Here is a 57,671-nt window from a genome sequence, read left to right as displayed (position 1 = left end):
GAATCATTCTATGCGAAATTGCAATAATGATTAAAATAAAAAGAACAAAAGTGGGTAAGTACATAAATTTCATTTGCCTGCCCATAAAGGCTCTATTGAGCTCAAAAAGTAACGAAATAGCAACCACTATAGAAATTGGAATGTCTATAAGCCATATAAAATTATTACTTATTTCAGAATTTCCATAGGAAGCCATAACAAAAACGAAAGTAATCATACCCAACACTCCACAGTACACTATAATGAATTCTTTAATAGTAAAACGCTGTACTAACCGAACTATCAGACCTGGTTTTTGTTGATGTTCTATAGACGGAAGTGATAATATAATAAATAATGAATTGGCAAGAGATACCAATACCCCAAGATAAATCAGAACTCTGTTTGTAGGTAGCCAGTATAGGCCATTTACAAAGATAAGGTTAGCTAATGCCCCTATACCCCAAACAAAAATTGCAAGACCAAACCACTTAATTCCTTGTATTGTGCTTTGATCGGCAACTCGACCTTTTTCTTTACTAAAAATTCGCTGAATCACTATTGCTGAAATTAAACAAACAATAGCCGTAACCGTATACTCAATCGTGCTAAACACAACTATCCTTTTGTGTTAAAGATAAAGAAACTCTTATAATCGCACCAAATCGATCATAATTTAACATCAAATCATACATCTTATAACATCTGTACTAATAACTTAATGTAAGCATTCGAATTTAGAATGCTGTAAGTTCTTAAAATAAATTTGGAATAAGCATTCACGAAGTCTTTCGTTTCGAGAAGACACAAGTCTATTGCTATTACATATTCCTTCGATATTGCCCGCCAACTTCAAATAATGCCGCAGTGATCTGCCCTAACGAACATACTTTTGTAGCTTCCATTAGTATTTCAAATATATTTTTATTTTGAATGGCCGCCTCTTGCACTTGATTTAATGCCTGCGAGGCTCTATCTTTTTTAGCTTGATGTAAGTTATTCAGTGTAGTGATTTGATATTGTTTTTCTTCTTCGGTAGCACGAATAACCTCTCCCGGAGTTACAGTAGGTGATCCCTTGGAGCTCAAAAAGGTGTTTACGCCAATAATTGGAAATTCACCCGTATGTTTTAATGTTTCGTAATACAAACTTTCTTCTTGTATCTTACTGCGCTGATACATGGTTTCCATTGCTCCCAGCACACCACCGCGCTCTGTAATTCTGTCAAACTCGGCTAACACCGCTTCTTCAACAAGATCGGTTAACTCTTCAATAATAAATGACCCTTGAATCGGATTTTCGTTTTTGGCTAAGCCTAGTTCTTTGTTAATGATCAATTGAATTGCCATTGCTCTACGCACCGATTCTTCGGTTGGTGTTGTAATTGCTTCGTCGTACGCATTAGTGTGTAGCGAATTACAGTTGTCATATATAGCATATAAGGCTTGCAATGTTGTACGAATATCGTTAAAATCAATTTCTTGCGCATGTAAAGACCGACCGGACGTTTGGATATGATACTTTAACATTTGCGCTCTCGAATTAGCTTTATATTTATACTTTAATGCTTTTGCCCAAATTTTGCGCGCAACTCGTCCGATAACCGCATATTCGGGATCGATACCGTTTGAAAAAAAGAATGACAGGTTGGGACCAAATTTATTGATATCCATACCCCTGCTTAAATAATATTCTACGTAAGTAAATCCGTTGGCTAATGTAAGAGCAAGTTGCGTTATAGGATTTGCTCCTGCCTCTGCGATATGATATCCTGAAATAGAAACCGAATAAAAATTACGAACTTGATTTTCAATAAAATATTCTTGTACATCTCCCATCAAACGCAATGCAAACTCTGTCGAAAAAATACAGGTGTTTTGTGCTTGATCCTCTTTCAAAATATCAGCTTGCACAGTACCACGAACCGTACGTAAGGTTTCAGCTTTGATTTTTGAGTACACATCTGCTGGTAAGACTTGATCACCTGTAACACCTAACAGCAGTAATCCCAAACCATCGTTACCCTCGGGTAGATCACCTTGATATTGTGGACGTTCTACCCCTTTATCTTTATAAATTTTCTTGATTTTGGCTTCAACCTCGGCTTCAAGACCTTGTTCTTTGATGTATTTTTCACAATTTTGATCAATGGCAGCATTCATAAAAAAACCTAATAACATAGGAGCGGGACCGTTGATCGTCATACTTACCGATGTCATCGCGTGCGTAAGATCAAACCCGGAATATAATTTTTTAGCATCATCCAAACAGCAAATAGAAACTCCGGCATTACCTATTTTACCATAAATATCAGGGCGATGATCGGGATCGTTCCCGTATAAAGTGACAGAATCAAAAGCTGTAGATAATCGTTTGGCAGGCATACCTAAACTTACATAATGAAAACGACGATTGGTTCGCTCTGGTCCACCCTCACCTGCAAACATACGGGTAGGATCTTCTCCTGTTCTTTTAAAGGGATACAATCCGGAAGCATATGGAAACTCACCGGGAACATTTTCTTGTAAACACCATTGCAAGATATCTCCCCATGCTTTATATTTTGGTAATGCTACCTTTGGAATTTGTGTATGCGACAAAGATGTCGTATGCGTTTCGATTTTAATTTCTTTGTCACGTACCTTGAATGCATATATAGGATCCTTATATTTCTTAATTTTGGAAGCCCATGCAATAATAATCTCCCAATTGTGTGGGTCAAGATTTAATTTTACTTTATCAAATTGATCGAACAAAAGCTTTAAAAAAACCCGGGTATCATCATTTTGGTTAGCAGCCATGATGTTCTCCTGGTCTATGCCTGTTTTGGTTAACAATTGCTCTTCATCTCCAGAGAAGTTTGCTACAGATACTATGGTTTGAAATATTCCGTATAACTTTTGAGCCACCTCTATTTGATCGTTTACCGTTAGGTCATATGACCTATTATTTTCTGCAATTTCAGACAGATATCTTGTTCTACTGGGGGGAATCACGAAAATTTTCTCAGACATTTCTTTAGAAATATGAAAATCAGACTGTAAATCTGCTTCCGTTTTGGCTACAATTTTATCCATGATTGCCTTGTAGAGCGTATTCATCCCCGGATCATTGAATTGCGAAGCTATAGTACCATAAACCGGTAATTCGTCTTGCGGAATTTCCCATAAATTATGATTGCGCATATATTGTTTTTTCACATCGCGTAGTGCATCTAAAGAACCTCTTTTATCAAATTTATTGATGGCCACGAGATCGGCAAAATCAAGCATATCGATTTTCTCTAACTGTGTAGCTGCTCCAAATTCTGGTGTCATCACATATAAAGATGTATCACTATGCTCCAGGATTTCAGTATCAGATTGGCCAATCCCCGAAGTTTCTAAAATAATCAAGTCAAACTCTGCAGCTTTGAGTACTTCGATTGCCTCTGCTACATATTTTGATAATGCCAAATTAGATTGACGCGTAGCAAGAGAGCGCATATATACCCTTGGGGAGTTGATAGCATTCATCCGAATGCGATCACCGAGTAATGCCCCTCCGGTTTTTCGTTTTGAAGGATCTACAGAAATGATCCCAATCGTTTTAGTAGGAAAATCAATTAAAAATCTTCTTACCAATTCATCAACCAATGAAGATTTTCCCGCACCACCGGTTCCTGTAATTCCCAAAACCGGTGTATTTGAGGTTTTATTTTTCTTGTGAATTTTTTGTAGCGTATCTTTCGCAACTTCAGGAAAGTTTTCTGCAGCAGAAATTACCCTGGCAATGGCCCCTATTTTCTTCTCTACCAAATGATCTGCTTCGCCATTAAGTTTATTACCAATAGGAAAATCGGCTTGTTTCACCAAGTCGTTGATCATACCCTGCAACCCGAGTTCGCGACCATCATCAGGAGAATAGATTCGGGTAATTCCATAATCCATCAGCTCTTTAATTTCTTCGGGAAGTATTACACCTCCACCCCCTCCGAAGATTTTAATATGCGCTGCCCCTTTTTCTTTTAATAGCTGATACATATACTTAAAGTATTCATTATGCCCGCCTTGATACGAAGTCATCGCAATGGCATTCGCATCTTCCTGTATAGCACAATTTACCACTTCTTCTACGCTACGATCATGACCAAGATGTATGACTTCTACTCCTGTAGCCTGTATAATACGACGCATAATGTTAATCGCAGCGTCATGCCCATCAAAAAGAGAGGCTGCCGTTACAATTCTTACTTTATTTTTAGGGGTGTACGGTGAAATTTGTTTCATTGATAATAAAAAGGGATTTTAATACCGCTAATTTATGAAATATGCATCAAAAACGTTTATTTTTTTAAAATAATATAATAAAGCTACGCTGTTCGCAATACGCTATTAGCCATATTCAGGGACTCTCAAAAATCAAATTGAATTTACTAAAATAATTACAAATACATGGCTATAAGTTTGCCTATAGCTAAACCTGGCTTATGTATTAGAATTTCGTTATCAGGTTTGGAAAATGCCACAATTAATATTCTTAACATACGCAGTAAGTTTTCTTATAGAGGCAGCGTATCACCAAAATCTGCAAATCGATACCCTTGTTGTTGCAATAAAGCACGTTCTTTACTATTGCTATGTAATACTGGATTAGAATGGTTGAAATGGATGAAGATAATCTTAGATTTGATTTGTTCTGATTCCTTTTTGAATAAAGCAACGGTCTCTTCTATAAAAGGATGTGGAACTTCAGACATTGGTCTAGGAATTTCTCCGTTTTTGAAAAATGTGGCGTCAATAAGTGCATAATCGACCTTTTTCACTTCTTCTACAATATTTTTCTTCCAAAGAGACCATTTATTAATATCGGGTATAAATAAGGCAGATTTATGCTTTCCAATAATTTTATAGCCAACAGTTTCAGAAAATTCATCTCTATGTGGCACCAAAAACGGAACAACTTGAATATTATCTGTAACCCGAATAGCAGTATCATTTTCTAATGGTGTTAAATCTATGTTTTTTAAATCTACCAATTGTGACCACGGAGCGTTAGTTTCTAAAAAAACCTTCATACTTGGCATAGCATATACGTTAATATTTTTGGCTCCCATCGCTTCTCTTCCTAAATGCATCAAACCTGTGTAGTGCCCTATATGTGCATGTGTTAAAAAAATACCATCAATTATAGTCGTATTTTGAAGATGTTCACTATCCAGAATAGCTAGCTGCTCGGGCATATCTGGTGTAGCCTCGAATAAAAATTTCTTTTTTGCCTCATGGTCAACGACACCGAGTGAAACTACCAATGCTTTTGTAGCTTCTCCTTTTTTGACGTCTTCAAATTCATTAGAATTATTGATATGTGGAAAGCCTCCATCTTGTGCTGTTCCTAAAATTGTAATATATTGTTGAGATGAAGTTAATGGATCACGACGCTGCTTATTACTTTCTTTTTCATATTTACAAGAAATAATAAGAAGAAATACTATTAAAAAAATTACATTTGAATTCATACGCGATATTTATAACCTCAAAACTACTTAAAAATCATGAAAAGAATTTTAATACTTAGCCTTCTAATCGTATGTTCTGGCTGTGCAGAGTTGCAACAGGTAGTTAATAATCTGCCCCAAACTACTAGTGGTGGGTTTGGCATAAGCAACGTTGATATTGCTAATGGCCTAAGGCAAGCTTTAGATAAGGGTATTGATAAACAAGTTAGCAAGCTTACCCAAAGAGATGGGTTTTATAGAAATCAACTCGTTAAAATTCTTCTTCCGCAAGAATTACAAAAAGTAGACAAAACGCTAAGAGATATTGGATTAAGTAAATTGGCTGATGAAGGTCTGAAGATTTTAAATAGAGCTGCTGAGGACGCGGTAAAAGAAGCTACCCCAATATTTATAAACGCTGTAAAAGAAATTACATTTACAGATGCAAGACAAATTCTCTTAGGGAATGACAACGCGGCAACGACATATTTACAAAATAAAACCAATAGAGCGTTGTATGCTAAATTTAATCCTGTTATTAATCGGTCTTTTTCTAAGGTAGGTGCAGATAAAATCTGGTCTAGTATTATTGGCAAATACAATGCCTTACCTCTTACTGGTAATGTAAATCCAGACCTTACCGATTATGTCACCCAACAAGCATTACAAGGTGTATACAAGATGATTGCTGTAGAAGAAAAACAAATTAGAACTAAACTTAGTTCTAGAACATCAGATATACTACGTCGTGTATTTGCCTTACAGGATAAATAGTTCTATTATTCGAATACACCAACCGGGTTGAACAGGCGTTAAAAAACCGGGGAATATTTATTACAACTTTAGGCAATGTTAACTGAGTATTAAGAGACTTGGTGTGCTTTATCAAATATCTTTGTGACGGATTAAAATAAGGATCATGTTGGCTTGGTTTAAACATAGAACGCATTTACAAAAATTACAGAACGATTATTGTAAAATGATGAAGAACGCTTACAAATTAGCACTTACTGATAAAGAAAAAAGCGATCAAATACACGAGAAAGCAAATAAAATACTTGCCCAAATAAAGAAAATAGAAAGTCAATCTATATTTTAGATAGATCCTTAGACTAGTATTTACCAATAAATTTTATGGTTTCTTTGTTGAAAATATCAGGCTGCTCAACATTCACAACATGTCCAGAGTTTTGGATCACATACAACCAGGATAACTGATGAGCCGCAACAACTTTCTTAACTGATGGTAAAAACAGATAGTCTTCTTCACCCATAACATACAATGTAGGGATTTTGATATCTTTTGCTCTAAAAAAGCGTAATAGTGGATTTATTTCTGAGGTAAGCCTAAACCAACGTACAAATTCCTTTTGGTACAATTTCTTCGCTTCGTTGGCAAATAATAACCTGGATTGCTTGTGGTTTTTTTTAGGCATAATGATAAATGCAAAAAATTTATATAGCAACATATACGGTATTACAGATTTGAATACAACTCCTAACCGCATAAGTACCTGGGACCTAAAATTTAATTTCATGATAGCGCCACCCATAATCATGCTTTGTACGCGATTAGGGTATTTTTCGGCTAGATTTCTAATTAAAATTGTGCCTAAAGAAATTCCAACAAAATGAGATTTTTTTATTTTTTCGTTATCTATAACACTAATTATATCTTCAGTAATAGAATCAAAAGTATACTTAGAATTGAAAGCATCTTTTAGGGCAGGTTTAGAATTACCATGACCTCGTAAATCTAACAAAAGAACGTTGAAATGTTTACGAAATTCACGAACTTGTTTAAACCAAATCGAAGAACTGCCTCCTGCACCATGTACAAAAGTGACCCAATCTGTATGTTCAGGATGACGGTATAAAGAATAGTTTAACAATGATTTGTATTTAGTTGATCAAAACTACGAACTTATTTTGCATTTATCCAACGGTTAACAATACATATAGAAATGTTTATCCTGAAATTTCTTTATGCAGTGTTTCAAAATATGAAAATGCATCGACCAGTCTAGAGCCATACCATGAAAAATATTCTCCATCAACCAAAATGATTTTTGCTTTTTTGTTCATGCGTTGTACTTCTGCAATATGCTTCTCTAAAAACGGATACGGTTCTGAAGATAGTAAAATAAAATCTATTTCTTGCAATGATTTCATTTCTTCTAAACTAATCTCGGGGTATCGGTCTTTATGCTCAAAAACATTGATAAACCTGTTGATGTGCAATACGTGATTAATAAATGTATGATTTCCTACAGCAATCCAAGGATCTTTCCATATGAAATAAGCAACTTTCTTTATTTTGAAACGTGCTATAGCTGTTACTAGTGAATTTTGTGCCTTGCTAATTTGAGAAACCAGTTGGTGCGCAGCGTTTTCTTTAGTAAAAATAATCCCGTATTGCTTAATTAGTTCTAAAGCATCGTTGATCGTAAAAATATTTGATACATGAACAGGAAAATCTTCTTGAAGGTATTCAACGATATCTTTGGTATTTTCTTCTTTGTTACATAGTATTATATCTGGATTTGCGCTGCGTATCTTTTCATAATTAACTTTTTTGGTCCCTCCTACAACTATTTTTTCTTTTCGCAGATGACTAGGGTGTACACAAAATTTTGTAATTCCCAAAATAGCCTCTTCCAAACCTAAAGCAACCAATAATTCGGTTTGAGAAGGAACCAAAGAAACTATACGTGTAGGAATTTTTGTAAGTTTTACTTCTCTTTGCAATTGATCGATATACATCATTAGGTATTGTTCATTTTGAAGACCCTTCAACCCGAATTAAACTTTTCTCAATTTGTTAAAAAATTCTGTTTACTAAGGATATTATTTTGAGTTTTTCAATTTTTTGCTTGCAGTATTTTTTTCATTTCCACCTGTAGTTCTTTTGCTTTTGAACAAGCTGCCTCTGCATAATCTGCTTGATTTGATGCATAAATAATACCCCGGGACGAATTGACCAATAATCCAACAGTTTTAGTAAGCCCGTATTGACATACTTCTTGCAAGTTACCACCCTGAGCACCTACTCCCGGAACCAATAAAAAGTTATCGGGTATAATTTTTCGCACTTCGGCGAGATATTTTGCTTTAGTAGCCCCGATAACATACATTAGATTTTCTGAGTTTTTATATGTTTTTGAAATTTTCAGGACTTCCTTATACAACTTACTATCGTTACTAGTTTTAGTTTGAAAATCAAATGCCCCTACATTAGAAGTTAAGGCTAATAAGATGGTATGTTTATTTTTAAAAGCTAAAAACGGCTCGACAGAGTCTTTCCCCATATATGGTGCAACGGTGACCGAGTCAAACGATAGATCCTCAAAAAATGCTTTAGCATACATAGAACTTGTATTACCAATATCTCCCCTTTTGGCATCGGCAATGGTAAAAATCTCAGGATGCTGTTCATTAAGATAGTTTATGGTTTTCTCTAACGATTTCCATCCTTTTACACCATAGGCTTCATAAAATGCAATATTGGGCTTGTATGCTACAGCTAGATGATGCGTAGCATCGATAATTCCTTTGTTGAACTCAAAAATAGGATCTTCTTTCTCGACTAAAAATTCAGGTATTTTATCTAAATCTACATCTAAACCAATACATAAAAATGACTGCTTCTGATGTATATGATGAACTAATTCTTGGGTGGTCATTCTTTTCTATCTTTTTAAGTATAATGCTATTCTTTGCCGTCTACATAATCCTGAAGATAACTGAATCGCTCTGTCAATTTACCGTCTTTTGTAATTCTAGCTTTTTCAAGAATTTTGTCTTTGTCTCCATTAAAAAAAGCAGGAAGCACATGTTCTAAAAACATCGCACCAAAACCTTCACTGGCATCTTTTGGTAATTCACAAGGTAAGTTATCGACCGCCATTACAACGATAGCATCTTTATTACTAATATCGGTTTCTGTTTCGGTCTTAGGGTCGTAACCGTACACGGGATTAGCTATTGTTGAAGGCCTAATGGTACTTGCCACGGGTCCATCAATGTCACAAGAGATATCTGCGACTACTTTTATTTGGAAATCCTTGGATCTGGCATCCTCTTTTGTATACATGTAAGGGGCACCTTCTCCATAAAAATGACCAGCGATATAAAGATCACTTACCTCTGCAAATTTCATAAAATCACCAGTATATGCTTCTGGATTTGCATAGAAATCATTTTTGTCAAGTACGCGCCCGTCTTTACGTTTATTATAATCCAAAACATCAATTTGTACATATACCGGCTCCTCAAAAGAACGGTGTAAATACGCATCAACAGTAACTTCTTTTATGCGCATAGCATCCAGAATTTCTTTTGCTCCGCCACCAACTTTTCCTTTTCCGGAAAGGACAATTTTGATATTGGGCAATGAAATTTTTGATAATTCTAATTCGAGTTCACCTTGATCTGAAAGTGTATTTGCTTTTGGTAAAGTAAAAGTGCCAAATTTTATTCCCCAGGCTCTAAAGCCATTATAAGCCCCTACAATACCAGCATATTTACCAAAACCTATAAGTCTAAATCCATGAGGCCCAACTATTGTTTCATGATCGTATAAATCAATTTTTTTTTCAAGTATCGCTTTTAATAACTTTCTGTTATACGGTTGTTTTTTTATGGTGTGTGAGAAGAAAAAGTATTTTTTATTTGAAATCAAGTCTGACACAGGAACCTCTTTCACACCAAGCAAAACATCACAATCTGAAACATCTGTAGTGACCTGAAATCCGGCCTGTTCATATTCAGCATCTTTAAACGCTCGTAATGTAGAACTTTCCACAACAAAAGATGCTTCGGGAAATTGAGATTTTGCTTTTTGTAAACTATTCGGAGAGAAAACAACACGACGATCTGGCGGGTTTTTGCGCTCTTTGATAATACCGAACTTGATCATAGTGTTTTTGGTATGTATTTTGTTGATTAAAATTGCAATCAAAGATATGACAATTATGTTTATCTTCGCCTTCCATTTTAGAATTGAGAATTTTGAATAAGCATGGAATAGGTTTAATACTAAATTCTGTATTCACAATTCTAAATTCATAATTCTTAACGGGGTCGACTGGTTTTGACAGCGAGATGAATAGAATAGTAAGCACGTCGAGCGCTGGAATATAGCTCGTAAATATCATATTTCACTTTTTTAAACGGCGAGAATAACTACGCCCTAGCTGCATAATCCGAATTATAGTAGGATAATGCCTCGGCTCACAAGGTGAGCAAGCAGGAAGACTCCCAATAGCCTTGGTTTGCGGCGATTGATTTTGAGTCTTCGTAAAAGTAAACCTAGAAATTGTAGGATCTTGATATAATTTCGAAATTTAAACAAGAATAAGCGATAGGTTGGCGGTTTTTGGTCTTTCTTATCGTCGAAAATTAAACAAAAACTAAGCGTGTAGAAAGCTGTTATATTCCTTGTTTGGACGAGGGTTCGAATCCCTCCGACTCCACTGAAATTTGATATCAAATGATATCATTTGCCCGTAAATTAAATGTTTACGGGCTTTTTACCTTTTATTTGATATCATCTGACATCAAATAAAAGGTCATAATTTGACCAAAAATGGTGAGTGATTCGGTGCGTGATTTTTCAAAATAAGATTACTCACCGAATTATTATATCCAGAGCGTTTTCCTTCTTTTGATTTTTTAACTTTGGTTCTGCTTCCTTTTTGATGATTTTGTACGATTTCATAAGATTCATTTTAGATTTACTTCCCATAGAGCCTTCACTGTTACCTTTTTTGATGCTTATACATTTTCAATATTTAGAATTAGTAAGACTTATAAAAAGAGTGAGGTACGAACCTGATTATGCAGTCGTCTAACTTCTAAATATTGGTATTTTGCTGTCAAAAATGGATACACTGGACTAAGCTGACCCCTTCAGAAGCACTAATTTATAAGATGGTTTATAACTGTCTTTCTGTCGGATGCTGATCCCTCTATACTAATAAAGAGATAGCCAATTTTTGTCGATTGAGATCGATAGATTAAGTTCAGAGTACTTTTTTGCGAAGGTAGTGTTGTTAATTCTGGATCAAGCTGACCCCTTTCGGAGTTGTTTTGGTAAAATTTTGGAGCATATGGACCCCTATTTGAACTATATGAGTCATTATTCTGGACTAAGTTGACCCCTTTGGTTATTAGGTTTTGGTTTTCCTTGATGGTTTTTATTCACCATCAAAAGATACTTTATGGCAGGAAAACCTAAACGTATGAGTCTTATAAAACAACTATTAAGGATGCATTTAAACGGTGATGGCTATAAAACCATCGCACGTAGCCTAGAGATCAGCAAAAACACCGTGGAATTACTACCTTTCACTGGACATAAAATAAAAGCCTTTAAGTATAGAATATTAATTTTATGCTCATGAAGAAAAAAACATATTGCTTAAGCTTATTGAGACTTTTGTTTCTAAAAAACGTTTTAAGGACTACCTACAACAAAATATTGCTACACTTTAAATTAATTATTTAGAATTAATATAAATTAAACAATTTTAATAAAATTACAAATGTGTACTATTGGTAACATTTGTTACTTATGTTACTCATAAAAAACCACAACACCCCCCCCCATAAAAAAGAAATGCTGTGGTTCTTGGTTTACGCTTTTGCCTCGTTTACCGCTTACTTGCTTATAGCATTAACAGAATCCACTACAACAAAAGGTTTCTCAAAAAATAGCTTACGTTCTTTAAAAGTGATATCGGCCATGGTGCTATCCTCTTTATTGACCCTTACCGATCTTCCTTTTTCATGAACATATCCTTTCAATTTATACTGTCCTATGATTTTAGGAATTATCCGTAGCATTGCTTTCTTTTCATTCTTTCCATATGTAGAATCAACATTTGTAGTATTGCCTTGCTCATCTTCTTGCCAATAATAGACCATGTGAAAATCGTCTTTCTTAGAAACGGAGGGTTGAAGGTCAAGATATCCTATTGATATTTTCTCTCTCAAAATGGTATCTTTAAGATCGATTGTAAAATAATTACTACTGTCTTTTAAGACCTTCCCATATTGATCGTAATAAATCAACTGATTTGTATACAGCGGGTTTTTGATCAAACTATCCTTGGAAACATCCATATATTCCACTTTCATTTTTGGCTTGCCATCTTTATGATAATATTCCCACCAGCCCGTAAGCAAAGTGTCTATAACCTTCCCCTTTGACATTAAATTGCCATTTTCATAGTATTTTTCATAAATATTATGACCATTTAATTGATATTCTTGTGCAATAAGACTTCCATTTTTAGAAAATCTTTTAGTAGTATCTACTATTTTACCTTGATCATAATATTCAATAGCCTTAAGTTCTCCACTTTTGTAATATTGCTTTAACTCACCATCTTTAATACCTTTATTATTATAGGTTATTTCAGATAGTAGTTCACCTGTAGAATAATAATACTTTTTCTTTTTAGTATTATTACAAGCAACAATAAAGCAAATCAACAAAACGATTATTGAATTTATCGAATTATTGCTCATTACTAACTTTTATTTAATATATTTTCATTAATGTTTTCCATCTGTTGAGACTGATTTTGAATGGACTCTTGAGATGCCTTTATAACACTATCAACTTTTGACATAGGTACTGTTACTTTTACATCGTAAACCTTTCCTTTAGAACTAACTTGATTCTCATCAATAACTGTAGTTGTTATTTCTCCAGCTCTTTGAGTAGTGAAGGTTGTATCTTTTTCATTGATTACAAGATTGGCTTTATCTACTATGTCAGCACCAAGGCCCATGCCTTCCCCAACAGTTTTAACAATTTCAGCACCGCCCTTTATGGTGTTAGCCTTGTTGAGCGGCCCTTTACCGGTCTGATTACTAGCAGCTTGTATAATGGCATCACCATCAACTGATTCAGTATCCCGGTCCCCTTTACGATCTGGTCCTGGACCACTGTTGTTTTGTTTAGTCGTAAAATTAAACCCTCCGCCTCTGTTGGCCAAATAATCCGATACCAGTAAAAGTGGCCCTGTTAAAACAACAGCAACAGTTTCTACCGTCTTTGATAAACTATTTATACCACTCTCTACACTCCTGGCCAGGCCATCACCAACGCCTTGTATAGGGCCAGGAATGTTTTGTTTCCCATTAGGATCTACATACTTTATAGGATTTTGGTAGGTGTATCCATATACATTCAGGTTTCCAGAATCATATACCCCGGTGTTGTGCTGGCCATCCAGATAATGTTCCCGGTTCATCACCGGATCATAGGTAGAAATTGGATCTACGGCGGTCCACACGGATGTGCGTGGGTCATAATATCGGGCTCCATAATAGTACAAACCAGTTTCCTGATCTAACTCCTTAGCATTATAACGATAGGGGTTGTCCTTCCCGGCATCTTCATCCCGACCATCTTCCTTTTCGTCAATGAACGTCTCCCCAAATGGGAAGTACTCTATATGCTGCGTGGTCTCACCACTACTAATTCCTGTGGTATAGGCTGCACTACCTAGTCGATCCTTAGTAAATGGCTTTTTGATTTAGCAGTAAAGGATTTATTAGTTTTAAAATTAGGTATAGAATATTTTTTTTCAACTCTTCTTTTAGGTTTTTCATCATTTTCTTTAGATTCCAACCTGTTGCAGCTAATAATACATTGATTTGAGGGGATTTGTTCCCATGTAGATAGTTTTGTCCCATTCTAAAGTCCGTTTTCAAATGTCCGATAACAGGCTCTATAGCTGCCCTGCGTCTGAATTTCTTTCTCTTTACCCTTCTTTGATATTCTGTATCCCGTTTAAGTGGTCTATTGTCTGGTGTTGATATGATAGTTTCTTTTATTTGCTTTATTCCTTTTCCTCCTCTATCGTAGATAATTTCTTTTGGTGTATGTAACTTATTTGACTTAATTTGATCCAGCAAAGGTTCTAAAGTTTTGCTGTCATGAGGATTTCCTTCAAAACTGCTTATCGCCGTTATGATAAGTGATTTTGAAGTTAGAGTGAGTCCTACTTTATTTCCAAACTCGTATTGTTTATGTGCTTTACCCTTTGCTATGCAAGCAGTAAAAGTTTTGTGAAGGCTATAGATCTTGTTTTTGTCAGAATGCTTTTGCTCAAGTACCTTCCAATAAAGAGCTATCTCTTGTTCATATTTGACTTTCTGGCTATCAGTCAATTTCCTTTCTAGTTCTCTGATTAATCTGCCTGCTATGGTTTTGATTTTTCTCGAAGCAGCTTTTGCTTTTTTCTTTCGTTTGGGATGGTTAGGATTGTAGGTGTCACGTACTAACTGCTTTGCTACCCTTTTGTAATTTTGACGCTGTTGTACCCCTTCATTTTTTGCAATAGTATTCACCTTATCTATAATCTTTTTGGCAAGTTTGGCGTCTGTTGGAAAAGTAGTGTTATTCTCTTGAACAGTCGTATCAGAAAGAACTACTTTTTCCTGAGAAGCCTTTCCATGAAAACTAACAGAATATGCAAATATCTTCTGAACTCCTGATTCTCCAATGCGTTCTCTAAAATGAACAAAATCACTAGGATCAGTTGGGAAGGAAAATTCAAAATGATCCATCCCACAGAAGTACTGCATATAAGGATCTCGTTCCCAGGCGTTGACTAAGGTTTCATCTCCAAGATTATAAATCCGCTTTAACATCAATGAACCCACCATTAAACGTACAGGCATTGAAGGGCGTCCTCTACTTGAATACAGCCCCGAAAAGCTATTCTCAAAATAATCCCAATCAATCTTATCAGCTAACAAAACCAGCTCGTGACCCATATCAATGAAGTCAATAAGATGCGGTTTGAACAGGTCTTTTTGCGGAGAATGCTTTGTTTTTCCTAACATTATTTGCAAGAATTTTTATCCAATTTAAAGAAAACCTTGCAATTTATGATACCAAATTCATCCTTTTTAAACCTGTAAGTAAATAAAAATCAAAACTTAATAATATTCTTAAGGATTGACTACCTAAGTGATCTTTGTGGTGAAAAAACAACCCTAAATCCTTATCCTCTTCTGACAGCTTTGTCGCAACACGCTCTCCTTCTATATAAAAATGGGTCGTAAAATAATCTTTACGTAATATATAATATGGGTTTACGTAAGTCGTATAATCATCCAGCTTATCTACTGCTACCGGAGTAGCTATAGTACCATTAATGGTAATTTCTACATTATTATCATTATTGGTCTTTAACGTACGTTCCCCACCTGCATCATAGATGTTAAACAGCACCACTTCATCATCGGCCGCTTCGGTCACGGCAGTTAACCTGTTTTCTTTATCCCAGATCAGGTTTTCCCGTTCACTGTTGGGATCTGCATTAAAGGTACGTTCAGGCCGATTCACCAAATTTCCGTTTAAGTCATAAAGATAGGTAAATCTATCTTGTATGTTATAAAACCACAACACTCCCCCATAAAAAAGAAGTGTTGTGGATTTTGATTCATATTCTCTAACCTTTGACCGCTTACTTGTTCGCTGCCAATCTTTACCGCCACTAGTCACAGACTAGCGGTAGCCAACACTAGGACCAACGGGGGCTACCAATCTTTACCGCCACTAGTTTTGAAAACTAGCGGGAGCGCATACTAGCGGCATCTGGGGGGCTCTTTTTTCTTCTATAACCTTGCCCGCTTACCCATCCGCTACCAAGCTTTACCGCCACTAGTTACAAACTAGCGAGAGCCAACACTAGGACCAGCGGGGGGCTTCGATAGTTGATATTAGTATGAAAATTTTGAAAAATAATCGCACCTCAATAAATAATTAAAATTTATCCAAGATTTCTATTACTTTTAAAACTATCTCTTCTTTGATGTGATCAACTAAATTGAACTCTACTTTTTCTTCTTCAATCAAAGTTGAACCTCCTTTAACGGTATATGTGTATGGTGTTATTACTAGCCGCTCATTTTCTTGAGAGATATTACAACTACTGGAATTTTTATCAAGAGAATCAAAAGATTTCTCCTTCAATAATGATATCATTTTTTTTACATATTTTTTATACTCTTCTTTTTCTAAGGGTGCTATAACATTTTCTTTTGTTCCAGCTAGTGATTTAAATATTGATTCTAATAAATCTTCAATTTTACAATCTAAAGGTAAAATGAATATCGGTTCTGTACTCAAACGTAACCCTATATCAGTCCAGCTTTGAGTTATAATTTTATAGTTTTTATTTGTTTTATGTACTATACATGATTTAATCATCTTTTTTGGGTTATATGAAAAAAGTGTACTCATAAATATATTTATGAGTACACTAGAGATTATTTATTAAATTTTAATCAACACCTCGAACATTAACTTTAATATTATAAGTGTCTTTTGCATACTTAACTGCTTTCTGAATTTCTTTTACTTGTGCTGGTGATGCTCCTTTTGGAACACCAACTTCTAAAACTTTCTCCTTAATAACCCCACCTGTAGTATCAACTGTTCCTCTTTTTGCACCTGTAAAATTGCCTAGATCGTCAATATAACCTTTAAGTTTAGAATACACTTTACCAGAAACCTGATAAGTCTTTGCTTTCAAATCTAAAGTCTTTATACTGGTAGCAATTCCTCTAGCAAAATCATCTATAACCGGATAACCTGGAATATTTCTAAGATTCGCCTTAAGCATTTCTTCATATACGAAGCCTCTGGTTGACCATCCCATTTTCCAAATTGATCCTCCGGCTTTTCTTAAAAGGCTGAAAGCTAATCCTCCGGCTTTTAAAACTCCGTATCCAGCTGCCATCGATACAGTTTCATTGAAAAAATTCTCCGAGGCAGGATCATATTCTTTATGCTCTATAAAATTACCTCCAAAATAATTACCAACTTCAGCAAAAATGTTACCAGTATTTTTATGATATAATTTACCATCAACATTCACAAGTATTTTATACCTATGTACACCTTCGGGAAGAACATTACCAGCATATGAAAAACCGGGAACAGAAGTCTCTTCAGACCATATTAAAAATCCCTGTTGATTCATAAACCAATCTTCTCCATTTGGATCAATGTATTTTACTGGATTATTGGCTGCATATGCATAAGGAGACATATGTGGATGTTTCTCCGCCAGCGGGTCCACGCTCTGCCACACACTCGTCCTTGGATCATAATATCGGGCACCGTAGTAATAGAGCCCCGTCTCAACGTCCAACTCTTTTGCATTGTATCGATACGGATTATCCTTCCCAGCATCTTCATCCCGACCATCTTCCTTTTCATCAATGAACGTCTCCCCAAATGGGAAGTATTCTATATGTTGTGTCGTCTCACCACTACTCACTCCGGTCGTATATGCAGAACTGCCTAAATGATCCTGGTGGTGCCAATACAATCCCAGATCCTTATCTTCTTCAGACAACTTTGTCGCTACCCGCTCCCCTTCGATATAAAAATGGGTGGTAAAGTAGTCTTTACGCAACACATAATATGGGTTTACGTAGGTAATATAATCATCCAGTTTATCCACCGGCTGTGGGGTAACTACTGTACCATTAATCGTGATCTCTACATTATTATCATTATTGGTCTTTAATACCCGTTCGCCCCCTGCATCGTAGATGTTATACAATACCACTTCATCATCGGCTGCTTCGGTTACTGCGGTCAATCGATTCTCCTCATCCCAGATCAGGTTTTCACGTTCTTTATCAGGGTCATCGTTAAAGGTACGCTCTGGCCGGTTCACTAAATTACCATTTAGATCATAAAGATAGGTAAATTTTCCCATTTGGATCGGCGCGTGGGGCTGCGCATCTTCATATTGATATTCCCAGTCGTAGGTAACCTCCGGTTCTTCGATCCAATCGTTGTCACTATCCGCCTGGTCCTTGGATTCGGTTACTTGTGTTTTTTTAGTAATACTATGGATACTGTTGTATTCCATATCCAAATTAAACCTATGGTTATCTTCTTCATCGGTATAAATTGCTGTGGCATTGGTTAATCGATATAGGTCATCATAGCTATAATTATAGTCGCTGGGGCCACCTAATAATTCATCACTGGTAGAGACTTCCATCCTGTTCACCAATCTTAGAATATTATTCACTTTATCATAGGTATACTCATTATCCATCAACCTGCGGTTGGTTGCAGACTCGGTGATCAGGTTTTTGAGTCTTCTGCGATCGGGTTCATAGCTATAAAAAGATTCGGTACCATTACCATACCCCATATAGACACGTTGCTCAAATTTATCATAGCCCAATTGTTTTACGTAGGTATAATTTCCAAATCGGCTTTGTCCCGACATACTTTGTACGAGTCCGCCCAGATTATAGCTATAGGTCAATTCTTCCTGATCAGGATAGGTGATATTAATCACCCGATTCCAGGTGTCGTATACCCAGGACGTGGTAAAAGAAGCTAGATTTTCACCAGCTACGATAATATCACGTTTATTTTTGACCATCGCACCCAAAGGATTGTATGAAAATTCCTGTTTACCAGCCCCATCTTCCTGGGTGACAATTCGCCCGGCACGGTTATCGGGATCCCCAGCGTTCCCGTAGGTATATTTCACATTATTGCTTGGGTTTTGTGGATAGGTAATGTTGATCAACCGTTCCCGGTCATAAGTATAGGTTATAGCCTGCCCGGCCGCTTTAAGATTGGCCGTCACTTTACTGGTGAGGTTACTGGCCAGGTCATAGGTAAAACTGGTGAGCCCTGCATCGGGATGGTCTACACTGGTTCTTCTTCCAAAATTATCGTAGGCCGAGGTGATCCGGTTATCCTGGTCATCTGTTACCTCGATCAATTCGTTAATCGCATTGTAGTTGTACGAAGTCCAGATATCGCCTCCCTGGCTGTACTGCTCCCTTACCGAAGTAGTAAGCCCACGTACATTGGTAAAACTTTCTTTTTGTATGCCATTAGCATCAGTCACCAGGGTACTAAACTGCTGGTTGCTGTTACGGTCACTACCAAAATTGTATTGCGTTTGGGTAACGGCACCATCGGGTAAGGTCACTCTAGTGGCGCGATCCAATACGTCGTACTCGGTTTCGGTAGGTTTTACCGTATCGGGATTAGCGGCAAATGTCCCTGCCGCTCCTGTAATGGTAGTAGGATAACGAGACGTGATTGTACGACCAAAAGCATCAAAACTCAACCTACCCGATACGATACGCATCTCCTGATCAGCATTATTGACGCCTTGATAAATTGCCCCATCTTTTTGCACTTGCAGTACTCTGGCCAACCCATCGATAAAGGTTACGGTCTCTAGTTCGTTACCAGGAAACTGGGGATCATAATGCTGTGTTAATGCCCAGGGGATATCAGCCTGGGGATTGTAGCTGAATTTTAACGTAAAATCAACTCCAGCAGCGATCTCTAGCGGTCCGCGTATTTTGGTTACCCTACCTACATCATCCAGGGTATATTCCAAACGGTTACCATTAATATCTGTGGTATTGAGTAACTGGCCAAAACGATAATCATATTGCGAGGTTGAGGAATACCCGTAGGCATCATCTACTTTTTCAACATAGGTTTGTACTTCAGGATCATACTGATACTCAAAAAACAAGCGTTCTCCTGATTGATTTGAAGGACGAGTCATCTTTGTGATGTTCCCTGTTGCATCATATTGCATATCAAACAACGCAGTCGCACCATCGCCCAGTTTTTTACGTAGCTGGGTAATGTTACCAGCATTATCAATCGTACTTTCCCGTTCCCGAAGCGTTTTGCCATTTCCGGTAACGGTTATTTTACTAGGGATACCTACCAGATAATTGCCTCCAGTCTCTGGGTGGTATTGTATTTGGGAACTGATCTCATCATCGCTACCACTATCTCCCTCGTCGGTGTAGCCGGTAACATTTCCTACGGGGTTATATTGGTAGGTCATTCGTGTAGTTTCTCCCGCAACAGCTTGTCCTTCATAAAAATTATTGACCATTTCGGTCATCGCCGGAAACGCTGCTGCGGTAGCATCTTCTTTTACCGAATCAGGTAAGCTGGCTCCAGTCTCTACATCTTTTAGGCTATACACATTCAAAGATTCTGTAAATCTGTTATCATTGGCATCTTGTAATATTTCATTTGCCAACAACCCCTTTTCATAAAAGTTATCATTTATAAATTCTTGCACGACGGTTCTGTATACGGCATTTCCATTTTCGGTATCCAGTTGACGGGTTTTTACGGTTTTAAACCCATAGAAATCACGTTCGTTACGGTCGTAAAAGCCACCATCATATTCGAAGGTACTGAGCATGGTATCGGCACCGCCATCTTGTTCTTCGACCCCATCGAACATGGACACGCTGGTAAGTGTCCATATACTATTAGGTTGCCCGAAAGTATTACCGGTTCGTTGATAATCCAGAGTAAAGTTTGCTCCCAAAGGGCGTACTACAGACCTTAATTTGTTGGTTTTTCCGATAGTAGATCGTTTTACCATGAGATTTCCATCTACGTCAGACTCTAATACATCCGGGTAGCGATCGCCATCAATATCACTGATCTGATACAATTGTCTACTGGCACCTTGTGATACCATACCACTTGGGTTAAAACATAATTTTGTGACCGGGGTAATTGGTGTTGGTAGCGGAATACAGCCTGTAAAAGCAACATTAATTGATTCTCCTGTAGAAGAACTTGCACTAATCTTTTCGGCTCCGGTCCAGGGAATGCCTTGTGCATTAAAGCCATTACCAGTGTTGATATATACCATAACGGTACCATCACCCGCCAAGATATCCTGTAATCCATCGCCATTTACATCTTGCAATGCTGTTTTTACTTTGTTATCAGATCGCGAAAAGGAAACGCCTGCAGCGATACTCCAATTCCCAATATTCACGCCCAGTCCGGCGCCTACATCGATACTTTCTCCATTACGTATTTCAGTAAATCCCCACGGCTCACGTGCAGCAAAAGAATACCCTAAATTTAAAGACACATCTCCATTTTGATATACTTTATCTGGTAACCCGTCCCCATTGACATCTACCCAGCTATTTTTACTTTCATCATCATTCTCAGAGAAATTAGCACTAATACTTACCGAAGTAGCTGCATCTTTAGTAGCATTGTCCACCGCTTTTTGTTCCCCTTTTAATGAAGTCTTCATTTGGCGTACAGAGGCTTTTGCAGAAGTTAAGAAACCAGTATTGTTGGTTTTTGCATTGATATACGTACCTCCTAGTGTACCTCCTTCAGCTTTAGCTTCTGCTCTATTAAGGCCTAAGGCAACGACTGCGCCATTTATCGAATAAGGCGTTGCGGTATCTGCCAAACTACCATCGGCATTTGAATATTGAATCCCATCTTCGGTCACAATATCAGGATAGCTATCCCCGTTCATATCCAGAAATTCTGTAATATTTTTGGTGGTATTGGTAGATTCGCTATAACTTCCACTTATTGGTGAAATTCCTGCTCCTCCTGCAAAACTTTCGGTGGTACTTTCGGTTACCCTGTTTATGGCTCTCACTCCACTTCCTGATGGAATTGGACTGACTACCGAAATGTCATCAAGCCCTAATCGCGAAGCACTTAGTTCTTCAGCTTTAATATAGGTAAAGTCATCATACCCCCGCCATAGTTGTTCATTAGGTACCGGAATCATCAATACCAAATCACTCTGAGTAGGATCATAAATCCCATCTAAACCAGAGGGATCATTGATATCATTAGGATCGAGAGGGTTAGAAACGGCATCATCTAGTTGTAATAAAGATTCATCAATAGGAAGATTGGCTCGATCCCGATTACCTTTATATACAAATTGCCCCCAATGTTGAAACAAATGTCCAAAAATACGATCCTCTGCTGCTATTTGGGTATACAAAGCTGCTGGGAAAGAAGAAGTATCAACTGTACCTGTGGTACTGTTAATCTTATTGGCAAGTTCACGATCTGCTATGTGAAATTCAATATGCAGTAGGTCTCCCTGAACTACTTGAACCGCTAAAGTATCAGATGCTGCGGTACCTAAACTTACTTCAATTGTTTGTTTGGTGATCAATTCATTGAGCTTCTTAATTGAAAAAGTTACTTCTCCATTGGCATCGGGATTAGCAGACAGAATACCACTTACGTTTACCGTACCATCGGCAGTAGCTTCCCATACTTCTCCTGCGATACGATGATCTGCATATATAGAATAATCCACTACCGGAAAAGTTTCTATTAACGGATTCCCTTGTGCATCTGTCACCGATGGATATGCAGGATCTGTTGAAGCCGTATAGAATAACCTTGGGAGCCAAGAAATAGCATTCCAATCAATATTGGTATCAGAAAGTACTTCAAAAATAAGGGAAGTATCTGCGGCGACCATTCTGGTCAATTCAATAGGTTCGTTGACAATTGCATCCCAGGCGTATGATCTTTCGGCTAGTATTTCACCACCTTCAATACGAATCACAACTTTTATATCATCTGTAGTGACTGGCTTTGAAAATGTACTACTAATTTGAATGGTACCGTCAATAGGAGTCGTCGTTGCCTGCTTATTGGTCAACAGAAAACCTTCAGCAGCTGGGTATTGAAATCTTATTTTGCCATTGGCATCGGTTTGGTCATTAGCCCTATCAGTATAGGTAACTTTTGGATTCCAGCGTACCAAATCGTTACTTCCATTTTCTATCGATTGTACCCTAAAATAAAGTCGGTCTCCTTTGGTTACATTAATATTACTAACATTCGCCGGGGTTTTAGGCAAAAAATCTGTCGGCCCAATGGTTGTATCCCATAGTTCAGATCCTTTAAGCTGAATAGCAACTCGTACGCCATCATTGGTATCTGCCTGCACTCCCTGAAGTAACGAAACATCCCCTTCTACAGAGATGATCCCACCAAAAGGGGCAATCCAAGTTTTTACGACATCATGAAGCGGATATTGATCGATTAATGCTTCTTGCTCATCAGGGTCCACTGTGATAATAGAAGGATCAATAGTTCCTGTCTCATTAATAGGACTTGGGGTATCTGAACTGGAAAGTGTGAATACCGGAATATTGTTATCATCAATATGATTAAAATATACACGGCCATCAATCACGATATCTTGCAACATATCTCCATTAACATCTGAAAAATAAGTTTTTTCGATGGTCTTGGCTTTGGCAGTATCAAATCCGATAAATGCAATCAGCGGATGAGCTTCGAATCCTCCTGAGGTAGTATTGGTAACTGAACGACTGAATTGATCTACCCCAATAATCTGGGATCGATCCCCGAACACCACTGTACCGTCAGGACCTGACAGATTAGGACGAAAATAAAGCGCATTACCATCTTCAAAAACTTTGTCAGCCAATCCATCGCCATTGATATCGACCATGGCCAACATCCCTTCAGCCTCACTTTTTGAGAACCCTACTTTACCACCTACAGTATTACTTTTTCCTGTTAAATTACCATCAAAGATTCCAAAAGTCACAGCAATGCCACCCCCACCCCCACCGGTAGAAGTACCGCTTAATGAAGACGCTTTATCATTAAAATCGTCGACAAGATCGGGTGTTAAAAAATTGCCTCTTACATTGTCCGTTCCAGGATTCCAGGATTCAGGAGCAGAGAATGGTTGATAGGCAGTTCCTCCTGGCCGTACATCATCATAATAGTCCAGTTCATGTCTTGTAAAAGGGTTTCCAACAGCGTCGAATTCTTCGATAGAAGTTAGTAGGGTCTTAAAAAAGGCTCCTGCGGTATATCGCAATTCATAACTACGAATATTTTGATTATTGAACTGTACTTCTATTTTCCTAAGTAAATCAGCAGTTACTTTTTTGAATCCGTATCTGGCATCAATACTTTTGTCCACCCGTAAGGATTCTCCCAGTTCTCTATCCCGGGTAAAGACTATTTTATATTTTCCATCTTGCCCTGAGCTTCCTGTATACAAAATTTCTTCGCAGTACAACTGTTGCCCCATAACGGTACCTCCCGCTACACCAACATCTTGCTGTATACTATGGTTATAGGTTACAAAGTTACCATTCAGGTCCAGGATCTTAACCAGTGCCCAATAGGCAATATTGCCCTGGGCATCTTTTAGCACTGCATTGTTATCCACAGTACTTTCTCCCCCATAGAAATAACGTGTACCCATCTTATCAGTAACTTCCCAATGGTAATTGGCAGGGCTATTTCCGTGACGAATAATCTTGTCAAAAGCCCCCTCCACACGCCTGTAAAATCGTTTGTCTGTAGTTCTGTTTACAAGTTCTCCTTTATGGGCAATAGGGCTTAGCTGCTCACCATTAATTAGATACGTTTCAGTTTCTTTTTGAAGGTCATAACGTGGTACACCCCAACGGGTATCGATACTGATAGAAGGTACCTGCAGGTTCCAGCCCAATCCCAGCCAGCCATTACCGCCACCACTATTATATTGTATAGCAAGCTGCGGTTGCATCCCTTGTCTACCGGGCGGAATATTAATAGGATACCCCAAATTAGCATCACCCATATTACTGGCAGAAGGGGGTTGCATCATATTGATCGCCGCAGAAGGATCTGCAGCCTTAATATCCTTAATAGAAGTAGGTGTATACGCATTTGACTCCGGCGATTCAGGTACTTTTAAAATACCGTTGATCATATCCTGGTTGTTCATCGTCTTGGAAATGATCCTATGGTTGGTCACATCTATGGAGTCCCTTCTTAAGGCCTTCCATCGATTATGCTGCGTATCAAAGTAATAGGTACGTACATCTTCGGGCTTATATCCTTTAGGGATTTTATCAGGGTCATAGGCAATATACACAGTCGCTGCCTTATCATAAGAAGCATGCTGCGGACTTAACCGGTAACCACCATGATAGCGACTCACATTTACCATACCGCTATTAAGGGCAGGGATATCAATAGATCGCAAAGGAATTATTCCTGTTGGCGTGTCCGCAATATCACTGTCTTTCTGATCTATTGTAACCGATGCGCCCTGAATTGAATAACGCACAAGACCAGTACCCGAGAGCATTTCTTTTTGTGTTGGTGTGATTATAGGTTGATCTAGGATATTTACCTGATCTGCTTTTTCATTACAACCAAAATTAACTGTTTTCTCTATGGTTTCTCCATCAGGAAATATGGCTTTTACAGTGGTTATCCATACGTCGCCTTTTGTATTTTTAGCAACAATGTGTTCAAAAGCAGCATTATAAGAATCTACTTCGGTGTTATCGACATATAAGCACACGTCTTCACTATCTTTACCGTAGACAAACCCGTGAAGATAGGCTTTATCCTCGAAGTACAACCCCTCCTTGTGGGAATTGATAATAAGCGAGCGCTTATGCTCTTGAACTGATCTTTGAACTTTTATCCCCAGGTTTCGGATTTTATAGTGGTACTGCACTCCCTCCGGAAGGGTGAAACGAATGATATTTTTTCCGGTAAGTAGCCAATCTGCTTTGACTTGTTCCTGTTGTGGTGTCCAGCTATCGTTGAACCGGACAAAAGCCCCTCCTACAGAATATTGTTCATTAATACTTTTGGATACCCCTGAAGTATGGGTAATACCATACAACTCATAGGTAAGCCAAACGATATCGTTATCTGACAGCGAAGCGTCAATCTCAACCTGAAAAATATTATCTATCGGGCTGTCCAGTGGGTTACCAAGGCTCTTTCCTATCCAACCTTCTGACCGGGTGGACGGATAATAATGAGTTTCCGGAGTGTTGTTCATGTCTGTCTTGACAGGGTCTGTAGCTCGTAAGGGCGAAAAGGCTGACAAAAGACAGCATAATAATAGAATATGTGTTAAGGTTTTCATGAGTATTAATTGTTTGGTGTACGACTAGTGTCAAATTGTGTTATACTTCAAAAGGATAGTGCCTAAAAAATATATATTTACTATTCCTTTATGAATTTGCCTGTGGCAGTGATTGTGGATGATGAAATGTGTATGGTATACAAACCCGATGCGCCTTCTACCTTTCCACGAAATTCAAAATAGGTATTCTTACGATCTGTTTGTTGAGTATGTTGCAATTGTCCCTGCAGGTCATAAACATCGAGTTTCAGGCCGGGCGAAGGCTCTTTGAGTGCTACCTGGACAGTATAACTTCCATCCTTTGAAACATTAGGATATATGACAAACTGTTCGATTATAGAAGGGAATATAGTGATTTCATCGGTTGCGGTGCAGCTATAGCTATCGGTTGCTGTTACGGTATACGTTCCGGCTTCCTTCACTTCGATTTTAGGGGTATTGTAAGAAAGGCCCTGGTCAGATTGCCATAGGTATGTTACGCTTTTTTCTTTGATCAGGGTTGCAGCATCTAATGTTATCGATGCATCGGCTAATGCCCTATCTTCTCCCAAATCAATTTGTAGTGGTACGTATGCTTCAATAGTTAGCGTATCCTTTGTCGTGTGTGCCAGGACATCGGTAACGGTAAACCGGTATAGACCGGCTTCAGAAGTATTTGATACTCCTTCCTTCACAGAATTCTCATTCTCTTTATCTTTCCATTGTTTCTGGTGGTTGCCCGTTGTATTTATCAATTCATAGCTGTAGGGTGGTAATCCGCCGGTTACACTATAAGTAATCGTTTCTGATTTTGTAGTACTCTCACAATCCGTTTTTACATCCGGTTGCAGGGTCAGTCTTAATTTTGGTAGCATGGCAAACGTAAAACTATCATTCCCGGATTTGTCAATATCCCATACTATGTTTCGAAAAACCTGCGTGCCTCGTGTTGTATCCGGTTCGGCATATACGATTTCTGTTTCTGTTTGTTCAAAATTCCCACTTCCTTTACGATCTATAACTAGTATATAATCGTTCTCTTCCTGGACAGTATTCGGGAAAAAATAGTGAGGGTCTATACACACTTCGGTTTTTATACGGTGACAGGTTTCTCCACTAGCTTGTAGTAGCCATTTTCGATCTAATACCGGCAAGGAATTGCTTAGGGCTTCTGTCATTTCATTTTTTCCATTATCATCACCCCATATTAAGAAATCTCCATGGTTCATCGAGGAAGTATTGAGTTCGTTTGATAATTGTAAAGATCCCGCACAAATAACCAAACTCCCCTGGTCATCACTAGACCCTGATTGTTTTTGAAAAATATTGGCTTTATCGTCCCTGCCAATTCCTGAAATGCGGTGCAGGTAAGGATCGTTATCTTCGACATTCCAAATTTTTTGGTCTCCACTATCTACATAATCCCCATTCATAGTAACACCATACCGCAAAGCTAAATACGTTTCTAGCACAGCTCTTTCTTTAGGTTTTAATTTTCGGTTGTATAAAATAAACTCTGCAATACCCCCTTTGAATTTTTTAGAAAGCGAATCTTTTGTTTCTGTAGATCCCAGGTAGAAAAAGCTACTGTCCCGTTGAACAGACATTTCGGGCAATCTTTTCCACTTTTCGTAATAGCGGTTGATCACTATGTTATCCGTACGCCCACCGGTATATGGAATACTTCTCTTGAAGCTGGTGATACTATCGGTGGTTAGCGTAATGTCAAGCGTAGGGGTCTGTAAACTCCAAAGGGGTTGTTCTTGCGGAGCTCCATAGTTTTTATAAATTAGATAAGCCGTTATTTTTTTTACATTATGTAAGTCTGCAGATAAGATATCTTTAATACCAGAATTTCCATCGAAAACTAAGGCTTGATGAAAGTTGAAATCATTAGATTGAGCCTGTAAAGTATCGATAGCAGTACTATCTGCCATTCGTGTACGTGTCAAATGTTTTTCTGCGGTGAACCATATATCTTCACCATCAATTCCTCCAGGGGATTGGCCTCGTAGAGAAAAAACCAGAAATAACAATAAAAGAAGAACATTGATTTTCATGTGGGTCAGGTTTTATGAGTTTAAAAAGTAAGATCCCAATCAGGATCCCGTATTCCAATGTTCAAAATTTTCCTGATCTCTTTTCCCAAAAATCGATGTAGTAAAGCTATGTAAAAATCTAACATGAAATTGTTAAATAAAAAATCGTAACATACTGATTACTAAATCTCTTTAATTAAATCAGAAGTGCCAGAAATTGAAAATAACTGTAGTGATCGATAAACTACCCAATTCTTTAACACATAAATTTTAAATAAAAATTAACATGATCATATATAAATTTATGTTAATTTAACAATGTATTTTGTTACATAATTATTGGTATTTGAAATAGTTTTAAGATGATAATCAATACTGTATACAAATTCTCTTCCTAAAATCTTTTATTGATTTCTATATTTTCAATTTTTATTCACTATTGTATTACAACCATTTACTCTTTAGTAAAGTAATTATTAAATACTATTAATTTACTATTTTCGTCTGGTGCTTAATTCGGTGCTTTATATTTGAAAAAACAGTTTAATAATTTGATTTTCAGTATATTAAAAGCTATTGGTTAGACCCTCCGACTCCACATTAAAAATCCGTAATCATTTTACTACTAAATTTTTACGGATTTTTATTTATACGTTAGCTAACTATTTAGTTGGCTATTTAAAAGCGTTTTATTCTTTTTACTTCATCTCTACGATATGAAGCAGGTTAAACATTTTTCAGTCTGTAAAAACTGCGTATTTACCAATTTTATAGTTTTAGTAAGTTATCTTGCTATACCTAATTGTCTATTTCAAGAGTTTTAATAAAATCAAAAACACTGGTATCTTTGGGAAGTTTCATCTTTTTCTTAAGTCTATGAATCGTTATTCTAATACTATTGGGGGTCACATTCATTAAACTGGCAATTTCTTTAGGTGTTAAATTCATTTTTATATAAGCACAAATTTTCAAATCATTCGGTGTTAATTTATGCCTTTTATTAAGTGTTTCAAGAAAATTAGGATGAACTTCTCTAAAATGAGCAAAAAAATCTTCCCAGATTTTATCTACAGATGCCTGGTATTTGATATTACTTTGTGTTTCTTCGATTTTAACCTTCAAAGGATCGTTTTTTTTGACTATTTTGGTTTTAACCTGAGTTAATAATCCATCAATTTGCAATAACAAGTCTGATTTAAGAGCATTATTAGCAGAAGTAGAGACCAATTTTCTACTTACATGTTCTTGTTTTTTATTGGATTTGATAAGAGAGTTCTTCAGGTCAGATATAGAACCTATTAAATTTGCAAGTTGCATCTTACTCTTTTTATAAAATCTAAATAATAAAAACAAAATAAGTAAGATCGTTAATGTAAGTATCCAAATCCATTTTGTTTTGTGATAGATAACATTTTCAAAAACTTTCAATTTTTTATTTTGTTCTTGATCATTAATTTTTAATAAAGATGCTGTGATAGCCGGTTGATTTTTTGCCTTTCTTAAGCTATCGTCAATTCTGGTGGCCTTTTCAGTATAGATAATAGCCTGTTTTGTATCTCCTAATTCTCGTAGTAGCCTACCTTTTAACTCGTATGCGTAATATTTTAATTCTACAAAATTGAAGGTGTCTAAAATCGGAATAGTTGTATCTACATAAGCTAATGCCTTGTTGTATTCACCTTCTCGATACGTGATCTCTCCTTTTCCTATTAAACCTCGAACTAATCGTCTATGTAATGATTTTTTCCTGCTAATCTCGATCGCCTGACTATAAAATTTACGAGATACTTCGAGGGAGTCGAGTTGTATGTAAACTTTACCTAAATCGCAAGCACTACTGGCAATATAGACAGAATCACCACGAGAAACATACCCGTTGTAAGCATATAAATAGTATTCCCGAGCTTTTTTAAAATCATCATCTCTAGAATATACGATTCCTGTATTTAAAGCCACATGGTATTGGTACACAGAGCCCGTCTTTTGAAAGCATACTTTAGCTCTTTCAAAATTTGCTATTGCCGAATCTTTCAGATTAATGTTTCTATAAATATTGCCTAAAACTCCGTAGGACTTTCCTAGAACATTATTATAATTTTTAATATTGGTGGTGCTTGTAATATAAGAAATTGCTGTTGTGATGGCTTCAATTGACTCAGGATATTGATTTAAATGTCGATAGAGTATGCTGCTATTATTTAGACTCGCTACAATTCCAGTAGTGTCTTGTAATTGTTTATAGAGCGCATACGCATCTTCGTTATAAGTTAATGCACAATATTGATCTTCTTTACCTCCTTTCTCACCGAGAACTATAGAGAGAATTCTAAGAGCATCTGCCTTGAATTTTGGAGAACCACTCATTTCTGCAAAGTGTAATGCTTGCCTTGCATCATATTCTGCACTATCCAAATTGCGCCTGCTTAGTTTTTTAGCTTCAGATAATAAGTGATAAATTTTTAAGGAGTCCTTTTTTCTTACTATTGAGGCTTCTTGCCCGTAAAACGGAAATTTTATCAAATAGCAAATAAGAACTACATAATTAATATTTAAAAATTTCATTGATAAAGTAGGATAATTCAAGGTTACGTTCAACATAATAAACCTAAGAAGAAAATTTAACAGTAATCTTATTTAAAAAACAATATAGAAAACAAAATATTATAATTTCCCCATTTATTTTTTTCAAAATATTGTATTTCAGTTATTTAAATCAAAAATAAATAGCTAAAAAAATTATCTGAAATCAATTATGAAATGCTTTGTTAACACCTTTAACACAATAATTTGGTATCTAATAAGTAATATGGACAATAAAGAATTTAACCGGAACCAAAAATACATTTTATGAAATCCATCAACTTAGTTGCTACAATTTTTAGCACTTTCTTTTTATGCTCATCATGTACTAATGAATCCTTTGATGACTATGTTGCCCCATTTGCTTTCACCGAAGACGGCTCAGTAAATTTTGACTTTAATACAACACCAGAACTCGAAGCCACCATAGACAGGGGGATTGCCGCATTTTCTAAACCTGGGACAATACAAAATAATGCGAAGTGTGTTAATTGTCATAACCCAGATGCTTTTGACCTTGCTTTTTTCAATTTTAAAAGAGAAGATATTATTAGGAGAGCATTACCCCATATTCCAGAAGAAGATGCCATCGCGATTGCAGACATGATAGAGGCAACACGAGTAAAATATAAAATCACTTCACCTAAAAATCCTAGACAACATCGTCTTTTTCAGCCAGGCGAAGAAGTATTACCTGGCATTAGTAGAGCAGAGAGGGATTATAATTTCTTAAAAAATGAACTACCACGATGGGTGCCAAGCTTATTTAATGGTAAGGTTGATAATCTAACAACCGCCTTAAAGGTAAGAGATGAGATTGCTGCGATTAATCTAAGCGAGATGCGTGTAGGGATTCCTTTACCCCTATGGGCAAGTGATCAATTTCATGGTTCGCAATTTGGAAATGTTGATGAGTGGATGCCCAATATGCCTTGTCTAGATACCGATCCCCAGATAGATTTATATAGAAAAAATTATAGTGATTATCCTTCTAGACAAAATTTAAAACGTCTGGTAGAAGCTATAGAAAATTATACAGATTGTGATCATTCCCTTGTTAGCGGAAGAGGAGTAATGGGAAAACGAACAGCTATTAACAAGTTTACTTCCGGACTGATCGCAATGCACATACAAAGAGAGGAAATTTTTGGAATTCCGAAGGCTAAGGATGGGGATTTCCAAGTATCCTGGTGGGAAGATAAACCGAAAGGAGATCGCAGATACCGTTTGTCGGTACCCACTAACGAAATTTGGGGTATTGGTGATATGGGAAGAAAGCCTAAACCCGATATGTCTTTACGAACAGGGAAATATCCGCTACATAGCGCACAAGATTTCCTAGAAACTGCAGGTTTTGGTGAATTTACTCTAGCAAATCAAACCAATGGTGAATCTGATTTCTTTATGCAAAATGATTTACAAACTAGTTGGTTTTGGCTTAACAGCTGTGGTTTTGATAGTAAACGACATACAGGTTATTCGCGTTTAGCTATTTCAAGATCAGGATATGCAGGGCACGCTCTTATTAAATCATATTTCGACACTTTTAAAGATACTTTTGGATCGTTTAGCTATTCTACTTCTTCTGTATTTCACCCACGCGGATACTTTTTTAACGGTAGTTTAGACAAATATGCAGAAGAATACAAAGCACCTACAGGTTGGAAAGAATTGTACGATGAAGTGCAGACCAACCTAGCCTGGACGATGTACTTTGTTACCACTGCCTGGATAGACGATCCTAACACGCGCGATATCTCTAGAAATGATGATTTAAGAGGTATGGCCAGAGTTACTAACTTTTTATGGAGAAGAAAAGGCTATGAAGAGGTTTATGACTGGTATTATGAGTATGGCGCTAAAGTTGCAAAACATCTCGAAGATAAATATCATAAGCCTGGTGATATGAAAGGGTATATGGATTGGGTATTAGACGATCCATTTACAGGCGGTCCGGGTGAACTAGGAGATGGTCATGGCGGCCACCACAATCACAATCAACAGCCTACCGAGGATTATGATCACTGGGATTTAAGCCAATAGACTTGCTTAGCAAAAATCTACCATTACTAATGATCAGGTTTGAAACTTGATATGTATATCAAAGCAAGCCTGCATTTAGCACCTAAATCTCGATTATCGAGAAAAAATAGTAATTACAACAACCATATAAATAAACAAACCATGATTCAGAATCCCACATTTTTCTTACATGTGGGGTTCGGTATTATGCTTACACTAATCTGTCTATAAACAAACTAATTCGCTTACTTTTTATGAAAACAAATCGTTAAATAAAACTCACAAATGTATATGCTTGTATTTCTTATTACCTCAATAAGTTCATATGCACAAAAGAGTACTATTATCAACCGGGAGGCTAGTTAATAATAAACTCTCTTAAAACTAATTTGTAAGGTATTGATTGAAAACTAATTCTATACAAGCCATGCCTAAGGGCATGTAAATCTCTATTATCAAGTAAACACACGTAATAATTATACGCAAAAGCGTAACTAAACTTTAAACTCATGAAAAAATACCATCTTTTTTTAATTGTTTTGGCTGTTTTTGGTCAAAATCTTATGCTAAAGGCAGAAACAATTTTTGTAAAACCCGGGGACAAAATTGATGCAGCGATTGGAAGAGCTAGTGGAGGAGATATTATCATCATACAGGCAGGTACCTATGGTAAAGTAGGACTTACAAACAAAAATTTTTCAGAAAACAAACCTTTGGTCATTAGGGGTGAAGGACGAGTAATTATTGATGCAAAACGTTCGGGCAAAGCACTCAATTTACGGAACTCTTCTTATATCGTTTTTGAAAATATAAGATTTCAAAATAGTGATTGGGAAGCAGTAGCTGTATGGGATCGTTCTCATCACATCATTTTTAACAACTGTGAAATAACTAAGTGCGACAGAATTGGATTGAAAATTGCCGGATCCTCTCACCATATAGATTGGATTGGTGGAAAAATATGGGATACTGGTAACATGAGTAGTCAGGCCTCTTTTGGAGAAGGTATCTATTTGGGGCATTCATCTGGAGGTTTTGCTGATAGAGCCTCAAATAAAATATGGATAGAGGGTGTTGAAATCTATGATACCGGTCGTGGAGAGGCAATTAATGTGAAACCACAATCGACCAATGTAACCATCAAAAATACGTATTGTCACGATATTAAAACTGGTGCGGTAAACGGTATCACTGAGGGTGCCATCAGCGTCGAGGGATATGCTGGCCAGACACCAAATAGCGGAATGAATACCTGGATAGAAAACAATGTAATAGAGAATGTTAAAGATCCTAGAGGAGTTAGAGGTGCGGGTATAGCCTTTTATAATGACCCAGGTGTTTTTATAAAAAATAATACGTTGAGAAATTGTGAAGATGCAGGTATTAAGACTTTTTTATGGTCGGGTGCAGATGTGAATAAATTGAATAAGCAGTGGAATAACACCTTCGAAGATAATGGACAAAAGATTATCATCGGTAGTGGTGCTAATCTATCTAACGCTGATCCTGGTATCAATCCTAATTCAAAACAAACCTGGTACGAGCAAGGTTCTGATCCTGATCCAACACCAGGTGATTTATCAGGTATTTATTATTTTGAAAATCGAGATTCTGGTAAAAGAATGCGTAGTCCTGATAATTTAGGTGGTGATATGAACTTAGGTAGTGTCACAGGTTCTGACAACGCGTATCGATTCAAACTTATTTCTGTTAGCGGTAAGCAAAACACATATTTTATAGAAAGTGTATTGACCAAATTCCGGCTAAGCCCCGATGCCGGTAATACTAACGCTGGCACTAGTGTAGAATCTTTCAATGGAGAAGGTGCGCGCGTAGAGTGGAAGATTTTCCCCGCTGATAATGGGTATTTTTATGTTGAGAGCCTTTTATCTTCAGAAAAGAACTTGTTAAAGATGCGAAATGATAATTGCAACGACTGGACCGGGACAAAAATCGAAACACATGTAGGTACTGGAGATTGCACAAAATGGAAGTTAATACCCGTCAATACTACAACAGCGAGAAATCTTGATACCTTTACTACAGAAGAAACAACGCAACCATTGCCAGAGCAGAAAGTTATCATATATCCTAACCCTGCCAGCGAGTTTTTGATAATTAGGGCGAGAAGTGCCTTTTCTTACAATGTAAGAAACCTAAATGGTAAATTGGTACAATCCGGAGAGAGTACTGTTGCCAAAGATGTCATTGATATTTCGAAAATTAGCAAAGGAGTTTACTTTACAGAAATTGAAGATAGTTTTGGAACCAGAAAAACGAAAATTGTAATACAATAATTTTCGATCATCAAAATTAGATAAAGACATCCTTCCTTTGTTATTTTAGAGAAGGAAGGAGTCTCTTATCAAAGAAACACTACTACTCTTTAGACCTGAAAAATGATAAAAAAATCATAATTCTTCGTACATAAATTGAAGTAAACTAACCCAGGGTGTAAGCTCAGGAGCATTTACATCTAGATTATCAAGTAAAAATTTGATGACGTTATCTATTTATATACACTGTACGGTTATTCTTCAATATTTCTAATAACCTATTCTTTTACAGTATTTGGTAACGTTTTTTTTGAACACATACAAAATTTGAGCTTAGTAGATATTTCTCTAATCTCATATGATCTTAATTCTTATACTTTTTACAATCTATAAGACGAATACCAGAACTACAAATTAGCTATAAAAATTATGTTACTCAATCTTTAGAACCCTCCTGTTATTTGCAGGTAAAACAATACATATTCAAATCATTTAAATCTTAACTCATGAAAAAAACCTATTTAATTTTATGGGCCTGCTTGATTTCAATTGTCGCTACGGGACAGATAGAAATCAACATTGATACAGAAGGTATCAAAGGCCCGGCACTTAGAGATCTCTACGGTATTTCTGCTTTTAGCGGAAGCTCACTAAACGTTGCAAATAATAATGACTATCAAAAATGGGTCGATGAGATGGCACCATCTTTTGTTCGGTTTCACGCTTCGAACCACAACAAATGTGGTCATGCCGGAACCTGGATTGACTGTAATAATGAGACCTGGGACGAAGATCGGATCGTAGATATTCTTGAAGAATTTTCTGTTGATGGAAGCGGTATGATGCTTACCGTTTTTAACTATCCACCTTGGAAGCTTCTAGGAAAGAAAAAGCCTAGTAAGCTTGATATCGAGTTTTATGCAAAATGGTGCGCAGAACTGGTACGTATTGTAAATATCAAACACGGTTTTAATGTAAAATATTGGGAACCTTTTAATGAATGGGATGGCAAAGGATATAGTGGTATAGAGATGGCGGAACATTATGATGCTTGCTATACCGCTATGAAGGCTGTAGATCCATCTATTAAAATCTGTGGTCCTGTGACCAGAAATTCAAGCGATAAAACTATTGTACCCTTTTTACAGAATATTAAGCGGCCTCTTGATCTATTTTCGTATCACGAATACGGAGGCGGTGGCACCGGAAGCAGAGACGGTGTATATAAACGTACTAAAAAATTGCTAAACGGTGCTCGTAATGTAAGAAACAAACTTAATGCCAATGGATTCTCAAATGTTCCTTCATTCATTGGTGAATGGAATATTGTTTGGAGTTGGAACGCCCCGGGATGGGAATTTCAAGTGAACGAAGTGGGTGCAGTATACGATGCGCTAAGCTTTAAATATCTTATCGAAGATGGACCGGCCAACAATGTTATTGCAATGACAGCCTGGGAGGATGCCGGAGGTAACTACGGCAAGATCAAAAAACGATTCGACGGTTTTAATCCGGGGGGTCATGTATTTGATTTGTTCAACGAGCATGCGGTTGGAAATGCGGTTCGTTCTATATCTTCATCACCAGATCAGGTAGAAGCCTTTACCGTATTACAATCTAACGGTTCTGCTATGGTTGCGGTGATGAACAGAGGATTTAGCGGTACAAAAAACGTTAAGCTGAATACAAATGGGTGGGCTCCGCTAGATCCATCGTCTATAAAGAAGTATGTAATTAATAATAGAGGAAGAAGCGAAAGTACAGTTTCATGGTCTTCTATCACAGAGCGTAGTTTTTCGATACAAGAAGATAATGTGATCATCTTTGTTATCGGGGAATCTGCTCCGGCACCTGCACCAGAATCTATTGCTATCAACAACTGTAATAACACTATGTTAACAATAGGTGACGAATATGTATTGAACTTTTCTGTCTCACCTACCGGAGCTAATAGAAGTGTACAGTGGATATCTGATAATCCGGCTGTAGCTTCAGTAGATAACCAGGGCAAAGTAAAAGCAATAACTGCCGGCGAAGCTTTGATAACTGTTACAAGCACAGAAAATAGAAATGTAAAAGCCACTTGTACAATTTCCGTAAAAGAACCCACACCTGACACCTTTCCCTGGGTTGAAAATTTTCAATTATCAGATGGAATTGATAACGATAAAGGAGCTACAGGTTGGGTCGCCTCACGTACATCAGGAACATTTAGTGTACAGGGAAATAGATTTACCACAAATGGATCTGGGTCAGAAGGTATGTTCACTACTAATTTTATTGATATAAGCACTACAGCTTCGGCAACATTGACTGTAGCTATGGATACTGAGGGATCTATCGACGGACCTGGTCCATACGCCGATTATATCAAAATATATACCAGCACTGATGGAGGTGATTTTGTACTCCAACACGAAGAAACAGCGGGTAATATTAATGCGAAAGTGGTAGAAATTCCTATCCGTTATGGTGATTTACTTCGTGTACGGGTAGTTGTAAAAACTACAGCTGCAGATGAGTTCATATTTATCGATAGGATTTCGGTAACTCAAAATAGTGATGTAGAACTATATTCGCTCACTGTAGCGTCTGGTAACGGAAGTGGATCATATCCAGAAGGTACGCAAGTTGTAATAACAGCTAACGAAGCCCCAGATAACTTTGTGTTTGATCGATGGTCTGGAGATGTATCGTATTTAGCAGATAAAACTTCTGCAGAGACGATAGTTACCATGCCCGCACAAACTATTTCGGTGACTGCGATGTATAAAGAGCTTCCTGTATCAGACGGACCTTGCGCAATAACAGGTGGTTCTATCCAATTAAAAAATGTGTTGACCGGAACGTTTTTATTCGCAAGAGGAGCCACAGGTACTGTTAGCAGTTCGACTTCTAACAGTGATGCCGGAATATGGGAAGCCATAAAAATTAATGATAAACAATGGCAATTGAAAAATATGGCATATGATCTGCATGCCTACGGAAGAAATGACGGTAAAATTAAACTAGGAACAGGTAATACTTCGAATTATTTATGGGAATTCGAAGAATTAAATGGGAAGTGTGTTTGTAAAAATGTTCAATCTAATAATTACGTTGGTCTTAATGGCAGTGGCTGGGTACGTTTACAATCCACCCTAGATGCCGATACGTATTGGGAGATCGTTCCTAAAGAAGGGGCACAAGAAGTAAATGTGTCACAATTATCGACCAAATTGAGCGTTAAAGGCATCAAAATGTTTCCGAATCCTCTCAAATATCGTTCATTAAACATAATAGCACCTATGGTTATTGAACGTCTAATAGTAGCAGATCTCTCTGGTAAAATTATTTATGAAGCATTTCCTGATCAGGATGCTGCTATTGTGCCGGCATCAATATTTACTGAAAGTGGTGTTAAAATCATAAAAGTTATAATTGAGGGGCAAACGATTATCGAAAAACTTTTGGTAAAATAATAATAGAATATTTTAAATCAATTAGAAAAAGGAAGCTTCAGTGTACCGTGTATTGAGGCTTCCTTTTATTTTTTTCATCTAGTAAACTACCTCGAGGCATTGAACACATAAATCTAAGCGACTTCTAGATTTTGATAGTTGTGTTTGGTAGTACTTTATTGCGTTATTTCGAATGATGTTGCTAAGGTAGTGTCTGAGCTTCCCCCGATAAAAAGATCAAAAATACCAGGCTCTACTACAAACTCATAGTTATTATCATAGAACCCAAGCGTATTGCTATCCAATTGAAAAGAAATTGTTTGTGATTCTCCCTTTTTAAGAGATACAAGCTCGAATCCTTTCAGCTCTTTTACGGGTCGGGTGATACTTGCATGTCTATCCCGGATATATAATTGCACTACCTCTTTTCCGTCATACTCACCTGTATTAACAACCTTTACAGAGGCTTCAATTAAGGGATCTTCTATTTTAGATTTTTTAACTTGAAGTTGAAGATTTTCATAGGTAAATTCTGTATAACTTAACCCATAACCAAAAGGATATAAAGGTGTATTTTCTTCATCAATATAGTGGGACCAGAAAACTACATCTGGAGCCGGTTCACTTGGTCTTCCTGTATTTTTATAGTTATAATACACAGGCACTTGACCTACACTTCTTGGAAACGAAACTGGTAATTTTCCACTAGGGTTATAATCGCCGTATAGCACTTCTGCGATAGCATTGCCACTTTGGCTGCCCAATTGCCATGCCTCTACAATTGAAGGAATGTGTTTGTCTGCCCAGGTGATCGCTAGAGGTCTTCCATTGTTTAAAATCAGAATGATATTCGAATTAACCTGAAAAACTGCTTCTAATAGTTGTTGTTGAACACCAGGAAGTCCTAATCGAGTTCTACTTCTTGCCTCTCCACTTTGGTATCCTACTTCTCCCAGTACCATAATCACAACATCAGATGATTTGGCTACTTTTAATGCTTCAGAAAAGCCGCTTTTATCGTTTTGATTTATCTTTACCTGATTGGTAAAGGAAGTTTTGTTGGTATAAAGGTCAGCACCTTTAGCATATGTAATAGTATTTGATGCTCTATAATCTTTCAATGCTTCTAAAACCGAAATTGCGCTACTATCTTCTGCTGCTATTCTCCAGCTCCCTAACGGGCTATCTTTATCATTGGCCAAAGCCCCTATCACGCCGATATGTAAACCTTGTTTTTTTAAAGGCAATAGGTTTTTATCATTTTTAAGTAATACGATAGATTTTTTTGCCATATCAAGTACCATTTCTCGAATTTGGTCATTACCTATAATACTATCCTCTCGTTTTTTATCACAATAACGGTAAGGATCTTCGAATAAACCCAGTTCATATTTCACCTTTAAAATTCGTCTAGCCGCATCATCGATAAGAGATGCTTCGACTTTTCCCTCTTTTACAAGTGTGGTGAGATGTTCTACATACAAATACGACTCCATATCCATATCACTTCCTGCTTGTAGGGCAATTGCTGCTGCTTCTTTACCATTAGAGGCGCGACCATGATTGATCATTTCGGCGATAGAACCCCAATCTGAAACTATAAATCCTGTAAAACCCCACTTTTTTTTCAAAATATCGCGTTGTAGCCATTCAGATCCTGTGGCAGGAACGCCATTTAATTCATTAAAAGCATTCATAAAAGTTCTCACTCCTGCTTCCTGAGCAGCTTTAAAAGGTGGGAAAACTATATTGTACAGCGTCGAATTTCCTATGTCTACGGTATTGTAATCTCTTCCGCCTTCGGCAAATCCATAACCGGCGAGATGTTTTGCACAAGCTGCTATCGTATGCTTTTCAGAAAGGTCATTTCCTTGAAAACCTTGCACTCTTGCTCTGGCGATTTGTGCACCTAAAAAAGGATCTTCTCCTGCACCCTCCATAACACGCCCCCACCTGGCATCTCTCGATATATCGACCATGGGAGCGAATGTCCAATTAATTCCGGCAGCAGAGGCCTCTAAGGCAGCGTTTTCTGCAGATCGCTTTATCGCTTCTAGATCCCAACTCGCGGCTTCTGCAAGAGGTATGGGGCTTAACGTTTTATATCCATGAATCACATCAAAACCTATAAGAAGAGGAATTCCTAAACGGGATTCTTTTACCGCGATTTCTTGTACCTTTCTTACCTCTTCTGCGCCCCTCACATTTAACATAGATCCTACCCAACCTTTTTTGAGATGTTCATACTTTTTTTCTGAAGCACCTGATTGCGGTACAGGACCTGTTACATCCCAAAAACCATTATATTGGTTCATTTGACCAATCTTTTCTTCTAGGGTCATCAAACTGAGTAAAGAATCTACTTTGGCATCTATTCTTGTTTTACGTTTATTGAGATCAAACCTGGTTTGCGAAGAAAAAATAAACACTAAAAAAACTAAGAAAATTAAAAGTCTTGCAGAGGATTTCATACACCTAAATATTTTTAATTTTTTGAAAACGAAATAATTAGAAAATTGAGAACGTATGTAACCGCTATGCTCTCACATTAAAATTTTATTACTATTCATTTCATGTATTCAAAATTCATATGTTTTAATGACACGCTAAATACGTATTTTTTTTTGTTTATGCCATCCGCTACCCTCCTGTTTTCTATTCTTTTTTTATTAACCTATTTGTTGTGTATTTCTTTTTGTAATCATAATTATCGATATATCAAGTCGTAATCAATCTCTCCATCACAGGACAGCCTACCTGATCAAAATTAGTAGTATTCACTAAAAAAGCTATTCTCGATACCTTAGATGTCTGATTTTGAAAATTTTATCTTAGACGGAAAAAATAAACAATGTCCTAAAGAATATACACGTTGCTCTCACCGATACTCTAAACATTAATAAAACGCAAAGTTTACGATCAAACTCCTGTTCTTATTGAATACGAACTTACCGAGTCTGGAAAAAATATGTCAACACTTATAGATCATCTGATTGATTGGGGAATGCGTCATAGAGAATTAACGATTATAAAAAGCATTGATTAAGTACATAAACTTCTGCTTAGACCAAAATCTACCGATGAAAATCTTTTAGTTAAATATAAGAGATATAGAATATTTCAATTTAAGTTATAGAAATTGGCATATCAAAATCATATTTATATGTCACATATATGTGACATATTTAAAATTTTAAGTATCTTTGTCTCTATGATAGCTGAAACTAGATATCGAATAATCAATGCGGCCATAGAGACATTTAATACAGATTTTTCTGCACCACTACAAAAGGTAGCCGATAAAGCTAATGTAACAAGACGTACACTGCACCGCTATTTTAAAGACAGGGACGAACTAGTTATGGTTTGTGAGCAAGAAATGGAAACGAGTTGTAAAAAAGCGATGATTTTGGCTATAAAAAGTTCTAATGATAGTCTTGTTCAATTAGAAAATATGTTGTATGCCGGTGTAGATTGTGGTGCTAAATATTCCTTTTTCTACAAATTACATCAAAAAGAGGGACATAATCACAATAAAAAGAACAAGAATTGCGCCGATTATGATTATATATATAAACGTTTTAATGAAATTATAACAGATTTACAAAATAAAGGAATCATACGAATGGATATGCCTATTAGCTGGATTCAGAATTTGCATGCAGGTATAATAAGCAGCACTGTAAATGCAAATGATGATTCAAACTTGGGCATCGAAAAAATTAAAGAATTCGCTTGGGAATCGTTTCTAAGCGGTATTAAAAAATAAAAAATTTAATCCTATATGTCTCAAAAATGAGACACAAACACGAAGCTTTATGACTGATGAACTTATTCAACAAAACACGTGTACTCTAAATCCTTTGGATTTGAAACACCTTAAAATTACTACGTTACAATCAGATTACGAGGTTGTTTTGATTGACGCTCAAGGAAATGAAATTCTAAAAGGTTTTGGCGACTCTATTGTTAGTGCCCTGAATGACCTGCATCAAAATTTGATTTAAATATAATGACTCGTAGAAGACAATTTATAACAAAAAGCTTTTATGCAACAGTTGCTTTTACCCTTCCGTTACCACTATCGGCTTTTAAAATAAATGATAAAATGATAAAGAATAATAACTTTGATGTAATCATCGTTGGTGGAAGTTATGCAGGACTTTCTGCTGCGATGACCTTAGGCAGGTCGCTTAGAGATGTACTACTAATTGATGCTGGAAATCCCTGTAATAAACAAACACCACATTCTCATAATTTTATCACCCAAGATGGTGCTCCACCTGCATCCATTTCTGCTATAGCAAAAGAGCAAGTGTTAGCATATCCCAAAGTGCAATTCTTGCAGGATACTGCAAAGAGAGGGTTACAAACTAACAACAGATTTGAAATCATTACCGAATCTGGTCAATCTTTCCAAAGTAGGAAACTTATTTTTGCTACCGGAATCAAAGATATTTTACCTGAAATTGAGGGTTTTGCAGATTGTTGGGGTAAAACCGTAATACATTGTCCTTATTGCCATGGGTATGAAGTAAAAAAACAGAAAACCGGAATCTTCAATAATGGTGATGAGGCATTTGAAACTGCAAAACTCATTTCTAACTGGACGAAGGACCTCGCTATTTTTACAAATGGAAAATCAAAGTTAAGCGAAGAACAAACAAGAAAACTACAGCAAAAAAATATTAGTATTATCGAAAAACCAATTACTTCTGTAGTACATGAGAACGGTTATATGGAAAGACTCAAATTTGAGGATAGTACTACCATGGCACTAAACGCTATTTATGTACGTGTTCCTTTTAAACAACATTCAAATATCCCTACAGAATTGGGTTGTGCATTGGATGAACATGGTTACCTTATGGTAGATTCTTTCCAGAAAACTAACATTCCAAGTATTTATGCCTGCGGTGATAACACAACTTTTATTAGGTCTGTTGCTCAAGCCGTATATGCAGGTAATCTCGCAGGTGCCATGGTTAATAGAGAGATGATAGAAACAGATTGGGAATAGGTTTGATCGTATCTGCCAAGCTAAATGCCTAAAACTGTATGCATCACAAGTGTATTAGGTTTGTACACCATAAGCTAATTTAATACAAATTCACAAGACACAGGTTGGAAACTAATTTTAATATCGAGGCAAGCTTTGAACTATTCACATCGATTATCGGGCAGATATTTTAAGTTTAAAAACACCATTTATTATCTTTGTATAAACATTTTGAATTGTATAGGTTGATATCCATATTTCTTCTTCTTTGTTTGCATTTACAGCCTATGCAAAATGTGTATACCTGGACTAAATTCTTAGTTAACCAGGACTATATCGCAGCGTTTCTATGTATTAATAAAGAAAGACCAAAATTGCAATGTAATGGTAAATGTTTCTTAATGCAACAACTTAAACAAAATGAACCTAAACAAAGTGAGGATGAGCAATTTCCGTTGACGGAAATTACTAAGACTGAATTTATCGACTTCTCAAAAATATCAGATAAATCCTTACCCAACAAAATACCGTCTCTCAAGAAACAATTTTCTCTTTATCATTTTGGTACTTACGAGCAAGTAAATCGGGAAATCTTCCATCCGCCAAAAGTTTACTTCGCTTCCAGAATGCTATAGTGTTGGCTTTGCGATGCCACTTACTTATAATCCTATTAAAAGGCCAAAGACCATACCTTGCCTGGTCAACCTGTATATGTTTATTAGGCAGTCCTCGATTCGACGGCGCAAACCCATGTTGTTTCTTTCAATAGCAGTGTTAGAAGTTGTTTACAGTATTCAGCAAAACAGAAATAGAAAAAAATTCAAAAAATTATTAAATAGTGTGCCAAAATATTAGTTCAATTTTGGTATGAAACTAAAAACATAGTACTATGAAAAATCTTCAAAAAAATATCGTGTTAATACTCTTATTCGCTGTATCGATCTCATGTAATAATGGAAAACAAGAGCATCATAAAGCGGTATTTAACAAAGAAAATACAAAAGACTTCATACCAGAAAATCAAACCGACAGAATCAAGGTTGCCTTTTTGATCTATCCCGAAATTGCAATACTTGATATGACAGGCCCTATGGATGCCTTTATTAAAATAAACCGGATGACCAAAAATCAATACGAGGTGTATACAGTATCTGAAACGAAAGATATGATTACCACCCAAGGTCACATTTTAGAGATAAGGGCAGATTATGTATTTGAAGAAGCGCCAAAGCCCGACATTTTCATTATACCGGGAGCCAAAGTTGATAAAGTAGAGGCTATGGTTGAAAAGACAGTGTATGCTCAATATATACAAGAAACTTCGGCTAAAGCTAATATAACAATGTCTGTATGTACAGGTTCTTTCGCTCTTGGAAAATTAGGAATACTTGATGGGAAAAAGGCAACCACTCATTGGATTTTGAGTAATAAGTTCGAAGATGATTTCAAGAAAACCGAATTGGTTCGAAACGTTCGCTATGTTAAAGATGGAAACATCATTACAACATCGGGAGTTACTACTGGAATAGATGGTGCGATTGCCATCATTTCTAAATATAGTAGCCCTGATTTTGCCGCAATGATATCCCGTGGACTTCAGTATGAAACAAAGTCGGTAGATCAATGGCCAAAATTACCTTCTAAACCGATGAAACACGGAGACAGCTCACCAATAGACTAAGTAACAGATTTTTTAAGTAGAACTTAAGAAAAAATGGTTAGTTTAAAATTTTGTTCAGAAAACTTTGAACACAAAGTTTTCTGAACTTTAATAAAGCGAAATTCTTTTAATTAAAGGACTTTCTAAACTCTGATGGCGTAATCCCTGTTTTCGTTTTAAACAGTTTACTGAAGGATTGTGAATATTCAAAGCCTAACTCGAAAGCAATTTCACTTATAGAAGCTTCAGGAAGGCTTAATCTTTGTTTCGCTTTTTCAATAAGTTTATCGTGTATATGCTGCTGTGCCGTTTTTCCTGTTAGCACCTTCAACATAGCTGAAAGGTAACCAGACGAGAGATGAAGTGATTCACTAATTGACCTAACAGTTGGTACTCCATTAGAAAATGCCTCATCACCGTCAAACTTTTGCGAAAGTATCTTTTCAAATCGAGTTAAAATCTTGTGATTTTCTTTTTCTCGCGTAATAAATTGCCTGTGATAAAAGCGCTGTGCATAATTGAGTAACAATTCTATTTGTGTAATAATGACTGATTTACTGAAGATATCGGTATGGTTTTTACACTCTTCGTCAATGTTTTGAAGTATCTTCTCGATATTGGTTTTCTCTTTATCAGATAAAAAAATTGCCTCGTTTACCGCATAATCAAAATAGTCGTATCCATTTATTTTCTCGGCTAGAGAGGTATTCCACAAAAAATCCGGATGCATTAGTAGCAGCCAACCTTTATGTGATAATTGTCCGGTAGCTTGCACGGCATATACTTGACGAGGAGCAACAAACATCAATTTACCTTCATTAAAATCATACTCGGTTTGACCATATCGCATCCTAGCATTGACACTGGTTTTGAGCGCAATCATATAAAAATCCTGAGTAATTTTATCTGGTTCATCGACATTAAGATGTTCAATTTCGGGGATATGTATTACACTCACCAAAGGATGCGAAGGTCCTTTTAAATTTCTAAATTTATGATAATCGGTTATGTTTTTAAAATGCTCGTGTTTCATCTTGATTGTTTAGTATATCAAATAGAACGAAATTGCCTTTCAACAACCAAAAAAAGGAAAACAAACTAATATTTAAAGCTTTTTTGTGGTTGTGCTGAATAGTTATTCGGGAAATCCTGTCTCAATAGGTCCATCAAATAGAATATATGCAGTACACTGCTTAGTAAGACAATTCGCCGCATGAAATTCATCTGCTGGTTGATAGAGATACGAACCTGGATTCAACAATGAAGCGGTTTTTTCACTACCCCCTTCTTTCCAATGTTTCATCTGGCCCTCGACAAGCCATAAATGATATCCATAGGTGTGATTGTGCAAATTACCACTCCCCGTGTAGTTTTTACTGTATCGAAATAATGTAAATGAAGCACTGTTTTTTGGATTTCCGTTTAATGTATGGTACCGTGGACCATTAGGACTTTCAGCGTGTAACGGCTGGAATGAACGACCCAAAGCATCTACATTAGTTATAATCTTCAAGCTCTTTGAACCAAAAGACTCTGGCCAACCGTTTGTATGTGTTATCGCTTTTTTACTACAAGAAATCGTTGATGCCATTAATAGCATTAACAAAAATATACCGAAAGTAGTTCTTTTCAATTTTAGTATCATTCGTATTTAATTTTTGACAAATTTGAGGAAGAACTTCATCATACCTGTAATCGTATCACGGTTTGTTGTATTCAAAACAACGATTTACCCTAAGTATTAAAAATTGTCATGAAAAAGAAGTAATTGTTCTTAGAAATTTAATGAACAACTCCTAGGTAGCGCCCCGGCTTAATTTAATACTAACAATGAGTAAACCACTATTTTTTACGTTTACCCCCCGCCTTTTTCTAATAAAATGGCAGGTGCGGCTTTTCTAATGCATAAAGCAGGTTAAAACGTTCACATCTTGATTATCAGTAAAATAATAGAAGGCCATCAAAATAGACGGCCTTCTTGATAAATATAGACATGCTCAACAAATCACTTAGAAGAATTTTTAGTTTTCTATATTTAGTTCATTTTAGCATCTTATTAATATAACCACAATTACTGAACTATTAATTTCTGTAATACAGCTTTTTCTCCTTCTATCTCAATTTTTACCAAATAGATTCCGGTTCCTAAGGATAAATCTTTAGCAGAGAAAGTGTTCCTACCAGAACTTAGAGAGATTTTCGATTTTTTACGTCCGAGCAGGGTGTATATGGTAGCTGTCGCATTTGTAGTCGTTTTATTCCCCATGAATAGTGTAAAACTATCTTTTGTAGGATTAGGCCATAATCTCAAAGATGACAAGGTACCTTCATCTTCATCTCCGATACGAGCGGTAGTAGCACCCGTGAAATCAGATGTTATTGCCAAAGTACCCCCACAAGATCCTTCGTAAATTTTTACATTAGAAAATGTAGAATTGTTACCAGAACCGGTATCATTATCATTAATGAACACCAATCGATCCATACTACCAGTGTAAAAATTACCTACAGGAATTACATATTTGGTTGTCCCTCCTGCATAATTGTCATAATTCGTAATCCCATAGTTTTGAGTACCATGAAGTTTAAAGTATTGTGTAGCCGTTAGAGTATTGTCATTTTCAAACCCTATCCCATGGATTTCTCCCTGATTTGTACTACTAAAGTCGAATTCTATAACGGTATTGGCAGTGACAGTATAATTTAGAGCAATTTGCTTCCAGGTATTATTACTCAGTACCAATGAAGCTCCTCCGTTTCCAACTGAAAAATTTCCGGCGGCGTCTTGATTTGAGAATGGATTGATAGTAAAATCATTAAAGTCTAGCGCTTCACAAGTTGGTGGTGGTGTAACCGAACCATTTTGAATACGTACATCATCAATGGCGATATCACTTTGCCAACCACTGGTACCACTACCTGTTACTACAGTAAATCGCAACTGCACGCTAGCCTCACTCGAATATGCAGATAGATCGACATTTGCTGCATTCCAAGAATTGCCTTGATCACCCGTTTGATTGAAAACACTCACCCAATCTCCTTCGTTATTGGTTCTGGCTTCGACTGTTAAACTGTTAATAGCACTGCCTAACATATGATACTGAAATGTAAGTGAGGGCGTCGAGAGATTACTAAAATTTAAACAAGGAGACAATAAAATTGCTTTTTTATTGGGGAATCCTGTTCCATTACCAGAAGCTTCAACATAAATGTAAGTATCTCCGTCGGCAGCAGCCGTAGGGCCCGTAGCATTAGAAGGAGTGCTCCCTGTATTTCTTGTCCAGTTCAAATCATCTCCTGTTTCGGCTTGTGCCCATTGTCCAAAATTTGATTCAAAACTTTCTCCAAAAGGAAAAGAAGTAATCTCACCTTTACAATCTTCGGTACCTGGACCTCCTGGTCCTCCACCATCACAAGGATTCACGAAAGAAACGGTCTGATCTGTTTGACCATTTGATCCTCCGTTATTGTTTTCGTTTGCATCTTCACCAACTCCTCTTTCCGCGAAAGCTTTCCAAATTAAACATGCATACTGTCCGCCGTACAAATCTTGATCTGCTTGCAGGATTCCATCGCGACCCGATACAAAACCAGGATTATTCGCTGTATTTTTAAGTCCTTCGATTACCAATGCCATAGCAATATTATTTCCACCGGTCCCTGTATAAAAATCAGGATCGAAGCCTTCTTGATCAATTAATAACCAAGTCATGTCCCATAAAATTGTAGCAAAAGCATATCCTACTCCATGCGGTCGGGCCAATCCGCCTATATCTGCATAATCGGTGTCGTTGATAGATCTGTTTGTCGAATAACGAGTAGGTCTGATACCCTGTCCGTTAACTCCCTGACCTAAAACGTAAGTACCTACACCCCTACCGTCGGTACCAGAGTCTCCTGCTTTCATAGTAAGCATTAAGCCAAACCAGTCTGACCATCCTTCACCCATTTGTTCTGATCCTCCTAAAGTATTTGAAGAAGGTCCTCCAACTAGACGAATAGATATACCATGACCATACTCATGAGCGATAATTACATTATCAAGGGAACCATCGCGCCCCGGACTGGTGCGATTCCATAGAAACATCTGCATTCTAGGGTTGCTACCATCACCAGGAGTTGCAAAATTTGCATTATTAGTACCACTTCCGTCTTGAGCATCGGCATTAACTGAATCGCTACCTCTTCCTCCTTTTCCGTAGTTATTTTCCTGAAAATTTCCGCTAGCTTCGTCGAAACCGTATTGATACCAAACATCGTGCATGATGTTATTCCAATAAAACAGATTCGCAATAGATGCATCTCTATAATTACTGGGTGCCTGGTTGAGGTTAATCGGAAAATTAAAATCCAGATTTGATCCTCCATCAGGAGAAAAACCCGTTCCGTTGTTTCCATTACTATCATCCTGAGCCCATACGTTGTTACCGCGAGTTATTGTGAATTCTGCTCCTGCGCTTCCGTTGGTATCATGCCAACCAAATGGAGACGCAGTAGTATTTGCAGGATTACTAGCTATAGAACGATTCCCTTCATCGGGGTTTCCTATGGGCATTGCATATACGTTATAAGAGTCGGGAGCTACAAATGCAGAAGCCTCGCTTTTTGTCATAGGTCCTATATTCGCTATGTTTTTATGTGCCGATTGGTGATCATGCGATGCATGACCATGAGGTGCATCAAAATTACAGGATATCACCCAGTTATTTTCTCTCAAAATCTTATTACTAGCGGCATCCACATAAGAATTCCACCAGTTTTGAGCTCCCTTTTCGTACAGACTAACATTCCATGTAAGATGAAGTTTGTTTCCTTCTAAAATATATACTTGTCTTACTTTAATGGGCTGATCGGCTGTGATTCCAGAATTTTTGTATTCGTAAATAGTACTGCCTCTGGATTTACTCTGTGTTGATGATAGAGTTTTGGGCGATGCTAGATTGTGCGCTCGAATAACAGCACGAATAGCATTTTCTGGCGATGTTGAAGCTTTGGTAAATGTAGCTTTTGCACTAATCTCCTCAATAAACTGGTTAATTTCATAGGTAACTTCACCGTTTTTAACCGTTAGTTTATAGGTTCCATCTTCGATAGGGATTCCCTTAAGATATTGTTTGATGTAAACATGGGTAATACCAGATTTTAGAGAAGGCACCTCATCAGTAATTCGCCATTCTGTATAATCATCAATCGTTGCTGCCGACTTCGAAGTGGTTACGATAGCGTCTTCAAAGTGATTTCGGACAATGGTATTCATGTCCTGAGCTAAAAATGTTTGCATGGTCAAGAAAAACGCAAAAGCAAACGAGTAAACTTTTTTCATAAAGATAAGTATTTGAGTTTGTGTCTTACAAAATTAACAAAAATCAACTGTTTTATCAATATGACTACTAATCACCTACTAATTTATCATAAATTAACATTTTTATTTAATTACAAATAAAATATAAATTCTATTAGTTAAATTGATGGTTGAGCATAGGTTGATCTCTTACCAATACTACAACTTTTACATTTGATTAAAATATAGGTATTCAATTATGATAATTAGAAGAGATACATATACCATTATCATGTTACGGGAAAAGTGTCAAAATTTCTTTGTATTTTTTTTCATCTTTTAGATGAATCATGTTTACAAATGCAATTTTGACTAATAAAATTACTGTAAGCTTAAACAAAATATTCTAAGATTTTGTTTTGAAGCCATCTAGTTATGAAATAAGCCATAACCATTAGGATGATACCCACCGATATGATTACATGGCGATTTCACCAGCCTACCAGCCGCTAGGCGGGCAGGTTTAACCATTAAAAACAAAGTAAGAATAAACATAAGAAGTGCTATACTTTTGATGCTACGTTAAATTCTAATCGTTTATTGTAGTACCAGAACAAGTAGCTCAACAACGCTTTGGGAACACAAGATCTTCGACAGTTGGTTAGAAAAATATGATGTTTATAGACATGTTACCAAAATAAACACAAAAATTTCTTGAAACCAACCATCCCAGATTTATACAATGTATATTTCTCAATCTAAAATACTTACTACTCACTATTGAATTCTCTATCTATTATTTTGTCATCAATTAAAATGGCATTATATTACAATAATTGAATGGGTTTACACTTTTTTGATTTAGGCAGAACTAACCAATAGGAAGGTTTGACATGGTGCGATTGTAAAATATTTTGTGCTTAGATAAGGTAATTTTTTATTTATATAGCAGTGCCGCGGAAGTCAAAAATTATTAAACATACCTGCAAAACGGCATTTTTTTTAGCAAATTGAAAAAAGTGTACACCAGTTCGCTAATCATACGAAACAAAAACTATGAAAACATTAAAAGTAATAGTACTTATCATTTTAGCAATGAGTAGTAGCTGTAAAGGAGAGAAAAAAGAAGAAAAAAATCAGCAAAATGACTCTCACAGTGAAGGTTCACCTCAGAAAAAAGGAGAACCGGAAACAAAAACTTTGGAAATTTCCTTAGAACCAAAAAGTGATAGTAATGCATCTGGTAAAATTATGTTTACAGAATCCATGGGTTTAGTAACTATGATTGTTAAAATTAATGGGTTGAGTGAAGGTAAACATGCTATACATATTCACGAAAACGCAGACTGCTCTTCTCCCGATGGAAAATCTACAGGGGGCCATTGGAATCCTACATTAGAAGCTCATGGTAAGTGGGGAGCCAAAGATGGATATCACAAGGGTGATATCGGTAATTTTAAGGTAGATCCTAACGGAAATGGAAATTTAACGTTTGCCACCAACGAATGGTGTATAGGGTGTAATGATAAAAAAAAGAATATCGTAGGTAAAGCGGTCATAGTTCACCAAGGCGTTGACGACTTTACTACACAACCAACCGGTGCCGCAGGAGGAAGAATTAGCTGCGGAGCTATCATACAATAAGTACATTAAATACGACAAAAATGTATAGCAGAACCTATGAAGAGTGTGATAAGCATCATCTATATCGGAATAAGATACTATAGTACTACTGTCTGGTTGAGCTCTTCGTCAGAGCTCGGTACAGGCTCAGTTGAAACCTATTTTACAAAAATGAAAAGTTCTCGACTGCTCTCGAACTGACCTCTATAAGCCCACTTAAACGTAAGCCGAACCGACCGATAGGAAGGTGCCAGATAGTGCGATTACGAAAGGTTTCGTACCTAGGCAAAATAATCTAATCATAAGCTCATGCTGAACGCATTTTTGGTATTTCACAACTATATAATTTTAGTGTATATGAATCTTAGCAGATATTCAGAAAATTATAAAACATGAATGTAAAACAGCAATTTTTTTGAGCAAATTGAAAAAAGTTTAAAACAGTTTCTTACTAAAATCGTATCTTCATACCCTTGTCAAATCAAATATGATGCAACCTACTGAACTTATCGCTGCTTTACAAAATCAAAACCAAGATGCATTTAAACGAGTATACGATATGTATGCAGACAATGTTTATGGTATTATTTATACGATTATTAAGGATAAATCTCTTTCTGAAGAGGTTTTACAGGATGTTTTTTTAAAAATATGGAAGAATGCAAATTCCTATTCAGAAAAGAAGGGACGTTTTTTTACTTGGATACTCAATATTGCTAGAAATGCCGCTATTGATAAAACGAGATCTAAAAGTTTTAAAAACACTTCACAAAACCAGTCTGCCGATTATTTCGTAGATATCTTAGAACACAAGGATAATTTTTCAAGTAAGATCGACGCTATAGGTATAAAAAAATACATAGCCTCGTTAGAACCACTTTGTAAGAAAGTAATTGATCTTTTATTTTTTAAAGGGTTTACACAAAAAGAAGCTTCAGAAGAATTGAATATTCCTTTAGGAACCATAAAAACAAGAAATAGAATTTGTATTGATAAACTAAGGAAAACCCTAGAAGCGTAAGTAATATATGGATATAAAAGCATACATAGCATCTGGTATTTTAGAACTTTATGTCTACGGCTCGTTGACAGAAAAAGAGAATCTAGAGGTTTATGAAATACTACAAAAGCACCCCGAAGCCTTAGAAGAAGTGAAACGCATAGAACATGCACTTGATCAATTATCGGCCGCGGTAGCACCAAACACGCTCTCATCTTCTTATAAAAAAATCGAACAAAACTTAGATGCTTCTACCGGCGGTATTATAGCTATAGACAGAAAAAAAACAAACTGGCCTGCCTATATTGGATGGGCGGCAGCGGTTGCACTTTTAATTGGTGTATTCTTTCAATCTAACAAAAATAGAGCGTTACGACAACAGGTGGTTCAACAAGAAATAGAAAAACAGGTATTAGAAAGTAAAATCATTATTGCTGAAGAAGAGGCATCCAAAACCAAATCTTTACTTGATGTACTACGCAATAAAACTTTAATTCGTGTTCCTTTAAAAGCACAAAATATAGATCCCACGGCTTATGCATCGGTGTACTGGGATAAAGAACAACAAAACACTTATATCGATGTAGCGGGACTGCCAGATCCACCACCTGGAAAGGTTTATCAAGTTTGGTCTTTAAAACTTAACCCTTTGACGCCCACTAGTATCGGGATATTGGATAAATTTTCTAAAAATGATCAAAAAATCTTCCTTCTAGCTAACCCAAATGATTCTGAAGCTTTTGGTATTACTTTAGAACCAGAGGGAGGTAGTAAAAGTCCTACCCTAGAACAATTATATGTTTTAGGTGCTATAGCGTCATAAACACGAAAGCAGCTATTCAAAACAATTGTATCACTTCTGCTGTTCATCTTATAAATATGCAGGATGAAGAATTAGTAAAATAAAACTAACTTTGTCCCAAAATTCAGCACATGAATCCTTCAACTTCTGGTTGGATAGAAAAGTTTCTAAGAGATCCTGATTATAATCAACAGATTGCTACAGGGGCTACAGATCAATTGTACACTAATCTTAGACAAGTTGGATTTATATACGGCACCTCTATCGCAACGACTATCACGAATAAGTCTGATATCATTTATTCTGAAGAGGAAAAAACCAAAGTCAACTTATTTACAGCTTTGGCAACCACCTATTATGATACAATCGAAAATGCAGAACAAGATGATTGCATAACTGCATTAATAGAATTTTATAGTTTTTTAGATACAAAAAAGTCTTTTTTCTCTTTTCCGAAGGTATTACCTGTTCATAAAAGCGAAAAATTAGAGGCTATCATCCATACTCGTATTCAAACTAATGAGTCTGCAGTTAAAAAAAATTTTAGTCATTTATTAACCAATGCACTACTTTTTATCGATGTATTGGCTTTTGATTATTATCTCATTCACGATAAAGATCCGTTCGAATATGCTTCAAAATTAGAAGAAATGCTTACCAATACCGTATTTCTGGCATTAAATTCTAAAGAAGAGCAAGATGATTACGATGAATTACTGATTAAACTATTTGCTTCTTCAGTACGATATACCAGTATATCTGTAGATAAAGAGGCTAGTTTTGATCAGATCGCTTTAAATGCCTATACCGATGAGCTAGAAAAACGCTACATTTTAGATCTTGCAAGTATGGCCGTTTGGAATGATAAACAATTAGATGCCGGAGAGCAAACATTTATGATAGCACTAGGTGCAGAGTTACAGGTGGATGAATCGGTAGTTAGAGAGTCGATTCATTTGGTTAAAACGTTCATTAATACACATAAAGAACACATATCGTACTTTAAGTATTCTCATCCTGCTTTGCACTTTTATCAACAAACCTCTAGAACGGTACGAGTACTGATCTTAAGAAACAAAAAACGATTGATCAAAGAAATTTCTGAGAGTAAAGATCTTATGTTGCTTTTAGGGCAATCTACTGTTCGTGATTTAACAAAAGAAGAGAAAAGGCAAATTAAACAGCAATTGTTGGATATTTGTAAATCAATCCCATCTTTAGCCATTTTCATTCTCCCTGGTGGTGGGCTATTGCTACCGCTTTTAGTCAAACTCATTCCCCAACTGCTGCCTTCTGCATTTAACGAGAATAAATAGTACAAAATCAATAAACAAGGTTCATAGATTTTATAATTCTAGTCTTTCAAGCTCTTTGTAGTTTTTTTTCAGCTTCCGGGTAAGAATTCCGTAAATTAATCGATAAAAAAGTGCTATCACTCCTATAAAAACTATGGTAACGAGCAATGTACTCACAATAACTATCCAAATGGGAGTATATTCGATAGTATCTCCTTGAAATTCATTAGTAAAGAACAACAGGTAAATGGTAGTAGAGATCATAAGTACCCCAAAAAAACTTAGATTGACCCAGATATAATTTTTAACCGTTTTTCTGGTATTTAAAATATTTTCCATTAATACCTTGGTAGAATCAGTAGTCTTAATTTTTTTATAATTAATATAAAACCGAATAATAAAATATAACAAGATAGTATAGGATAAGAGGGATCCAATGAATGAAAATATTTCGATAGAAGAATTCATGATTTTCGAGTTTAAACCCGTAAGTCTAAAAATAAGATCTAAAGAAGCCCAAACAATAAACTCCAAAATACTGATAATAAAGATCCACTTTACGATAGAAGATGATTTCTTTAATATCATTTGATAAATTTCTTCATAAGATAATCTGGGCAGTACGGCTTCTTGCTTTTTCCAGTCTTGTTTTAGCAATTCTAATTCGTCCATTGGGGTTAAGGATTTAATATTTTTTTCAATTTTGTTTTCACACGATTCATCTTTACTCTGGCATTAACCTCACTTATACCCATGGTTTCGGCGATATCTCTGTACGATTTATCTTCGAGATACAAAAAAACCAAAGCCTTTTCTATGTCGTTAAGTTCTTTTACAGCTGCATACATCAATTTTAATTGTTGTTCTACTTCATCATCATACTCTTCTGCTTTGATTTTAAAGTTTACAGTATCTATATCTGTAGTTTTCAAATTTCGTTTGGTTCGTCTATACAAAGTAATAGCTGTATTTAACGCTACTCGATACATCCATGTACTAAACTTTGCTTCTCCCCTAAACTTTGGATATGCTTTCCAGAGTTGAATAGTAATTTCCTGAAATAGATCGTTGTGCGAATCAGGGTCACTCGTGTATATTCTACAAACCTTATGCACGATATTCTGATTTTGCTCAAGGTTTGTCACAAAACTATGTTCTAATTCTTTATTCACGATTAATGATTACAGGATATAAGTAGTCTAATATATAATTCTGTTACAAATAAAATCTAATTTACCTTGCAAGCATTATAAATATCCACTTTCTATAGGCTAAATGCACTATTCAATTTACCTTTGTAAGAAGAGGTTTGAAGAAGTAATTTAAACTTGTATTCTGAACATATTAATAAGAGCATAACAAGTCTGATCCTTTTTATAATCTTATCTACAGATTTGAATGACGTTATTATGATGTTCTTTTACAAATCAACGCTTAATCAGATAAAAAAACTATACATATAAATACATGAACATCCCTTCTACCAATTTACCGAGACTAGTTATTATTGGTGGTGGTTTTTCTGGAGTAGCTTTGGCCAGAAAAATGATCAAAGAAAATGTACAACTGGTACTGTTAGACCGGCAAAATTATCATACTTTTCAACCTTTATTGTATCAGGTTTCAACATCTTCACTAGAACCCGATTCTATTGCTTACCCGTTACGCAAAATTATCAAACGTGGAAAAAATGCCTTTTTTAGAATGGCAGAAGTGGTACATATTGACTCAAAAAATCGAGAGATAAGCACAAATATTGGTAGCATTACCTACGATTTTTTAGTTATTGCCACAGGCGCTAAGACTAATTTTTTTGGAAACACTGCAATAGAACATAATGCTATGCGTATGAAAAACTTACCTCAGGCATTAAATTTACGTAGTCTCATGCTTGAAAACTTAGAACAAGCCGTAATTACTAAAGATCCTATCAAAAGAAAGGAATTACTATGTTTCGTTCTTGCTGGAGCGGGTCCTACCGGAGTAGAATTGGCCGGAGGTATTGCAGAATTAAAACTCAATGTGTTACCAAAGGATTATCCCGACATGGATTTTGAGGATATGGAAATTCATTTGATAGAAGGTGCCTCTCGCGTTCTTCCGCCCATGAGTGAACATGCTTCTAAAAAGGCCTCAGAATTTTTACAAAAACTCGGTGTTCAAATTCATCTCAACACGCAAGTACAAAATTATGAGGACAATCAGGTTACTACAAATACAGGTTTTTCTATTAGAACCGCTACGTTTATTTGGTCTGCCGGCGTAACAGGAGCACCAGTATCGGGTATAGCTGCGGCATCATTGATCGAAAAAGCCAATCGCTACAAGGTAAATGAGTATAACCAAATTGAAGGGTATCCTCATATTTATGCGATTGGGGATATTTCACTAATGGAAACCGAGGCGTATCCCAAAGGTCATCCCATGGTGGCACAACCTG

The 57,671-nt window shown here is 36.5% G+C and carries 37 protein-coding genes and 1 other RNA gene (2 of these 38 cut by a window edge); 17 read left to right on the top strand and 21 right to left on the bottom strand.

The genetic code is table 11. The annotated features are described in order from the left end of the window. From J8281_RS14880 to J8281_RS14870, 3 genes are all read right to left on the bottom strand, one after another. On the bottom strand, positions 1 to 595 hold the 5' portion of the coding sequence (locus tag J8281_RS14880) for a hypothetical protein (protein WP_210198432.1). The gene continues 524 nt to the left of window position 1, outside the view; 595 of the gene's 1,119 nt are visible here — the first part of the coding sequence; it begins with the start codon at positions 593 to 595; its stop codon lies off the left edge, out of view. A gap of 205 nt (positions 596 to 800) precedes the next feature. Further along, positions 801 to 4,247: a methylmalonyl-CoA mutase family protein gene (locus J8281_RS14875; RefSeq protein ID WP_210198431.1), complete on the bottom strand. Its 3,447-nt coding sequence runs from the start codon at positions 4,245 to 4,247 to the stop codon at positions 801 to 803. Positions 4,248 to 4,519: 272 nt separating this feature from the next. Continuing rightward, positions 4,520 to 5,476, bottom strand: coding sequence for an MBL fold metallo-hydrolase (locus tag J8281_RS14870; RefSeq protein WP_210198430.1), 957 nt, complete (start codon positions 5,474 to 5,476; stop codon positions 4,520 to 4,522). A gap of 36 nt (positions 5,477 to 5,512) precedes the next feature. Between J8281_RS14870 and J8281_RS14865 the strand changes: the two genes are divergently transcribed. Then, positions 5,513 to 6,229 (top strand): DUF4197 domain-containing protein, encoded by a 717-nt coding sequence (locus J8281_RS14865; protein WP_210198429.1) that lies wholly within the window; start codon positions 5,513 to 5,515, stop codon positions 6,227 to 6,229. A 145-nt stretch (positions 6,230 to 6,374) separates the two neighbouring features. Continuing rightward, positions 6,375 to 6,554 carry a Lacal_2735 family protein gene (locus tag J8281_RS19990; protein ID WP_210198428.1) on the top strand — a complete coding sequence of 60 codons (180 nt, stop codon included), beginning with the start codon at positions 6,375 to 6,377 and terminating at the stop codon, positions 6,552 to 6,554. Between the two features lie 13 nt (positions 6,555 to 6,567). Here the strand turns inward: J8281_RS19990 and J8281_RS14855 are convergent, their stop codons facing one another. The 4 genes from J8281_RS14855 to J8281_RS14840 all read right to left on the bottom strand — a co-directional run bounded on the left by J8281_RS14855 (position 6,568) and on the right by J8281_RS14840 (position 10,370). Beyond that, complete coding sequence (locus tag J8281_RS14855) at positions 6,568 to 7,347, bottom strand: alpha/beta fold hydrolase (RefSeq protein WP_210198427.1); 780 nt, start codon at positions 7,345 to 7,347, stop codon at positions 6,568 to 6,570. Between the two features lie 76 nt (positions 7,348 to 7,423). Beyond that, a complete protein-coding gene (locus J8281_RS14850; RefSeq protein ID WP_210198426.1) occupies positions 7,424 to 8,221 on the bottom strand; it encodes an ABC transporter substrate-binding protein in 798 nt (265 codons plus the stop codon). A gap of 95 nt (positions 8,222 to 8,316) precedes the next feature. Further along, entirely contained in the window at positions 8,317 to 9,138 is an 822-nt protein-coding gene (gene pyrF, locus J8281_RS14845; RefSeq protein WP_210198425.1) for an orotidine-5'-phosphate decarboxylase, read from the bottom strand. 26 nt (positions 9,139 to 9,164) lie between these two features. After that, positions 9,165 to 10,370 carry an NAD(P)-dependent oxidoreductase gene (locus J8281_RS14840; protein ID WP_210198454.1) on the bottom strand — a complete coding sequence of 402 codons (1,206 nt, stop codon included), beginning with the start codon at positions 10,368 to 10,370 and terminating at the stop codon, positions 9,165 to 9,167. Between the two features lie 163 nt (positions 10,371 to 10,533). Here J8281_RS14840 and ssrA point away from each other — a divergent pair. Then, positions 10,534 to 10,932, top strand: a transfer-messenger RNA (tmRNA) gene (gene ssrA / locus J8281_RS14835). Positions 10,933 to 12,115: 1,183 nt separating this feature from the next. Here ssrA and J8281_RS14830 read toward each other — a convergent pair. From J8281_RS14830 to J8281_RS14795, 8 genes are all read right to left on the bottom strand, one after another. Continuing rightward, a complete protein-coding gene (locus J8281_RS14830; RefSeq protein WP_210198424.1) occupies positions 12,116 to 12,988 on the bottom strand; it encodes a toxin-antitoxin system YwqK family antitoxin in 873 nt (290 codons plus the stop codon). A gap of 2 nt (positions 12,989 to 12,990) precedes the next feature. After that, entirely contained in the window at positions 12,991 to 13,893 is a 903-nt protein-coding gene (locus J8281_RS14825) for an RHS repeat-associated core domain-containing protein (RefSeq protein ID WP_371812624.1), read from the bottom strand. Positions 13,894 to 13,984: 91 nt separating this feature from the next. After that, complete coding sequence (locus J8281_RS14820; RefSeq protein ID WP_210198423.1) at positions 13,985 to 15,319, bottom strand: IS5 family transposase; 1,335 nt, start codon at positions 15,317 to 15,319, stop codon at positions 13,985 to 13,987. Positions 15,320 to 15,362: 43 nt separating this feature from the next. Continuing rightward, positions 15,363 to 15,983: a hypothetical protein gene (locus J8281_RS14815; RefSeq protein WP_210198422.1), complete on the bottom strand. Its 621-nt coding sequence runs from the start codon at positions 15,981 to 15,983 to the stop codon at positions 15,363 to 15,365. A gap of 261 nt (positions 15,984 to 16,244) precedes the next feature. Then, complete coding sequence (locus J8281_RS14810; RefSeq protein WP_210198421.1) at positions 16,245 to 16,724, bottom strand: hypothetical protein; 480 nt, start codon at positions 16,722 to 16,724, stop codon at positions 16,245 to 16,247. Positions 16,725 to 16,764: 40 nt separating this feature from the next. Next, positions 16,765 to 26,232: a SpvB/TcaC N-terminal domain-containing protein gene (locus tag J8281_RS14805; protein ID WP_210198420.1), complete on the bottom strand. Its 9,468-nt coding sequence runs from the start codon at positions 26,230 to 26,232 to the stop codon at positions 16,765 to 16,767. An 80-nt stretch (positions 26,233 to 26,312) separates the two neighbouring features. Beyond that, on the bottom strand, positions 26,313 to 28,271 hold the full coding sequence (locus J8281_RS14800; RefSeq protein WP_210198419.1) for a T9SS type A sorting domain-containing protein: 1,959 nt from the start codon (positions 28,269 to 28,271) through the stop codon (positions 26,313 to 26,315). A gap of 777 nt (positions 28,272 to 29,048) precedes the next feature. After that, complete coding sequence (locus J8281_RS14795) at positions 29,049 to 30,812, bottom strand: hypothetical protein (RefSeq protein WP_210198418.1); 1,764 nt, start codon at positions 30,810 to 30,812, stop codon at positions 29,049 to 29,051. A 285-nt stretch (positions 30,813 to 31,097) separates the two neighbouring features. Here J8281_RS14795 and J8281_RS14790 point away from each other — a divergent pair, with 285 nt between their 5' ends. From J8281_RS14790 to J8281_RS14780, 3 genes are all read left to right on the top strand, one after another. Beyond that, a complete protein-coding gene (locus J8281_RS14790; protein WP_210198417.1) occupies positions 31,098 to 32,873 on the top strand; it encodes a hypothetical protein in 1,776 nt (591 codons plus the stop codon). Positions 32,874 to 33,361: 488 nt separating this feature from the next. After that, positions 33,362 to 35,149, top strand: coding sequence for a right-handed parallel beta-helix repeat-containing protein (locus J8281_RS14785; RefSeq protein WP_210198416.1), 1,788 nt, complete (start codon positions 33,362 to 33,364; stop codon positions 35,147 to 35,149). A 485-nt stretch (positions 35,150 to 35,634) separates the two neighbouring features. Beyond that, positions 35,635 to 38,589, top strand: a complete 2,955-nt coding sequence (locus tag J8281_RS14780; protein ID WP_210198415.1) for an Ig-like domain-containing protein — start codon at positions 35,635 to 35,637, stop codon at positions 38,587 to 38,589. 155 nt (positions 38,590 to 38,744) lie between these two features. Here the strand turns inward: J8281_RS14780 and bglX are convergent, their stop codons facing one another. Next, positions 38,745 to 41,039, bottom strand: a complete 2,295-nt coding sequence (gene bglX / locus J8281_RS14775; protein WP_210198414.1) for a beta-glucosidase BglX — start codon at positions 41,037 to 41,039, stop codon at positions 38,745 to 38,747. A 428-nt stretch (positions 41,040 to 41,467) separates the two neighbouring features. Here bglX and J8281_RS19985 point away from each other — a divergent pair, with 428 nt between their 5' ends. The 6 genes from J8281_RS19985 to J8281_RS14745 all read left to right on the top strand — a co-directional run bounded on the left by J8281_RS19985 (position 41,468) and on the right by J8281_RS14745 (position 45,248). Next, positions 41,468 to 41,614, top strand: a complete 147-nt coding sequence (locus J8281_RS19985; protein ID WP_210198452.1) for a winged helix-turn-helix transcriptional regulator — start codon at positions 41,468 to 41,470, stop codon at positions 41,612 to 41,614. 165 nt (positions 41,615 to 41,779) lie between these two features. Then, positions 41,780 to 42,337, top strand: coding sequence for a TetR/AcrR family transcriptional regulator (locus J8281_RS14765; protein ID WP_246849130.1), 558 nt, complete (start codon positions 41,780 to 41,782; stop codon positions 42,335 to 42,337). A 49-nt stretch (positions 42,338 to 42,386) separates the two neighbouring features. Then, positions 42,387 to 42,575, top strand: coding sequence for a hypothetical protein (locus tag J8281_RS14760; protein WP_210198413.1), 189 nt, complete (start codon positions 42,387 to 42,389; stop codon positions 42,573 to 42,575). Between the two features lie 101 nt (positions 42,576 to 42,676). Next, positions 42,677 to 43,588: an NAD(P)/FAD-dependent oxidoreductase gene (locus J8281_RS14755; RefSeq protein ID WP_210198412.1), complete on the top strand. Its 912-nt coding sequence runs from the start codon at positions 42,677 to 42,679 to the stop codon at positions 43,586 to 43,588. A gap of 266 nt (positions 43,589 to 43,854) precedes the next feature. Beyond that, positions 43,855 to 44,202: a hypothetical protein gene (locus J8281_RS14750; RefSeq protein WP_210198411.1), complete on the top strand. Its 348-nt coding sequence runs from the start codon at positions 43,855 to 43,857 to the stop codon at positions 44,200 to 44,202. Between the two features lie 254 nt (positions 44,203 to 44,456). After that, a complete protein-coding gene (locus J8281_RS14745) occupies positions 44,457 to 45,248 on the top strand; it encodes a DJ-1/PfpI family protein (protein ID WP_210198410.1) in 792 nt (263 codons plus the stop codon). Positions 45,249 to 45,354: 106 nt separating this feature from the next. Here J8281_RS14745 and J8281_RS14740 read toward each other — a convergent pair whose 3' ends face one another. The 3 genes from J8281_RS14740 to J8281_RS14730 all read right to left on the bottom strand — a co-directional run bounded on the left by J8281_RS14740 (position 45,355) and on the right by J8281_RS14730 (position 50,553). Then, positions 45,355 to 46,260 (bottom strand): AraC family transcriptional regulator, encoded by a 906-nt coding sequence (locus J8281_RS14740; RefSeq protein WP_210198409.1) that lies wholly within the window; start codon positions 46,258 to 46,260, stop codon positions 45,355 to 45,357. Between the two features lie 102 nt (positions 46,261 to 46,362). Further along, positions 46,363 to 46,872 carry a hypothetical protein gene (locus tag J8281_RS14735; protein ID WP_210198408.1) on the bottom strand — a complete coding sequence of 170 codons (510 nt, stop codon included), beginning with the start codon at positions 46,870 to 46,872 and terminating at the stop codon, positions 46,363 to 46,365. Between the two features lie 426 nt (positions 46,873 to 47,298). Beyond that, positions 47,299 to 50,553: a M36 family metallopeptidase gene (locus tag J8281_RS14730; protein WP_210198407.1), complete on the bottom strand. Its 3,255-nt coding sequence runs from the start codon at positions 50,551 to 50,553 to the stop codon at positions 47,299 to 47,301. A gap of 1,014 nt (positions 50,554 to 51,567) precedes the next feature. On the opposite strand from J8281_RS14730, the gene J8281_RS14725 reads away from it, so the two are divergent. The 4 genes from J8281_RS14725 to J8281_RS14710 all read left to right on the top strand — a co-directional run bounded on the left by J8281_RS14725 (position 51,568) and on the right by J8281_RS14710 (position 55,252). Continuing rightward, positions 51,568 to 52,155 (top strand): superoxide dismutase family protein, encoded by a 588-nt coding sequence (locus J8281_RS14725; RefSeq protein ID WP_210198406.1) that lies wholly within the window; start codon positions 51,568 to 51,570, stop codon positions 52,153 to 52,155. 469 nt (positions 52,156 to 52,624) lie between these two features. Continuing rightward, on the top strand, positions 52,625 to 53,155 hold the full coding sequence (locus tag J8281_RS14720; RefSeq protein WP_210198450.1) for an RNA polymerase sigma factor: 531 nt from the start codon (positions 52,625 to 52,627) through the stop codon (positions 53,153 to 53,155). Between the two features lie 7 nt (positions 53,156 to 53,162). Continuing rightward, positions 53,163 to 53,957: an anti-sigma factor domain-containing protein gene (locus J8281_RS14715; RefSeq protein WP_210198405.1), complete on the top strand. Its 795-nt coding sequence runs from the start codon at positions 53,163 to 53,165 to the stop codon at positions 53,955 to 53,957. Between the two features lie 110 nt (positions 53,958 to 54,067). Further along, positions 54,068 to 55,252 carry an LETM1-related biofilm-associated protein gene (locus J8281_RS14710; protein WP_210198404.1) on the top strand — a complete coding sequence of 395 codons (1,185 nt, stop codon included), beginning with the start codon at positions 54,068 to 54,070 and terminating at the stop codon, positions 55,250 to 55,252. Positions 55,253 to 55,282: 30 nt separating this feature from the next. Here the strand turns inward: J8281_RS14710 and J8281_RS14705 are convergent, their stop codons facing one another. After that, complete coding sequence (locus tag J8281_RS14705) at positions 55,283 to 55,903, bottom strand: hypothetical protein (RefSeq protein WP_210198403.1); 621 nt, start codon at positions 55,901 to 55,903, stop codon at positions 55,283 to 55,285. Between the two features lie 5 nt (positions 55,904 to 55,908). After that, complete coding sequence (locus J8281_RS14700; RefSeq protein ID WP_210198402.1) at positions 55,909 to 56,403, bottom strand: sigma-70 family RNA polymerase sigma factor; 495 nt, start codon at positions 56,401 to 56,403, stop codon at positions 55,909 to 55,911. A gap of 295 nt (positions 56,404 to 56,698) precedes the next feature. On the opposite strand from J8281_RS14700, the gene J8281_RS14695 reads away from it, so the two are divergent. Continuing rightward, positions 56,699 to 57,671, top strand: the 5' portion of a protein-coding gene (locus J8281_RS14695; protein WP_210198401.1) for an NAD(P)/FAD-dependent oxidoreductase. Its footprint extends 323 nt past the window's final position; only the first 973 of its 1,296 coding nucleotides appear in the window; its start codon is at positions 56,699 to 56,701; the stop codon falls past the right edge of the window.

It is taken from the genome of Aquimarina sp. U1-2 (assembly GCF_017897595.1).
Classification (GTDB): Bacteria; Bacteroidota; Bacteroidia; order Flavobacteriales; family Flavobacteriaceae; genus Aquimarina.
The sequence above is the reverse complement of the archived record's forward strand: the minus strand, read 5'-3'. Positions and strand labels throughout refer to the sequence as shown.

Excerpts from the sequence above, each read along its gene's own strand:
- J8281_RS14875 (WP_210198431.1), bottom strand. The coding sequence starts at position 4,247 with ATGAAACAAATTTCACCGTACACCCCTAAAAATAAAGTAAGAATTGTA.
- J8281_RS14870 (WP_210198430.1), bottom strand. The coding sequence starts at position 5,476 with ATGAATTCAAATGTAATTTTTTTAATAGTATTTCTTCTTATTATTTCT.
- J8281_RS14865 (WP_210198429.1), top strand. The coding sequence starts at position 5,513 with ATGAAAAGAATTTTAATACTTAGCCTTCTAATCGTATGTTCTGGCTGT.
- J8281_RS19990 (WP_210198428.1), top strand. The coding sequence starts at position 6,375 with ATGTTGGCTTGGTTTAAACATAGAACGCATTTACAAAAATTACAGAAC.
- J8281_RS14850 (WP_210198426.1), bottom strand. The coding sequence starts at position 8,221 with ATGATGTATATCGATCAATTGCAAAGAGAAGTAAAACTTACAAAAATT.
- pyrF (WP_210198425.1), bottom strand. The coding sequence starts at position 9,138 with ATGACCACCCAAGAATTAGTTCATCATATACATCAGAAGCAGTCATTT.
- J8281_RS14830 (WP_210198424.1), bottom strand. The coding sequence starts at position 12,988 with ATGAGCAATAATTCGATAAATTCAATAATCGTTTTGTTGATTTGCTTT.
- J8281_RS14820 (WP_210198423.1), bottom strand. The coding sequence starts at position 15,319 with ATGTTAGGAAAAACAAAGCATTCTCCGCAAAAAGACCTGTTCAAACCG.
- J8281_RS14810 (WP_210198421.1), bottom strand. The coding sequence starts at position 16,724 with ATGAGTACACTTTTTTCATATAACCCAAAAAAGATGATTAAATCATGT.
- J8281_RS14805 (WP_210198420.1), bottom strand. The coding sequence starts at position 26,232 with ATGAAAACCTTAACACATATTCTATTATTATGCTGTCTTTTGTCAGCC.
- J8281_RS14800 (WP_210198419.1), bottom strand. The coding sequence starts at position 28,271 with ATGAAAATCAATGTTCTTCTTTTATTGTTATTTCTGGTTTTTTCTCTA.
- J8281_RS14795 (WP_210198418.1), bottom strand. The coding sequence starts at position 30,812 with ATGAAATTTTTAAATATTAATTATGTAGTTCTTATTTGCTATTTGATA.
- J8281_RS14790 (WP_210198417.1), top strand. The coding sequence starts at position 31,098 with ATGAAATCCATCAACTTAGTTGCTACAATTTTTAGCACTTTCTTTTTA.
- J8281_RS14785 (WP_210198416.1), top strand. The coding sequence starts at position 33,362 with ATGAAAAAATACCATCTTTTTTTAATTGTTTTGGCTGTTTTTGGTCAA.
- J8281_RS14780 (WP_210198415.1), top strand. The coding sequence starts at position 35,635 with ATGAAAAAAACCTATTTAATTTTATGGGCCTGCTTGATTTCAATTGTC.
- bglX (WP_210198414.1), bottom strand. The coding sequence starts at position 41,039 with ATGAAATCCTCTGCAAGACTTTTAATTTTCTTAGTTTTTTTAGTGTTT.
- J8281_RS14765 (WP_246849130.1), top strand. The coding sequence starts at position 41,780 with ATGATAGCTGAAACTAGATATCGAATAATCAATGCGGCCATAGAGACA.
- J8281_RS14760 (WP_210198413.1), top strand. The coding sequence starts at position 42,387 with ATGACTGATGAACTTATTCAACAAAACACGTGTACTCTAAATCCTTTG.
- J8281_RS14755 (WP_210198412.1), top strand. The coding sequence starts at position 42,677 with ATGATAAAGAATAATAACTTTGATGTAATCATCGTTGGTGGAAGTTAT.
- J8281_RS14750 (WP_210198411.1), top strand. The coding sequence starts at position 43,855 with ATGCAAAATGTGTATACCTGGACTAAATTCTTAGTTAACCAGGACTAT.
- J8281_RS14745 (WP_210198410.1), top strand. The coding sequence starts at position 44,457 with ATGAAAAATCTTCAAAAAAATATCGTGTTAATACTCTTATTCGCTGTA.
- J8281_RS14740 (WP_210198409.1), bottom strand. The coding sequence starts at position 46,260 with ATGAAACACGAGCATTTTAAAAACATAACCGATTATCATAAATTTAGA.
- J8281_RS14735 (WP_210198408.1), bottom strand. The coding sequence starts at position 46,872 with ATGATACTAAAATTGAAAAGAACTACTTTCGGTATATTTTTGTTAATG.
- J8281_RS14730 (WP_210198407.1), bottom strand. The coding sequence starts at position 50,553 with ATGAAAAAAGTTTACTCGTTTGCTTTTGCGTTTTTCTTGACCATGCAA.
- J8281_RS14725 (WP_210198406.1), top strand. The coding sequence starts at position 51,568 with ATGAAAACATTAAAAGTAATAGTACTTATCATTTTAGCAATGAGTAGT.
- J8281_RS14720 (WP_210198450.1), top strand. The coding sequence starts at position 52,625 with ATGCAACCTACTGAACTTATCGCTGCTTTACAAAATCAAAACCAAGAT.
- J8281_RS14715 (WP_210198405.1), top strand. The coding sequence starts at position 53,163 with ATGGATATAAAAGCATACATAGCATCTGGTATTTTAGAACTTTATGTC.
- J8281_RS14710 (WP_210198404.1), top strand. The coding sequence starts at position 54,068 with ATGAATCCTTCAACTTCTGGTTGGATAGAAAAGTTTCTAAGAGATCCT.
- J8281_RS14705 (WP_210198403.1), bottom strand. The coding sequence starts at position 55,903 with ATGGACGAATTAGAATTGCTAAAACAAGACTGGAAAAAGCAAGAAGCC.